Raw genomic sequence first — 57,671 nt, 5'->3', positions numbered from 1 at the left:
AGTACACTTTTAGGGTTGTCGGTTACTAAAAGGCTCGCAAACGTCAATTTTGTGTAATTAAAAACAAGTTTGTCGGGATTGCTTTTATACATGCAACTTTGGCTTGTTTGGCTACTTTTAGTATTAAATTTAAGGCAACGTAAGTCGCTTGTTTCTTCAACAATAATATTGCGATAAAGCGAGCGTTCTTCATGAATAACCTTACTAAACGCAGAACCTGACAACACAATTAATGGCAGTAGCAAATATTTAAGCATGAGCAAGCCCCTTATTATTAACCAAGGTATTAATAACAATCGCGACTAAACCCAGTGCCCCAAGTGTTAAAGCAAAGGCGCTAATAATTGTATTCACGTCAAACGCGAGTACAAAGTAAAAAGAGGTAATTATAGTACCCAGGGCACTGCCAAGCGTACTTACAAAGTATAAACGCCCAGCCACTTGGCCGCTTTTATCGCTATCTGTTACCAGTAAGCGCACAGAGTAGGGCGAGATCATGCCTAAAATAACGGTAGGTATAAAAAATAAAGCAGTTGACGCTAAGAGTGAGCCGTAGCGGCTATCTTCAATATGGGTAAATATAAATTCCATTATAGGCTGCGAAAATAATGTAATAGGCACTACCATAATGCTGGCAATTAAAAATATTAGACCATATTTGGTAAGGGATGCATTTTTAGTGCTGAGTTTACCACCAAGTAAATACCCAAAAGATAAACTAAGCATAAACACAGTAATTATACTGCCCCAAATATGCACGCTACTGCCAAAAAAGGGGGCAAGAATTCTCCCACCTAAAAGCTCAATGCCCATTATGCAAAAGCCGCTGCAAAAAGCTAAAAAGTAAATTAACGCGTTTGTTTTTATGCTCATGTAATTATCGTTATGTAACTTAAGTAGAACACTATACTAACGTGATGCATACAAAGCTGCTAGGGCCTGTTGACCTTTCAGGATTAAAATTTGTTCTATCTAGGGGCGATTTAATCGCGGCGCGAGGTTTGTAACCTAGTGGGCTAAGTAAAAACCGATCAACAAAGAGTTAATCGTCCCTAGAAAGAACCCAGAGGGCAGCGCATGTTTGGTATTTATGCTGCGTTATCGCCCATTAATGGGGAATAACCACACTACATAGGCTCTGCCTTGCCTAAAAACCAAACATACTGCTGCAAATTTAACCTCGAAAGATAAATAGGCCCTAGGGTAATAATTAACCTAAGTTTAATTTAAAAAAGAAGTTTTGTTATAGCAATTTGTTAGTTAGTTGAATTCTGATCTATTTAGCTTGCCTAGGCCCTCGCGATTTAACACTTAAGACGCTTTTTCATTTAAATTAATTTTCTTAAGTTTTCTTTAAGTTTCACTCGTTAAGTTTAAACCCTGAAATATAAACAGGTTTAAATGAGCGAGCTTATGCAATTAGCCCACACTTCTACATCATTAGGTTTAACACAAAATAACAGTCAATTTATTAGTGCTCGTATTAATGATGTGCATCGAAAAAATCTCGAAAATACAGTGAAAGAAGGTTTTTTAGTTGCGTATAACGCTAAGCTTACCTCTTTTATGCCACTACTTTGCCAATACGTTACCGAGCAAGGAAAGTGCACGTTAGGGCTAAGGCAAGCAACTTCGCCATTGTTTATTGAGCAATATTTAGCATCACCCGTTGAAGATTTTTTAGATGAGAGCATTTCTCGCAATAAGATTTTTGAACTTGGTAATCTCTGCTCTACAAATCGAAGAGCAACACTTGCACATTTTATTATTGTTAACGAAGCTCTGCAAAGTGTGGGGGCAAAACATTTAGTGTTTTGTGCAACCAACAAAGTGCGTGCTTTATTGCGCTTACTTGGTGTTACGTGTACTGAAATTGCACTTGCGAGCAGTTTTGTAGTTGAGAACCCATTAAAGTGGGGCAGCTATTACGCCAACCAACCAACAGTATGCATTGTGAGCCTAGAGCAAGCTCACCAACAAGTATTAAATACCCCAATGCTTTATAGTTTGATGCAGCAAAACCACTCAAGTATTAATTCTTTGGTAAATGCATTGGTGAATGTATGAATTACTATAATACACATTCAATATCGCCATTAATTATTGCCCATAATAAAGAGCAAACACTTGAAATTAACGGTGGTGAGTTTAACCAGCAAATACAAAAAGTAGTAAAAATACTACAAAGCTTTAACGGCAAATGTGTCGCTTATAAGCTCGATAATACGCCAGCTTGGCTTGTTATTGATGCCGCTACTGCAGTTTCTAACAAAGTGGCTGTGCCAATTGCTCACTTTTTTAGTGAACAACAAACTCAATATGTACTAGCGCAATGCGGCGCACATTTATTTATTAGCGACACGCTAAACCCTTTACTTGGGGAGCCGACTGCATCGATTACTTTATTTGAGTTTTACACATTATATATTTACGAAATCGTTGTAGCTAAACCCGTCAGTTATTTTCCAGAAACTCAAAAAGTAACGTTTACATCAGGATCGACTGGGCAACCAAAAGGCGTGTGTTTATCTGCAAATAGCCAAATGCAGGTAGCTCAATCTCTGTGCGATAAGATTAATATTAAAAAGCCTGTTCATTTATGTTTATTGCCGCTTGCTGTATTGCTTGAAAATATAGCCGGTGTGTATGCCCCCTTAAAAAGTGGCGGTACAGTGCATTTAATGCCGTTAAATGAATTAGGCTTTGTTGGAACTGTATTAAAACAACCCGCACAGCTTATAGCTGCTATTGATAAAGTTAAGCCAAATACGCTTATTTTAGTGCCTGAACTATTAGCATGCTTAGTTGCTTTTGCAGAAGATGGGTGGCAACCGCCTAGTTCGTTACAGTTTATTGCAGTAGGTGGTGCGCTTGTCAGCGAAATGCTATTAACCAAAGCGCGTAGCTTAAATTTACCGGTATACCAAGGTTATGGGCTTTCTGAGGCGGCATCTGTAGTTAGTTTAAATACGCCCACAAACGATAACCTTCACAGTGCAGGCTCTGTGTTACCTCATATTCAAACCAAAATTGAAAATGGCCAGCTTTTTATAAAAGGCGATTTGTTTTTAGGTTACTTAAATCATCAACCTCACGACAAAAACCAGTGGTATGCAACCGGTGATCTAGTCGAGCAGCATCAAAATACCTTATTTATTAAAGGCCGCCTAAAAAACCTAATTATTACCAGCATGGGTCGCAACATCAGTGCCGAGTGGCCTGAATCACTATTACTAAGTCAAAGCGGAATTTTACAAGCGGTTGTGTTTGGTGAAGGTCGACCTTTTTTAACCGCCATTATTTATGCCGATTCAAAGCTATGTAACCCCGTGTTAGCTCAATACATTAACGCAATTAATGAACAACTACCCGACTATTCACGAATTCAAAAATGGCATCGTTTAACTGCCCCATTAAGTGTGCAACAAGGATTATTAACCACAAATAATCGCCCAAAACGAGATGCCATAAGTAAGCAGTACCATGCTGTGTTTGAGCAATTTTACCGACTTGGAGAAGTAATTAATGAGTGATTTTTTTAACACCCTCAAAGAGCAAACTAAACAAGAGCAAAACTATCTGCTTGCAGCGCCTATTATTCAGCGTGTTTTTAAAGGCGAAGCATCACTTGAAGAATACGCCTCGTTTTTAGCGCAAGCGTATCACCATGTTAAGCACACTGTGCCATTAATGATGTCGGTTGGTGCGCGATTAACCGACGATCAAGAGTGGCTGCGCGAAGCGGTCGCAGAATACATTGAAGAAGAGATAGGTCATCAAGAGTGGGTACTTAATGATATTGCAGCCTGTGGTTTTGACAAAGAAACAGTACGGTGTAGTCAGCCGCAATTTGCTACCGAAATGATGGTGTCGTATGCGTACGACTCCATTACACGTAAAAATCCATTGAGCTTTTTTGGCATGGTGCATGTGCTTGAAGGCACTTCTATAGCGCTTGCTGATGGCGCAGCTTCAAATATTGCAAATGCTGTGGGCTTACCTAAAAAAGCATTTAGTTATTTAACCTCTCACGGCGCACTTGATATAGAGCATGTAAAGTTTTTTGAAAACCTAATGAACCAAATAACAGATGAGGCGGATCAGCAAGCCATACTACATGGTGCAAAGCGCTTTTATCGTTTATACGGCGATATATTTCGTGGACTCGATGACGAACCGTTTTTTAAAGCAAGTGCACAAGGTAAATTGGCATGAGTAGCGCTTTATGTGTGTTAACCGGCGCAACAGGCGGAATAGGGCAAGCTATTGCTAAAGCTCTACATGCAAAAGGGTGGAAGTTACTGCTTGTAGGGCGAAATACGCAAGCCCTTGAGGAGCTCAGTAGTGCATGCTCAGACAGTGAAATATTTGCTGGCGATTTAACCGACGATACAACACGCATTAACTTAGCAATAAAAGCCAAGCAACTCGGTGGCGTTAAGTTACTTATTAACAATGCCGGTATAAATACAATGCAAAGCTTAGAGCACACAAGTTCTGAGCAAATAGACAATATGCTCGTTACTAATTTGTCGGTGCCTATTAAATTATGCCAGCTATTTTTAGGGCAGTTACACTATACCAAAGGCACCATTGTTAACGTGGGCTCATCGTTTGGCAGCATTGGTTACCCGTTTCAAACACTTTATTGCGCCAGTAAATTTGGTTTACGTGGTTTTACAGAAGCGCTCTCGCGTGAGTTGAATGGTTCAGGCGTTAAAGTGACCTATTTAGCGCCTAGAGCAACAGATACATCCATTAATAGCAGTAAAGCGCGTGCAATGAATAAAGAACTCGGTAATAAAATGGACTCGCCAGAATTAGTTGCTCAAGAGTTATTAGTGCTTATAAATTCGAATCAAACAAGGCGTTTTATTGGTTTTCCTGAAAAATTATTTGCACGCATAAATGGCGCATTCCCAAGCGTTGTTGACAACGCTATTGCAAAACAACTTCCTAAAATTAAACGTTTTTTAAGTTAACAAACACACAAGGGCAAAATTATGTATAAATTTACACTCGCATTTTATTTAGTACTAACAACTGTATTTGCAACCGCAGTACACGCAGATGAAACACAAGACTTAACCTCTATTCAACAAAAGTGGGCAATTGCTAACTACGAACTTGAAGATGATGCGCAAATAGATGCGTTTACACAACTAAGTGAGCAAAGTGCATTGTTTGTTAAAAACTACCCAAACTCGGCACAAACACATATTTGGAATGGTATTGTGTTAGCCAGTTTTGCAGGCGCAAAAGGCGGGTTGGGTGCACTTGGTTTAGCAAAAGAGGCAAAAACGTCACTCGAAAATGCACTCTCAATTGATGGCACTGCACTAAATGGCTCAGCTTACGCAAGCCTTGCAACGCTTTACAGTAAAGTACCTGGTTGGCCAATTGGTTTTGGTGATGACGACAAAGCTGAAAAATTATTTAAACAAGCGCTCGCTTTTAATCTCGAAGGCATTGATACTAATTACTTATACGGTGAATACTTGTATGACGAAGGCGATTATAAACAAGCTAAAGCACGACTACTTGTAGCACAAGCTGCGGGCATTCGTGATACTCGTGCAAAAGCAGATGAATATCGCCAACAAGCAATAAGCCAGCTATTGGTAAAAGTAGATAAAAAACTAAAAAGATAAACACATAATGCATTTATTACTCGTTGAGGACGATCATTTAGTGGCGCAAGGGCTTATTCGCTCTTTGCGTCAAGAGGGCTACAGCGTAGAGCATAGTGGCACAGTTAAGCATGCCTTAGAGTGCCTTTCTAGTGGTGAGATTGAGCTTGTTATTCTCGATTTAGGATTACCTGATGGCGACGGCTCGCAAGTTTTAAAGCATATTAAAGCACAAAAAAAAGTTATTCCGGTGGTTATTTTAACTGCTCGCGGCAGTATTGATGACAAAGTCCAAGGGCTAGATATGGGGGCAGACGATTACCTTGCAAAGCCGTTTGACCCTGCTGAGTTATTTGCTCGATTACGTGTAGCAAGCCGGCGCATTAACCAAACACAATCAAGCTTATTGCGCTGTGGTGATGTAGTAATGGATACATCAGCTCATACAGTTACACTAAGTGGGCAGTCACTTACACTGCCGCGAAAAGAATACATGCTTTTAAAGGCGCTGATGGAAAATCAGGGAAGGGTGCAATCAAAACAACAACTCGAAAACAAACTTTACCAATGGGGTGAAGAAGTTGGCTCTAATACTATAGAGGTGCATATTCATCATCTTCGTAAAAAATTCCCTAGCGATTTTATTAAAACCTTACGTGGCATTGGCTACGTGGTTGGTAAGCGTTAGGGTGTGTTTATCTTTCGAGGTTGAAAATGTCTATTCGTAAACGTCTGACCTTAATTTTACTTTCAATGATGGTGCTTACTTGCTTTTTAGCATTAGTAAAAGGCTATCAAAAAAGCATGCGCCACGGCGAAAACTTGCTTGATAATGAACTTAAAATAGTGGCTGGCGTTTTAATTGAGCAACCATTAGCACTAAGCACAAATGCAGTACAAGTAAGCAATAATAGTGCTCAGTTGTTGTATCAAATTTGGCAAAACAATAGTTTACTTAGCGGCTCATCGAGTTTAACGAATAACCAAATTAGTTTTAGCGAGGGCTTTCAAACTGCCAATGTAGCAGGGCAGCGTATGCGAGTGTTTGTGATGAGTAAAAACACCCGTAAAGTCATTGTTGCTGAACCTATGGCAAAGCGGTTTGAATTAGCTGAAGCAGTTATTTTATCTGCAATGTTACCTATGCTATGGGCAGTCCCTCTGCTTGCTATTTTTATTAGCTTTTTTGTTAAATACGCATTAGCCCCTCTTACTCGATTATCTAAGCAGCTGGCTACTCGCCAAGCAAACGACTTTACGCCAATTAACTGGCAGGTAACCGACGAAGAAATTAAACCGGTTATTAATCGTTTAAACGACTTATTTAAACGCGTAGAAACTGCCTACTTACGGGAGCGCTTTTTTGCCTCAGATGCAGCTCACGAATTACGTACCCCGCTTAGTAGTTTAAAAATTAATGTACACAATTTAGCTAATAAGCAAAGCAGCTCGCAAAACCATCAAGAATTACAAGCTATGTCACAAGGCATTAATCGCTTAAGTAATATTGTTGAACAAATGCTAATTTTAGGACGCACTCAGCCTGAGCAATGGCAGAGGCAGTTTAGCGAGCAGTCATTGTTAACGATTACTCAGCAAGCCGTATCGGAGCAATACGACAAAGTAGACGAAAAAAATCAAACGATTAGCCTCGAAGGTGATGATTTTATTATTAATGGTGATGAGTTTACATTAACCACACTCATCGCTAATTTACTTAGCAATGCCATAAAATACACCCCCAATAATGGTCAAATAATAATTAAATTAGCATCAAGTAATAACAGCTATAGTTGGCAAATTGATGATTCTGGTGCGGGCATGACTGAAGAGCAAAAAGAGCGAATATTTAATCGCTTTTATCGCGTGGGTGGCGATCAACATCCATCAGGCGAGCAAGGTGCGGGTTTAGGTATGGCGATTGTTCAACACATAATTGCTATTTATGGCGCAAGTATTCATTTAGCGAATAGCCCTTTAGGCGGACTAACCGTTAAGGTTACTTTTACAGGAGTAAAAAGTGACTAAACGTTTATTCAATCAATGTCTTTGTTGTTTGCTATTTTTGTCGTTTAACGCGGCGAGTAAAGAGTACCTTATTATTTTAAAAGATCATTTGTTTTATCCCTCGCAAATAATTATTCCCGCAAATAAAAAAGTAAAACTATTGATAGAAAACCAAGACAGCACACCAGAAGAGTTTGATAGCTTTGATCTAAACAGAGAAAAAGTACTCTACCCAAATCGTAAAAGCATTATTTATATAGGGCCACTAAGTAAAGGGCATTACGAGTTTTTTGGTGAGTTTTCGCCAAATACAGCAAGGGGCGTTGTTATAGTTAGCGATGAAGGGGCACAGCATGCTAATAACTAGTTTAGTCATGAGCCTTAACCAATTACTACCAGTGGCTATTTTATTAGTGCTACTACAAGTAGTTAAAAAACAAAGCTCTTTAAAAATAGGCTCTGCTTTAGTAATAGGCGCGGTAATGTCGTTTTTGTACATGCAAAGTGCGTCGTGGGTGAGCCAGTGGTTTGAACACCAAGGGTTAGAGTACTCACAAATAGGGCTATGTATCACTATATTTATTGCTGTATTGGTATTTGCACTAAAGCAAAAGTCAGCGGCATTTTATATCGCAGTTATAAGCACAATAACGCTGTATTTAAGCCACTATATTATTTACCTCACCAGTTTTTGGCAAAATAATGATGCAGGGCAAAGCTTATTTATTGGCACTTTATTAGGTGTGGGAATTTGTTTAAGTTTTAGCGTATTGCTGTACTTTTTAATGAATGCAATTAAGCACCGTTTTGGTATGTACCCGCTTTTTACTTTGCTTGCTTTTAACAGCGCGGCTAAGTTATTAGTTGCACTGGATTTGGCAAGCCAAATAGATTTAATTACAAATACCTCAACAGTGTGGGACTTACGTAATGTGTTAAGCGAAAACTCTGAGCTAGGCCGCGTATTGCGAGCTCTTGTTGGTTACGAGGCCACTCCTGATTTAATGAGTGTACTTATATATAGTACAAGCAGCGTGTTATTTTTATTACTTTGTTATGTTATTTCGGCTTCAATAACTAAGGAACGTGTATGAAAGCACTCAACCTATTTTTAGCGCTTAGTTTTACCGCTCTTTGTTTGTTGGTATTCTCAATCCAAGCAAAGGCTGATGGTATTGTTGTTGATAAGGTATATCACCCCTATGTTTTGCCTTTTGAGCGTGAATTTGAGTGGCGATTAGTGTCGCACCAAACAGATAGTGGCAACATACTAGCGCAGCGTTTGGGTGGCGGTGGTGCTATTAACGATACAATGGCACTCGAAGGCTATTTAGTTGGTGAGCGAGACGACAACGGCGACTTTGGATTAGAAGCTTATGAGCTTGAGCTACGTTGGCAATTAATTGAACAAGGTAAATTATGGGCTGATTGGGGGGCGTTATTTGAGCTTGAAAAAAAGCATAACGAAGATGTGTATGAGGCAACCTCGGGTTTTGTGATCGAAAAAGAATTTGGAAAAACAAGTCTTACGCTAAATGCTTTTTTGGTTTATGAATGGGGGCAAGACATTAAAAACGAATGGGAAAGTGAGTTTAGAGCACAATATCGCTATCGATATCGCTCTGCTTTCCAGCCTTCTATAGAGGTTTACGTAGGTGAAGACTTTATTGGTATAGGGCCTGGCTTTATAGGTTTACAGCGCTTTGATGGGCAAAAGCAATTAAAATGGGAAGCGGGTTTCATCACTGAGATAAGCCAATCAGAAAAAAACCATAGTTTTAGGCTCGCATTAGAATTTGAATTTTAATAACAACTAAAAGTAGTTTTGGTTGTTATTATTCTGATTATAGATAGGTACTTGACATATTATTTAAACTCTATATAGTGGGCCGCAGCTAGAAAGAAAGCATGTAAGCTATAAATCTCCATTTCGATATAAGTAATACTTGTAGTACCGTCCTGAAGTTTTTAAAGTACCATCTCATTTTTTGCTACACCCGCTCTTATGAGCATATTTTTATTTTTATTTCAGGATATTACAATGTCTAACATCGTATCAGGTACAGTTAAGTGGTTTAACGAGTCTAAAGGTTTTGGTTTCATCGAGCAAGAAAATGGCCCAGACGTTTTCGCACATTTCTCAGCAATCAAAAGCGAAGGTTTCAAAACTTTAGCTGAAGGCCAACGTGTAGAGTTTACTCTTTCACAAGGTCAAAAAGGTCCACAAGCTGATAACATCACAGCTGTATAATTTTACTTTTTAAGTAAAATGAAAAAAAGCGCTTAAGGCGCTTTTTTTGTGTCTGAAATTTGACTCAAACCAAGCAACGCCCATTACCACTGTAAATTAACTAAATGATATTGCTATTATTAAGCCCCTCCTAATATTTGTTTTTCTATTCTTCTAAGTCATTGCGCTAATGCAAGTGAGTTTAAGCTTGTAATTTATACCGAACATTTCTCCCTTATAAATTCAAAACGACAAAGATCAGCTTGTTGATTACTCTCGATATTGTAAAAGATATTTGCACAGCTATTGATATAACCTGCGAGTTTAAATTGCTTCCTTGGAAGCGTGCTTATAACTTAGTTTAAAAGCCCCTTACTTTGGCATTGTTTCAATAATTAAAAACATCGAACGTGACCCACCATTTTATTGGGCTGGGCCGCTAGGCGCGAGTCAAACTTTCTTTTATAAGCTCAAAGCTGATAAGTAAGTTATACCAATTCCATTAAGTATGTGGTCTAAATTTTACGCCGAAAAAATAATTCAGCTCTAGGCGTAAATAAAATTGGTTTTAAAGCGGGCGAAAACTTACTAATTTTTGGAGGCGAAAACAATATATGGATTTGTTTTTAAAAAGAAAAATAGATCTAATTTGGGGCTCATAATGACAATAATGCATCAGCTGGAACCTTTGACTATAAAGTGGGGAAGGTGCTGAAAGGCTGTAAAAATTATATCTTTGTGCGCTTGTGAGCAATTACATTGCATTTAATAAATCAGTACCAGAGCATGTCATAAAGCAATTTTATGAAGAATATAAAAAGTTAAAAATGAAAGATGATTTTGTCGCCCATAAGCATACTTATCTTCAATGATTTATCTTTCGTAAGGCAGCCCTTTATTTTGCTTTATTTTTAAAAATGCAGCTTGCAACGCTTCAATTAAACGCATATCTGTTTTTTTATTTGCAGCTAAATAAGCATCAATTGTTAGCTCATCTATTTTATAGATAAACCTTAAGTGTGCTGGTTTGAGCTTTAGGTAGTCGCTCATCTGCTGCATATATAATGGATCGTCTACAATTAAATCTACTTTTTTAGCTAATAGTAAAGAGTATGATTTTTGAATATCAGAGGTTAAAACAACTTCAAATCCAAGTTTAGTGAGGGTTTGTGTTGAAAAGTCATTGCGTTGCATCGCAATTTTATACACTTTTGCTTGTTCAGTATTATTTATAATAAGATCATTTCGCTCTGATAGGCCGATAAAGCCCAGCTCAAATCGTCCAACTGGTCCAATCCAATAAAATTTATTTTCTCGCTCTACAGTGCGTGCAAGGCTGTATATAAAGGTGTTTTTTAACTCATCTGCAATTTTATAAGCACGTGCCCAAGGATACATTTGAATGTTAGGTGTGAGATCAGCCTCAGCAAATATATCTCTGATAAACTGAGTACCTTCACCTGCTACCTCGCCATTAATCAATACTTGGTTTGGTGGTGCTAACTCTGTAACAACAAGCAGGGCTTCCTTTGCTTGAACATACACAGAACAAATTAAAAAAAGAGAATAAAGAATATATTTCACAATAGCGAATCGTCATTCGGTTAGCTTAAGTAATAATAAGTGTGGCTGAAAATATGAAAAATACAAAAATTATTTATGTGAACTTGTTACTAAGATATTGGTTTATTTGAGTTATGTATAACTATAAAGGGGGCTAGATAGATAAGTGGTTCGAGGTTAGAAGTAGTTGAGGCTAAAAATTAAGGCCTAAAACGATAAAAGGGCCTTGCGGCCCTTGGTGAAGTATCGTTCAAGTCAGATAGAGCTTTAACCCCTTAAAGCGCTATCCTCTTGTTTTGCAACACCGGTGTTCATCTCAATAAGTTTCTAAGCTAGCGAGAGGAAAAACCCAGCAATTGCTGCGCTCATAAGGTTAGCCATAGATCCTGCTAACACTGCTCTGAGCCCTAAGCGTGCGATATCCTTCCGCCGACTAGGCGCCATACCGCCTAACCCACCTAGTAAAATGGCTATCGATGATAAGTTAGCAAACCCACATAAAGCAAAAGTAACGATTGCTTGTGTGTGCGCGCTTAACGTATCGCGATAATTTATAAAGTCTAAGTAAGCAACAAACTCGTTTACTACTATCTTTTGACCAATAAAGCTGCCGGCTATAATCGCTTCATCCCATGGCACACCTAGTAACCATGCAACTGGAGCAAATACATAACCTAATATTTCTTGAAGCGTTAATGTTGGGTAATCAAACCACCCGCCAATACCGCCTAATAAACCGTTTAATAGTGCAATTAGCGCTACAAAAGCAAGTAACATTGCACCTACATTAAGTGCTAAATGCATACCGTTTGCAGCACCTGATGCAGCTGCATCAATTACATTTACAGGCTTATCTTCGTCATCTAAATCTAAATCAGCTAAGTTATCTCTAGGCGTTTCAGTTTCTGGCACAATCATCTTGGCCATTAAGAAACCACCTGGTGCAGCCATAAAGCTCGCAGCAATAAGATACTTAAGATCTACGCCAATAATTACGTAACCGGCCATTACAGAGCCTGCTACAGTGGCTAAGCCACCTACCATTACTGCAAACAATTCCGATTTTGTCATCGTTGCTATAAATGGCTTAACTATTAACGGTGCTTCAGTTTGGCCTACAAAAATATTTGCAGTTGCTGAAAGCGATTCTGTGCGAGAGGTCTTCAATAATTTTTGTAAACCGCCGCCTAAAATCCTAATTATCCAATCCATAATGCCAAGGTGATATAACACAGCAACAAGCGCTGAGAAAAACACGATAACTGGCAAAACTTGAATTGCAAAAATAAAACCTAATGTGTCTTGTGAGGCAAGTGGACCAAATAAAAACCCAATACCATCATTAGCATAACCAATAACCGACGAGACGGCTGATGACATGCTAGTTAACACATTTTTTCCTGCTTCGAAAAACAGAACAAAACCGCCTATAACAATTTGCATCGCAAATGCTATACCAACGGTTCTTAAATTAATTGCCTTGCGATTAGTTGACGCAGCAAAGGCAATGCTTAGTAGCACACACATGCCTACTAAGCTCATAAATGTTGTCATACAAATGTTTCCCGTTGTTATTCTTGTAGTAAATATTTAATTTTACTTTTTATTATATCAATCGCAACGCGGTTCATGCCGCCTCGAGTCACAACTAAATCAGCGTTATGCTTAGAAGGCTCAATGAATTGATAAAACATCGGTCTAACAGTTGCCTGATATTGCTCAACAACAGATTGTAATGTTCTGCCTCGTTGCTCCATATCACGTTGCATACGACGCATTAAACAAATATCTAAAGGTGTGTCTATAAACACCTTAATATCAAATTCTTTATTAAGCGCTTTATCACTCAATAGTAAAATACCTTCAACAATGAGTATTTTAGCAGCTGGCACTCGGCGTGTGGTTGCGCTACGCGTGTGCTGTGCATAATCATACGTTGGTACTTCTACTGAGTTACCACAACGAAGTTGCGTTAAATGCTCAAGCATTAATGCGTGTTCAAATGCATCTGGATGGTCGTAATTTGTTTGCGTACGATGAGCCATCGGCAAATGCGACTGATCCTTGTAATAAGCATCTTCTTCAATAATGGCGATAGCGCCTGGTTCAAGCTCATTAACCAATTCATTGTAAATTGTTTGGCTAAAAAGAGATTTGCCCGACGCTGATGCGCCTGCAATGGCTATAATAGTAGTTCGTGTCACTAAAGTTCTCATCCACACAGAAAGATATATTGTTGGTAGATCACAATAGCAAAAAAGACACGATTAATCTCTTTTGCTTCGCTCAAGGGTGCAAATTTATAATGTTTAGGTTTTATGAAACAGGACTTTTGTCCTGTACGGAAAATTCGATCAGCGGATAAAGTAACCACCTAGAATCAAAGTGAGGTCAAAATGGCAAGAGCAATTATTTTAATGGCAGATAGCCTAGGAATCGGTGCAGCACCAGATGCAGATAAATTCGGCGATCTTGGGGCTAATACATTCGCTCACTTACTAAAAGCATATTACGACGAAACAGGCAGTGCATTGTCGCTTCCTAACCTATCAAAACTTGGGTTAGTGGATGCATGCGAAGCTGCCGGTGGCGAACCGTGTTTAATTTCAGACCGCCAAGCTCCTCAAGGTGCATGGGGTTACGCTAAAGAAATCTCTAGCGGAAAAGACACGCCATCAGGTCATTGGGAAATGGCAGGCGTACCTGTGTTATTTGATTGGGGATATTTCCCAAAAACACAGCCAAGTTTCCCACAAGAATTTATAGACGAGTTTATTGCTCGTACAGGTATTCCTGGCATTTTAGGCAATTGCCATGCATCAGGAACTACCATTTTAGAACAGCTAGGTGAAGAGCACGTAAAAACAGGTAAACCAATCTGTTACACCTCAGCTGATAGCGTGTTTCAAATAGCCGCGCATGAAGAGTCATTCGGCCTAGAGAAGCTTTATCAAGTTTGCGAAATCGCACGGGCGCTACTTGATGAAATGAATATAGGACGAGTGATTGCGCGGCCATTTTTGGGTTCAAATAGCCAAGACTTTGCTCGAACGGGTAATCGTCGTGACTATTCAGTACTTCCGCCAGCACCAACATTGCTAGATGTACTAGCAAAAGACGGCGGCGAAGTAATTAGTATTGGTAAAATTTCAGATATTTACGCGCATCAGGGCATAACCCAAAAGCATAAAGCACCTGGGCTTATGAACTTGCTAGAAAAAACCAGCGAAGTAATGGAAAGCGCGCCAGATCGTAGCTTAATCTTTACTAACCTAGTTGATTTTGATGAAAAATTTGGTCATCGTCGTAATCCAGTAGGATACGCAAAAGCATTAAAAGAATTTGATGACTATTTACCAACTATACTAAATCAGTTAAAAGCAGATGACGTATTAATGATCACTGCAGATCATGGCTGTGACCCAACCTTTCCAGGTTCTGAGCACACTCGTGAATACGTACCTGTTATTGCATACCAACCAGGTATGAGTAACACACCATTAGGTGAACGCAACAGCTTTGCAGATATAGGTCAAACACTGGCACAGTGGTTTAGCTTATCTGCGCTTGATTACGGCGACAGCTTTTTAAATGAGCTAAAAATGCCAAATAAAAAGGAAAACAATTAATGAGTACTCCGCATATCAGTGCAAACGTTGGTGATTTCGCCGAAACAGTATTAATGCCAGGCGATCCGCTACGTGCGCAATATATTGCTGAAAACTTTTTAGATGATGCAGTACAAGTTACAGGCGTTCGTAACATGTACGGTTTCACTGGTACTTACAAAGGTAAGCCAGTAAGTATCATGGGTTCAGGCATGGGCATCCCATCAATGTCTATTTATGCACGTGAGCTAATTGTAAGCTTTGGCGTTAAAAATATTATACGTATTGGTACGTGTGGCGGTATTGGCACAGATATCAAAATTCGTGACGTAATTTTTGCACAAGGTGCAAGCACAGATTCAAACGTAAACCGTGCACGCGTACGTGGCTACGATTTTGCTGCTATTGCTAACTTTGACCTACTTTTAAACGGCGTAAACGCTGCTAAAGAGCTAGGAATTAAAGCAAAAGTAGGTAACGTATTTACGACAGATACATTCTATCAAGCAGATGATTCGTTCTATAAAGACTTAGACAAGTTAGGCATGCTAGCAGTAGATATGGAAACAGCAGGTTTATACGGCGTTGCAGCTGAATACGGCGCAAACGCAATGGCATTATTTACAGTAAGTGACCACGTAATCACTGGCGAAGCAACACCTGCTGATGAGCGTCAAAGCACGTTTAACGAAATGGTTAAAATTGCATTAGAGTCAATAGCTTAAATAATACATAACAGTTCCTTGGTAACGTATTCACTAAGTTTTGGAGACACGCCCAAAGTGAAGTGAGACTAAACCTCCAAAGCCGCATTTTATGCGGCTTTTTTTATGCCTGAAGAAAATAAGCCACCATACAATATTGCATCGGATTTTGACGTGATTTGCTGTGTTGTAGGCGCAGAGCTTGCTCGCGCGAGAAGCGAAGCTTCTAATTATTTAATTCAGCTATCTAAAAACTGAGTTTTTAAACGCCTGCAAGCAGCGCGTCTACAGGTGGATTTTAGCCACCGCGTTAAGTTTTCCACGTAGGCGCAGAGCTCGCTCGCGCGAGAAGCGCAGCTTCTAATTACTTAATCACCCATCCTAAAAACTACGTTTTTAAACGCCCGCAAGCAGCGCGTCTACAAGTGAATTTTAACCACCGCGTTAAGTTTTCCACGTAGGCGCTAAGCTTGCTCGCGCGAGAAGCACAGCTTCTAATTACTTAAGCTAACTACTCTAAAAGCGCAGCATCTCTAAACCTATTTGTGTATAACAGCCCTAAAAAACAATATGCACGCAGAGAAGAAAAGGAGGAGCAAATGAGAAGAGCAAAACCAATGCTGACTCGGCATTATAAAAGTACAAGCGTTGCTTTAAAAGCTTGTAACCTGCGCGAATAGAAGTGTTTATACCAAGTTTAAAGTATGACTTGTTGCTCATGTTAGAAGCACAGTTTCTGATTGTTTTTATTATTTTAACTTCTAAGCTCTTCTCTAAAAGCGCAGCATCTCTAAACCTATTTGTGTATAACAGCCCTAAAAAACAATATGCACGCAGAGAAGAAAAANGCCCTAAAAAACAATATGCACGCAGAGAAGAAAAAGAGGAGCAAATGAGAAGAGCAAAACCAATGCTGACTCGGCATTATAAAAGTACAAGCGTTACTTTAAAAGCTTGTAACCTGCGCGAATAGAAGTGTTTATACCAAGTTCAGAGTATGACTTGTTGCTCATGTTAGAAGCACAACTTCTGATTATTTTAACTTCAAAGCTCTTCTCTAAAAGCGCAGCGTCTCTAAACCTCTTTGTGAATTAATCACTTTAGGTCTTAACTCTACGGTAGAGCAGAGTTTGTAGAGCGCAGTAAAGCTTCTAATTACACAACAAACTTAATCTTTAAAAACAAAAAAAGGGCCAAGGCCCTTTTTTATGATGTTGCGCCTAATCATACAGGCCAAATACTGAGTGCTTAAACAACTTCACCAGCTACTATCGTATTAAAGCTGTCGTTGTCATGTAAGCTTGCAAATGCGCTCTCATGTAATAGCTCATTACGTAAATTTGGAGAGTATTCAAGTGCCATTTTAATGTCGGCTAATGCATCAGCATGCTTATGTGTTAGCGCATAAGCACATGCTCGTTGCCAATAGGCATAACCATAGACACTATCTATATCAATGGCTTGATTACACAACTCAATGGCTTGCGCTGTTTCATTTATTTCTAATAACGCATCGGCCTTATAAGCAATGGCTTCAACATCCTCTGGTTTACGTTTTAAAATCTCATCAAATATTTCAATTTTATTAGCAAAATCACTTTCTAAATTGGCGCGCATCCATAACGAATGAACCTCGTTGGTAACTGATATGCGCTCTTGGTTACTGAGTATTTCTTCTGAGCGTACGCGTAGTTTTTCTTCAAGAATTTTTAATCGGTCTTCATACTCGTCAGTAATTACACTTACACGTGTATTTACAATATCTTCTACTTTGTTTTTAACATCGCGTAGTGAGTTCCAGCCCACTAAAACCAAAATAGAAGCCGTAGCGGTAATTATAAAAAATACATTATTAATAGTATCGGTAGTGTACGTTAATGCGCGATCTGCAGTATCAAGCTGTGCATGAGTGACTTGCTTAGTTACATCCTCACGGAGTTTTTGTTGATCTTGCCTTACGGCTTTTAGCTCGTCGAGTATGTAGCGCTCCATTAGCGGTTTAAACATAGACTCTTTAAGTTGTTTGAGGGCTTGTTGCTCTTGTTGTGCTGTAGGGGCTGCTGGTTTTTGTTCAGCAGAATTTACTATGCCCGAAAAGAAAGTTAAACAAACAAAAAGTGTAGATAGGTAATAACGCATCGGTACGCCTAATTAAATTAATTACTGTAATAACTTTAACATGCAGGGCTGAATGGCACTAGGGCGCGTTGACTTTTCAGGATTAAAATTGACCTAATTTAGATAGGAGCAATAGTTGTAAGAATTTTTTAACCTAGTGAGCTTAGCAATAATAGGGTAAAGCATGATCATTTTGCTAATACTTAGGTGGTTTTAAGAAAAAATAGGCAAAAAAAACCAGCTCAATATGAGCTGGCAAAAACTGCTTAAAACAACAATATGTCGTAGGGATTCACAGGAGAACAACTTCATACTAACTGAATCTTTATGAACAAATACTTAATTCAATTCAATTAGTTAAAAATATAAGAATACTCAAAGTATTCGGTTTATAAAGTAAAGGTGCATTGGGCTTAAGTAATGCACCTTTATAATTATAACTATATAACTACAATTTCATGGTGAAGGGGGGTATTCCAATGTGCGCTTCAAATAAATTAAAGCCACTTTCAAACCCTTCACATACCATTACGCCGAAATTTTTCAATTCGATCACAGGTCTAGTAAAAAGGTTAAGGTTAATTCACTAATTTGTTTTTTTATCTTACGTAATACCTTACACGAGCGTCGTCAGATTTATTTTTACTATTATTTTGAATGTAATTACAAGCTATTGTTAAATACATCATTAGCAAAAGGCCAATCAAAAATATAAATTGGAGCAATCGTTTTAAATAGTATGTTGAGGCTGGCGAAGCATAATTTATGCGCCTATATTAAGGATACGTAAGTGTTTAGGCAGGCACACTAAATAATAAGTAAGCCGATTAAATAAAAATAACCGTTACTTTTTAAAAAGTTATAAATACATAAACAACAATACTGATTGATTAAGTATTTTACTTTTCTATTATAAGGATTCCAGAATGAGCAACCCTAAAGCAGGCCAATGTCCGGTCATGCACGGCAGTAATACTAAAACGTCTAATCCCAATACTGATTGGTGGCCAAATGCCCTAAACTTAGACATTCTTCATCAGCACGACACCAAATCAAATCCATACAATAGCGACTTTAATTACGCTGAAGCATTTAAATCAATCGATCTTGACGCGCTAAAAACAGACGTAAAAAGCTTAATGACCGATAGCCAAGATTGGTGGCCAGCCGATTGGGGACATTACGGCGGTTTAATGATTCGTTTAGCATGGCACTCAGCGGGTTCATACCGTTTAGCCGATGGTAGAGGGGGCGGTGGTACAGGTAATCAACGTTTTGCGCCACTAAATTCATGGCCAGATAACGGTAACCTCGACAAAGCGCGCCGTTTACTTTGGCCAATAAAGAAAAAATACGGTAACAAGCTTTCATGGGCCGACTTAATTATTTTAGCGGGCAACATGGCATACGAATCAATGGGCTTAAAAACCTTTGGTTTTGCCGGCGGCCGAGAAGATATTTGGCATCCTGAAAAAGACGTTTACTGGGGAGCCGAAAAAGAATGGTTAGCGCCAAGTGACGGCCGTTACGAAAGTGTAGATAAACCAGACACCATGGAAAATCCATTAGCCGCAGTACAAATGGGCTTAATTTATGTCAACCCTGAAGGTGTAAATGGTATTCCTGATCCGCTTAAAACAGCGGCCCAAATTCGCGAAACTTTTGCACGTATGGCAATGGATGACGAAGAAACCGCCGCATTAACGGTAGGCGGACACACAGTAGGTAAAGCGCACGGTAATGGCAAAGCAGAAAACTTAGGACCAGAACCAGAAGCAGCTGACGTACACGAGCAAGGCCTTGGTTGGAATAACACTACAACCCGTGGGATTGGCCGCGATACAGTTACATCAGGTGTAGAGGGCGCATGGACTACGCACCCAACACAATGGGATAACGAATACTGTAAGCTTTTATTAACCTACGAATGGGAACTCACTAAAAGCCCTGCAGGCGCTCATCAGTGGGAGCCTATTAATATTAAAGAAGAAGACAAACCTGTCGATGTAGAAGATTCATCAATTCGTTTAAACCCAATGATGACAGATGCTGATATGGCCATGAAAGTGGACCCAACGTACCGTAAAATTATTGAGCGTTTTTATAACGACTTTGACTACTTTTCAGACGTGTTTGCACGTGCCTGGTTTAAACTAACTCACCGCGATTTAGGCCCTAAATCATGTTACTTAGGTGCTGACGTACCAAGCGAAGACTTAATTTGGCAAGATCCAATTCCAACCGTTGATTACACATTAACAGACGACGAAATTAGCAATTTAAAAACGACATTATTAAATTGTGGTGTTAGTGCCGCTGATTTAATAAATACAGCTTGGGATAGCGCACGTACTTATCGTGGTTCTGATAAACGTGGCGGCGCAAATGGTGCACGCATTCGTTTAGCACCGCAAAAAGATTGGCAAGGTAATGAGCCAGAACGTTTAGCATCAGTACTTAGTGCGCTTGAAAAAGTGCAGGCTGGCTTGAGTAAACCTGTTAGCATCGCCGACTTAATTGTTTTAGGTGGTACAGCAGCCGTAGAACAAGCTGCAAAACAAGCCGGTGTTGATGTAAACGTGCCGTTTGCTCCAGGACGTGGAGATGCAACAGACGAAATGACTGATGCAGAATCGTTTGATGTACTAGAACCCATTCACGATGGTTTTAGAAACTGGCTGAAAAAAGATTACGCAGTGTCAGCGGAAGAGTTATTACTAGAGCGCAGCCAACTAATGGGATTAAGTGCACCAGAAATGTCGGTACTTATTGGTGGGATGCGAGTACTAGGTACTAACTATGCTGGCAGCGAGCATGGTGTATTTACAAATAGCGTAGGCTCATTAACCAACGACTTCTTTGTAAACTTAACTGACATGTCAAACCGTTGGGAGCCAACTCAAAAAGGTTTATACAATATAGTAGACCGTAAAAGTGGCACTACTAAATGGACTGCAACACGCGTTGATTTAGTATTTGGATCAAACTCTATATTGCGCGCACTTGCTGAGTTTTATGCACAAGACGACAACAAAGAGCGCTTTGTACATGACTTTGTAAATGCATGGGTAAAAGTAATGAACGCAGACAGATTCGATCTTAAATAATCTGTACGCTAAATAAAAACGGGGGAGTAATAATTTACTCCCCCGTTTTTGCATATAGTCCCGGTCAGTATTACTTATAAAATATTGTAATTTATCTAAGTCATATAAAAATTAGGCATTAAAAAAGGCGGCAAAAGCCACCTTTTTATAAAACAATAAAACTTATAGAAGTGCAAAAAGCTTTTGTAGTTGTGGCATGTATTCGCTCACAAGTTCAAGGTTGCTTTCGCTTACTAAAGACTCTGTAGACTCCTCAGCTGCGCTTGACGATTTACCAAACGAACCCATTAACGAACTAGCGCCTTTATCTTTAGCACTTTTCATACTTTGAAAACCGCCCATTACTTTATTCGCTGTTTCTTGATTATCAGCAGATAAACCCGATTTAAGGTTTTCGATATAAGCCATTGATACTTCAGAACCTACAGTTACTAGTTGCTCTGGTGTAAAGCCGTAGCGGCCTGTAACACCCGCGAAGCTTTTGTATAGGTCTTGCTCTTTAATCATGCTTAGTGCGCTATTAGCTAAAGAGCTTTGTTCGTCAACACTTTGATCTGCAGAACCACCTAACATACTTGCTAAGTCTAAGTCTTTTAAAGACTCTTGGCTGCTTGCCCAGCTCGTTACAGCTGGCAGTGCTTTCATATAGCTTTGAAGTTGACCTTCGTTAATATCTACTGCAAGGCTTGAGAAACTCATTGCTAATAAGCTAAGTGATACAAGTATTTTTTTCATTGAGCATTTCCTAGTATTAAAGTTGTGCCAATTAGAAACTAATAAGCAACACTTGCCAACACAAAATAATATATTGGCTGATTTTATAGTACAATTTATGAGAATTTATTTAAGTTCTAAGAATTTAGTTCATTCACCACAAGCTAATGTACTGATGATATAATACATTTTTGACAAATAGAGCTGAACACAATGTTAACAATTTCAAATACTGTCACTATCGATGAATGGGAACTAGAGCTAACGGCTATTCGTTCGCAAGGTGCCGGTGGTCAAAATGTTAACAAAGTCGCAAGTGCAATTCATTTACGCTTTGATATTAACCGCTCTAAATTACCTGATTTTTATAAAGAGCGTTTGCTAGCCTTAAATGATACAAGAATTACCAAAGAGGGCGTTTTAATAATTAAAGCGCAAAGCCATCGTACTCAAGAGCTAAACCGAGAAGATGCCCTTAAGCGCTTAAAAGATTTAATACTTAGTGCTACCGTTGTTAATAAAGCGCGTCGTGCCACCAAACCTAGCCGTAATTCACAGCGAAAGCGCATGGACAAAAAAACCAAACACGGGCAAAACAAAGCGCTACGCGGCAACATAAAGTTTTAGTTTTAAACGGTATTAATAAAGTAGATAAAGGACTTGATGCCTACATGCAGGCACCATTTTTACATCGTATTGTACGTATAAAAATATAAGTGAGGGGTAGCCTCACTTATATTTAATAACTATTAATACCTACTTAGCCATTTCTAAATCAGATTCTGCATTTGCCAACATTGCAAACTCTTCATCAGCGCTTTTAGCAACTAAGTGTTTTGAGCTATAGCCAAAGTAATATGCGGCGCCCACAATAAACAGCACCATAGTGTATAAAAATGCACGAGGGTCAAACGCATACACACCCGTTAATGCTATAAGCGAAAGTACTAAAGCAATACTTGACGTAACTACGCCACCTGGAGTTTTGTACGGGCGAGGTAAATCAGGTTGTTTAACGCGAAGTAAAATATGGCTCAGCGCCATTAATGCATACGAGAGCGTTGCACCTACTACTGCCATTGCAAGTATTAAATCACCCTCACCACTGAGTGATACTAAAAAGCCAAATACTGCAGGTACAATCAACGCACGTGCTGGCACTTTGCGATTAGTCGTAATAGACAACGAACGTGGTAAATAACCGGCTCTAGATAGAGCAAACACTAAGCGACTATAACCATAAATAATAGAGAAAAACGAAGCAACTAAACCCGCAAGCCCTAATATATTTACAACGGTTGCTAAGCCCTCACTACCCGATGCATTTAATGCATCAACTAAAGGCACTGCACTTGCCCCCATTGCAGCAGCACCGCCAGCACCAGGCACTAAAACAACAACTAAAAAAGCAGTAAATAACAAAAAGATCATTGCACCAATAATGCCTTTTGGCACATCTTTAGCGGGATCTTTTGCTTCTTCAGCAGCAAGCGGTACACCTTCAACCGCCAAAAATAACCACATGGCAAACGGTAATGCAGCCCAAACCCCGTACCAACCTAAAGGTAAAAACTCACTAGCTCCCACTGCATCGGTTACGGGGACGTCAAATAAGCGCGATGCATCAAAATTTGTGATTAAAACAAAAGCCGTTGCAATAATAGCTAATACCGCTAAACCACTTATTACCATCATTACTTTAAGCGCTTCTCCTACGCCCGCTAAATGAATTCCCACAAATAGTAAGTAAAATAATGCATATACCCATGGGCCATTAAATCCGGTGAGGGCTTCAACTGCCGAGCCTATAAAAATAACAATAGCAGCGGGCGCTAAGGCGTATTCAATTAATACGGCAAGCCCGGTTAAATAGCCTCCCGCTGGCCCGATAGCTTGACGCGCAAAACTATAACCTCCGCCTGCAGCAGGTATTGCAGCTGACATTTCAGCAAGCGATAGTACAAGCGCTAAATACATAACCGCCATTAATACTGCAGCAATGGCAAAACCACCCCAACCGGCTTCGGCGATACCAAAGTTCCAGCCTGCAAAGTCACCCGATATTACATACGACACACCCAAACCTGCGAGCAATAACCACCCCGCAGTACCCCGTTTTAACTGTCTTTTAGCAAGGTACTCTGTATTATTAGTAGACATAACCTTTCTCCGTTGATGTTTAGTTTTTATTTTTTTATTTCATGTGTTTTTAATTAAAATTACTCAGCAATTAAAAAGTTAGTGGTTGAAACCTGATGCTCAATTACATCATCTTGTGTGCGGTCTTTTAAATTAACCCCAGTTAGTTTTAGTTTTTTAGCTTCACGTAATAAGTACAGTGCGCGTCTCGCCGCTTCTGTATAAGATAGGCCTGCAGGGCGAATATTCGATATGCAATTACGACATGCATCGTTAAGTCCTGTTTTGGGCTCCCATGTTAAATACAAGCCAAGGCTATCTGGCGAACTAAGTCCTGGGCGCTCTCCTATTAACACCATAACCACCTGCGCATTTAGCAACTCACCTATATCGTCGCCAATCGCTACTCGCCCTTGCTCAACCAAAGTAATGGGAGCAATTTTAAATTGCTTGTCTGTTGTAAGATGCGTTAATAGCTCTGTTATAAATGGGTATGCATTTTTTTGTACCGCCAACGACGAAAGTCCATCAACCACTACAATTGCTAAATCGTATTTAGCCTGCGCAGTGTGCTTTTGTTTATTCATATAGCTGAGAAGTACTTGCCTACCATTTTCATCAAGTTTGCGGCCTAAATCGGGTCGCTGAAGGTAAGTAACCCTGTCAACGGCTTGGCTGTGTAAATGCAGGGGAGGGGCAACCTCTTTTAGAGCACTAATACTGCCTAGTTGCTCAGTCATTTCGTTAATATCAAGCGGAAAACTCACCGCATCACGCGCTTGTGCATGAGATAGCTGAAAAGCCAGCATTTCTGAGGTTGGCAAACTTATACCAGCGCGACCAAGCCCAATACGGGCGTCGGTAAAACGCCGTAAATCACTCCAAGGATTGTGCACTACATTACCGTTATTTTTATGCTCGTTTACTGAGTTATCTAATGGAGTGGTCGGTTTTGAACGTGATTTCATGAGCCACCTCCAGTAATTGCACCCAGAGGTTTCGCAAAAGCGGGAGGCAAGGTATCTGAAAGTGTGATGTCGGTAGTGCTTTGCATAATTTTCATTTTGCTTAGCCATGCTTCAAACTCAGGGGCGGGTCTAGAGCCAAGAACTCGACGCACATATAATGCATCATGAAACGACGTAGTTTGGTAGTTAAGCATAATATCGTCAGAGCCAGGTATTCCCATTACAAACGAGCAACCTGCAACACCTAATAGCGTTAGCAAATTATCCATATCGTTTTGATCGGCCTCTGCATGATTGGTGTAACACACGTCGCACCCCATCGGTATGCCTAGTAACTTAGCGCAAAAGTGATCCTCAAGTCCTGCTCGGGTAATTTCTTTACCATCAAACAAATATTCAGGGCCAATAAACCCCACCACGGTATTAACCAGTAACGGATCAAACTTACGAGCAACTGCATAAGCGCGAGCTTCACACGTTTGCTGATCAAGCCCATGATGCGCATTTGCTGAAAGCGAACTGCCTTGCCCAGTTTCAAAATACATCACATTATTGCCAACAGTGCCGCGCTTTAAACTCAAAGCGGCATCTTGCGCTTCAGCTAAGGTATTTAAATTAAAACCAAAACTTGAGTTAGTAGCCTCCGTGCCGCCAATCGATTGAAATACCAAATCAACCGGTGCGCCAGCTTCTATACATTCAATAGTGTTAGTAACATGGGTAAGCACACAGCTTTGCGTCGGTATGGCGTATTTTTGAATAACATCATCCATTAATGTCATTAATTTAATGGCTTGGGCAACGTTATCGGTTGCTGGGTTTATACCTATTACGGCATCGCCATTACCGTATAGCAGCCCATCAAGCATGCATGCAGCAATACCGTTAATATCGTCAGTTGGATGATTTGGTTGTAAACGTGTAGATAAATGCCCAGGAAGGCCAATAGTGTTTCTAAAAGCACTCGTAACATGGCACTTTTTAGCAATTAATATGAGATCTTGATTGCGCATTATTTTGCTAACAGCAGCAGCCATTTCGGGCGTAATACCTTGCCTTATACTTGCAAGTATAGCGGGTGTTGCAAAGTCGCTTAAAAGCCAATTACGAAAATCGCCTACGGTTAAATGTGCAATAGCCATAAAGGCATTGGCATCGTGCTCGTCAATAATTAAGCGTGTAATTTCGTCATCTTCGTAGGGAATAAGTACCTCATTTAAAAATGTTTTAAGAGGTACATCGGCCAATGTCATTTGAGCCACAGCACGTTCTTGTGCTGATTGTGCAATGACGCCCGCTAAGCGATCACCCGAACGTTGCGGCGTTGCTTTAGCCATTAACTGGGCTAAGTTCTTGAATTTATAAGTGTGTGTACCTAAAGTGTAACTGTACGCTTGCCCCATGATTTACTCCACATAACTAATATGATAAACCTTGGTATAGGTTTTGCTGCATCTTTAGCTATAAATCAATTTTCAATAGTTACAAGACAGCTTATTTTGTACCAAGTAACTATCGAATTTCGGCAAAAGATTATTTATTAATCCAATTCAATTGGTTACATACGCAAAGCGGTGTTAACTTAACCATAATAAAAGTGTAACGAAAAAGAGCATCCCCTATATGGCGCAGCAAAGTAGCTACAACGCACCACTAAAGAGCAAGGTGCAAACACATGACATAGACGAGCAAGCGCATAGCCTTACTCAATGGCAGCAAAAATACGATCAAATGAGCGACGGCAGCTTTTATGGTTTTATTGAAGAAACAGATTACGTCAATATTCATGTGTTTAAAGAATACACCGAGCGAGCGCTTCGTCAGCAATGTAACATCGCCCCCAATTCTGTTTGGCTTGGCATTCCTTGTCAGTCGCAGCAAAGTAAGATTAATGGTCTAAGTGTGGCAAGTAATCAATTTATGTGCCGTACAAGTGATAATGACTTTGAGCTGATAACCCCTGAGCAATTTAATATTTATGGTTTGGTAATCGATTGGAATTCAATTGAATATATGGCGCAACTACAAGGCGTAACATTGAAAAACCTATCATCTGCCCAATCAGCTCGCTTATCGGTGAGTAACTCATCATTGCAAACGGCAAGGCAAATAATTAATAGCATGGTTGTAGGCAAGGGCTTTGGACTTAAAACCGAATCGCAACAAGATATGCTAAACATGTTGGCACTACACTTATTACAAGCAGATAATCCACAACAAAATATTGCGCCAAGTTATAAACATAGAAAAGCCGTAGTAGATAAAGTAAAAGATTACGTGGCCACAAATCCACAAAACCCAATAACCATAACCGAGCTGTGCGAGCTTGCTTTTGTAAGTAGGCGCACACTTCAGTATAGTTTTGAGAGTATTTTAGGAATTAACCCTTTGCGGTTTTTACGTTTAACACGCTTAAATAATGTAAGGCGGGAACTAAAAAAATTAAACCAAGATAAGCCAATTTCAGTAATAGCAGCCAATTGGGGATTTTGGCATGCGGGACAATTTGCTAAAGATTACACGCAACTATTTGGTGAAAACCCATCACAAACAGTTAAAAGTAATAGTTTTAAAGGTTAGAAACTACACTTCTAACGTGAGCACGTTTCTTCTACAGACCATACCCTAACTTGAGTTAAACACCTGTGGACGCGCAGCTTGCTGGCGTTTAAAACCACCGCTTTTACATTTAGTCGGATGCATTAGTAAACAAGTAATTAAATCACCACCGAGAAGTGAAGGAGAAAACAAGGAGCAGTGACTAACCATTACTCGTGTTTTCTCTGTGTAGCGTACAGCGCCTCGGTGAGTTCGGTGGTGAAATATCATATAACTTAAACAAATGGACTTTGTCTTCTCATTTACTCCTCTTTTTCTTCTCTTTGTGCATTCATATTTTTAAGGGCTGTTATTCACAAAGAGGTTTAGAGGCGCTTCGCTTTTAGAGGACAGCTTGGAGTTAAAATAATAAAGAACTAAAAGTGAAAGCGAGGTATAAAACCTCACCTACATCGTGCAAATACCAAACCCGTAGGTGCGAATTTATTTCGCGCTTATGTAACGTGGCTTGTATGCTTTAAAAGTGAAAGCGAGGTATAAAACCTCACCTACATCTTGCAAACACCAAACCCGTAGGTGCGAATTTATTTCGCGCTCATGTAACGTGGCTTAAATGCTCTAAAAGTGAAAGCGAAGTATAAAACCTCACCTACATCAACACCGAACCCGTAGGTGCGAATTTATTTCGCGCTCATGTAACATGGCTTTAATGCTCTAAAAGTGAAAGTGAGGTATAAAACCTCACCTACATCGTGCAAACACCAAACCCGTAGGTGCGAATTTATTTCGCGCTCATGTAACATGGCTTTAATGCTCTAAAAGTGAAAGCGAGGTGTAAAACCTCACCTACACCGTGCAAATACCAAACCCGTAGGTGCGAATTTATTTCGCGCTTATGTAACGTGGCTTGTATGCTTTAAAAGTAAAAGCGAGGTATAAAACCTCGCTTACTATATTCAAAAGCCCTATTTGATCGGTGCTATTTAAGCCGCGATTAAATAGGACTCTTGTCCTGAATGCTTGTTGTTGCGTTTAAACGAACCTTTGCCTTTTTTAGCTTTAACCACTTGTGGTTTAAATAATTTAGAGGTGACCATCGCCGCTAGTGCATTGTGGTTTATAACGCCTCGCCCTGTATCTACCGCGCTGGTGTTTGCGGTTTTTGCTTTAGATTTTTTAGTCATATATTTCCTATCAACTAATGGTTATTTTAAGTTAAATAATAAAGAGGCTTTTATATTAGCCTATTTAAGAGATGGCGATTGTAGGCTTAATTTTCAACCGCGCAAGTATTTTTAATGCCCAACAGGTACTTTTTTATAATAAAAAAGCATAAAAAAAGCGCAGTTAATAACTGCGCTTAATATTACTTAGTTTGCTTTACTTTTTTATAAGATAATTAAAAACTAAAGCTTACTTTTGCATAGTACGTTCTGCCGTCAAAGCCGTATGGCAATGCGCGTACAGGGTATTTAAATGCACCGTTGGTGATAAAGTTAAGTACTTCGTCGTCGCCTAGCTCGTCTGGCGTTTCGTCAAATACGTTATCGGCACCCACTGAAAGCGCAAACATGTCGTTAATTTGGTAGCTAACATTTAAATCAACTAACACAGCAGACTCAACCGTACTTGTTGGTTTAAACGATCCTGTTGGCGAAAGCTCACCTGGTAATGAAATATGGTCATTACCAAAGTATTTTACATCTGTTTCGCCAAAGTAGTTAAAGCGAATGGTTGATGTGTAGGCATCGCGTTCGTAGTCAAACGTAAGCGTTGCACGTTCACTAGGTTGTCCGTCGGTAAAAAAGCTACGTTGTAAATCATCAAAAGCAACCGCTTCAGGAATACCGTCTTCAGCATTTACGCCGTCAATTTTAGTATCGTTTAGGTTACCTGCAAAGGTTACTCCTAAATTGCCACCTTCAACTTCTGTACGGTACGATGCAATAATATCAACGCCTTGCGTAGTAGAATCAACCGAGTTTGAGAAGTAATTAGCTTGTACTGCTCCCGTTGCTTGTAGCGCTGCTACAGCGTCTGAGCTAAACGATACGTCGTCAGCCGTAAGTAAGCTGCCAAGCGTAATACGGTCTTCAATTTCTACGCGGTAAAAATCAACCGTTAGCGAAAGCTCGCTTGTTACATCGTAAACAAAACCAGCACTGTAGTTTGTTGATGTTTCAAGCTTTAAGCTGTCTACACCTAACGCACTTGGGAAGGCTGTACCGGTGTTTGCAGTGAACGACTGCGTTAATGTACCGTCTGAGCCTAAGTTAGTTGTAAAGGCTGTATAACCACTTTGTTGAAGTGATGGTGCTCTAAAACCAGTAGATACCGCACCACGTACAGCAAAGTCATCTGAAAATTCATAACGTGTTGCTAATTTACCAATTAAATCGTCGCCAGCATCTGAGAAATCTTCATAACGTAGCGCACCACTGACGTTCCATGCGTCGGTGATCATTGTTTCTACGTCTACATAAACTGCGTAGCTGTTACGGTCGCTGTCGTTAGCCGCTTCAGGGCGTAGGCCGTTATAAGCCTGAAAACCACACTGTGCAAATTGGTCTGGATCGTTTACTGATGGGTACGAGGTATCCATATTTGCTAGTCCACAGGCGTATGATGCTTCATCGCCAGGTACTATTTCGTAGTTTTCTTTACGGTATTCAGCGCCTACTGTTACATATAAAGGTTCACCACGGCCAATATCTACAATACCGTTTACATCAAGGTTAACCGTTGTTTGATCAAATCTAAAACCACCTGAGTAACCGCCACTAGGGCCTGAATTTGCTGCAATATCGGCATCGCTTGCACTTGGGTTGTTAAATAAATACTCAGCCGCGTAAGAAGCGTTTAATGTATTGCGTGATGTAAAGTCGTATTGATTTTCACCATAAACGGCCGATACATCGTAATTCCAATCTGTGTTTATATCGCCTTTAAAACCAAGCGCGACTGAAATATCTTGTGCTTCGTTATATATGCGCGGTAAAAAACCATCGCTATATACTTGGGTTACGTTTTTAGACGCTTCGTTAAAGTTACGGTAAAAACCATTACCCAGCGCCGTGCGCTCTGAGTAGCCACCAAACGAGTAAAGCTCGCCGTCGCCCATTGGTAAAGCCATGTTGTAAAATAACGATGTAAATTCACTTTCTGAGTTACCTTGGCCCCAGCGTACATCTTCACTTAACGTACCTGGTTCAACATTAAGCGAACCACCCGTATCACGCTCGGCGCGGTTAGTGCCATCGGCATCACGGTACTCAAGCGATAGGTTAATAAAGCCGCCTTCGTTACCTAATTCAAAACCACGGTTTAAACCTGCTGAAATAGTGTCGCCGTCACCTTCACTTGTGCCGCCGTATTGTACAAAACCCGTTGTAATACCGGTTGAGTTATTAAGAGATAAGTTAATTACGCCTGCAATAGCATCAGAGCCATATTGCGCCGCTGCGCCATCGCGTAATACTTCAACGCCTTTAAGGGCCGTTAGCGGAATGGCATTCATATCGGTACCCGCAGCGCCTGCGCCTACTGTACCGTTAAGGCCAAAAATTGATTGGTTATGACGACGTTTACCATTTACTAATACAAGGGTTTGATCTGGCTGTAAGCCGCGAAGTGTTGCGGGTCTAAATAGGTCAGAACCGTCAGATACTTGTGTACGCGAAAAGTTAAATGAAGGCGCTGTCGCTTGCAGGCTTTGGCCTAATTCGGTAAAACCACCTTTAGTTAAATCATCAGCGTCAATTAAATCAATAGGAGAAGAAGACTCAGTAGAGGTACGGTTAGATACACGCGATCCTAATACAGAAATTTGCTCAATGTTTTTAGCAGCTTGCACGGGTGCTTCTTCTGCGTTAACAATGCTTGGTGCGCTAAACGCGAAAGCAACGGCTACAGCAAGTGTGTTTAAACGGTATGTTGGCATAGTGACGACCCTGTTTTTTTGTGTTCTTATAATATGTGTGTGGTTATGATGCTCATAACCTGTTGCAAACATCCTAGCAACATATGCAAACAAAAAGAAATGAAAAAAACTAAATATTTGGTCTAAGTATGCAAATAAATTTCAAGATAAGAAAAAACCACCTTTAATCGATTAAAATACATGCTGCAAGGGCATTAAACTTCAAAAACGTATTTATTAACTTTTTATTTACATTGTGGTTTTGCTCGTTTGTTTACGCTTTTAAAGGTAATAGGCAGCGGATGGTCGTACCTGTCCCTAATGTGCTGTTAACTTCTATTTTTCCGCCATGATCGCTCACCATAGCGTATACAAGTGTCATACCCATACCGGTACCTTCACCAACTTCTTTTGTTGTATAAAAAGGGTCAAACATATGCGCTATTGTGTCTTCACTCATTCCACAGCCATTATCTTTTACCTCAATACAGATATTTGTGTTTAGTTCAAAAATATTGACCTCAATAATGCAGCCTTTTTCTAAATCAAGCTCGCATGCTTGCCAAGCATTCATTAAGAGATTTACAAAAATTTGATTAATTGATGATAAATTGCACCAAATAAGTGGTAGTGGTTCAAACCGCGTTTTTATCTCGCATAGTTTGAGTTTGTTACTTAATAACCTTAAAGCATTATTAGCACCCGTTGTTACATCGGTTAGTTGCTTATCTTGCGAGGAGGAGGGGTGGGCAAAGTTTAATAAGTCATGCACAATTTGTTTTATTCGTTTGAGTCCTTCAACGCTGTCGTTAACTTGTCCCTGCAAATTGTTATAAAGCCACGCATACGGATACTGTAAGTTGAGTATGTCGATTTCGTGTTTAAAACGGCTCTCTTTAATTTCGTTGTTTAAGTATTGCTCGTTAAGCTTTAGCAACGTGATGAGCAAAGGGGTAGAATTTTGTAAGCTTTCTATATTACTCATTGCATAGGCAAGCGGGGTATTTATTTCATGGGCTACGCCTGCACAAAGCGTTCCTAAGGTCGCCATTTTTTCAGTTTGCACAAACAGCATTTGTTGATGTTCTAAATCGGCTACTTTTTTTTGTAATTCATTATTTATGGCAACTAAAACGGTGCTTTTATCTTTAAGTAATTGCTCTGCGGCCAAGCGCAGCTTTTGTTCGTTTAAAAAGGCACGTTCAAAATTACCATCTGATCCATTCATTCCTTTCATCCATATAGATAACTTTATACTTAATGTTTAGTTGGTTACACGCAAATTTGCAACTTTAGTGTTAGCAATTATCTACTTATGGGTAATAACTACATTACTTAGATTCAGCTATAAATAAAGGCAGGACAAACTCACCATAGAATATTTTTTTAAGCTATTATTTAGCCAGAAGTAATTTAAGGGCGGCGCAATGACTCAAGCAACACCAAACACACCAATGAATCAGGTTGATGTACTTTGTATTGATGATGACGAAATAGTACTACGTACGTTAACACGACTACTTGAAGTAAATGGCTTAACGGTTATTGTTTGCGATAATCCGCAAAACGCACTAACACTTTTTAAAAATCATGAATTTGGTTTAATTATTAGCGACATGCGGATGCCAGTAATGAACGGTGCCGAGTTTTTAGAAAAAGCGCGTGCGCTGGCACCCGACACTCAACGCATTTTATTAACCGGTTACGCCGATATACAAACAACCCTAGCAGCTGTTAATCAAGGGCAAATAAATGGTTATATTCAAAAACCATGGCAAAACGACTTATTACTTCGAAGCATTAAAGATAGCCTAGAAAAATTTGCGCTAAAAAAGCAAAACAAAAAATTAGAAACACAAGTTAAGGCACAAAACCAAGAACTACTTGAGCTAAACAACACGTTAGAGCAACGAGTAGAAAAACGTACCTTACAAATCAAACAAGTTTTAAAAAAGCTTGAAGACGCCAACGAACGCGAAAAACAAGAGCACAAATCGACCGTTGAGCTGCTATATAATTTTGTTAACGCGAATCCTTACCTTGATGGCAACAAAGCACAAAATATTGCAAATACCTGCACACAAATAGCGCTTTACCTAAACCTGTCGCAAAAAAGCATTGATCTTGCCCCAATGGCTGGTTATTTAGCACAAATAGGTTTGCTTGCTATGGACCCTGAACTTTATAAAAAACCGTTAAATCGGTTAAATGAGCAACAGCGTAAGACCTTTTATACTCACCCAAGTACTGCACAATTAATGCTAATGCCAGCAATACATTTACACGATTTGTCGGATGCTATTTATTATCAGTTTGAACGTTTTAACGGAAATGGAATGCCCAAAGGCCTTGCTGGAAACGATATACCGATAGGGGCTATGGTATTAGGGTTAGCGCGCGACTATTGGGATGCGTTTGAGCAGAGCAATGCAAGCGATGAAAAGCAGCGCCATGAGGATGCACTCGAAAGTGTAAAACTTTATAGTGGTTCGTTTTACCACCCTAAAATAGTTCGTGCGCTTGAAGCAAGCCATGCAAAACTACACGAACAAAAAAGTTCAGCAGGATCAGTATTAATTTGTAATGCTCATGAACTCAAAGATCAAATGATACTCGGCCATGCTCTGCACAGCCATTCGGGTATAATGCTGCTGCCTAAAGGTCATGTGTTTAGCCGCAAATCAATAGAAAAACTGCAGCAACTAGAATCTAAAAAACCAGCCCCATTTAGAATTATGGTTAAAACTGCTAAATGATTGATCTAAACGGCAGTTTTTTTCGTTACAATGTGCATAAAATACATTATTGAATTTGCTTGAAGGAGCACTCTGTGTCGCGATTTTCTGCGGTTACTGACAATCCCCATGATGGGCGTTTTAACCAAAAAACGGGAATACTGCTTACTAACCTAGGTAGCCCTGATGCACCAACAGCTGCTGCGCTTCGTATATACTTACGTGAGTTTTTATCAGATCCACGCATTGTAGAAATACCACGCCTAGTATGGATGATAATTTTACATGGCATTATTTTGCGTGTGCGCCCTAAGCGTTCGGCTAAATTATACGAAAGTATATGGACCGAAAATGGCTCACCACTTACCCACATTACTCGCCAACAAAGCGTAAAGCTAAATACCTTATTAAAAGAACAAGGTTATACCAATACTGAAGTGGTAATGGCAATGCGCTATGGTAATCCCTCAATAGAGGCCGGCCTTGAAGAGCTTCGTGATAAAGGCTTAACGCGTATTATTATATTGCCAATGTATCCGCAATATTCTAGCCCAACCACGGGTTCAACGTTCGATGCTGTATCAAGCGTATTGCGTAAATGGCGCTGGGTGCCAGAGCTGCACTTTATTAATGGCTATCATAAAAACACCCGTTATATTGAGTCACTTGCTAATAGTATTAGTGAGGATTTAGAAACGAATGGTATGCCACAAAAAATTGTTTTTTCGTATCACGGTATGCCTAAACTCTTCTTAGAGCGCGGCGATCCATACCATTGCCTATGTTTACAAACCACGCGTTTAGTTGTCGAAAAACTGGGCCTTGATAAAGACAAAGTAATTAGTACTTTTCAAAGTCGATTTGGTAAAGCCGAGTGGTTAAAGCCTTACACCGACGCAACGCTTGAAGCCCTGCCTGATGAGGGTATTACCGATGTAGCCATTATCAGCCCAGCTTTTAGCGCCGACTGCCTAGAAACACTTGAAGAGCTAGAAGGCGAAAATCGTGAAATATTCGAAAACGCAGGCGGCAAAAAGTACCGTTACATAGCGGCACTAAACGACAGAGACGATCATATAGAAGCTGTGTTTGATGTTATAAAACCTATGTTGTAACCCAAGCTTACTAAAGCACATAGCTAAACATATTTCGCATTAAGCGGTGTTAAAATTAACACCGCTTTTTTGTTTTTAGGGCTTTTAAAATATTTAGTTAATTAATTCACAAAGAGGTTAAGAGGCGCTGCGCTTTTAGAGTAATGATAAAACATAAATATACTGGTTTTTGTTTTTAGCTTTTCTCATTTACTCCTCTTTTACTTCTCATTGTGCAAATAAAAGCTTTTAAAGAGCTAATTAATTCACAAAGAGGTTAAGAGGCGCTGCGCTTTTAGAGTAGTGATAAAACATAAAAATACTGTTTTTGGCTTTCTCATTTACTCCTCTTTTACTTCTCATCGTGCAAATAGAAGCTTTTAAAGGGCGAATTATCCACAAAGAGGTTAAGAGGCGCTGCGCTTTTAAAGTAAGTGATACATATTGGCCGATCTGGTTTTTCTCAGTTATTGCTGATTACTTTATCTTTGTGAAAGAAATTACTTATATTTTTAATAATAATTAAAATAAAAACGTATTGCGGAGGGGGAGAATACCTAAGCAACAGCAATTAAACGCTATCGCTTAAAGTATAAATCAATCGCTTTGGTGAGGAGCTCGTCGAGTTGTTCTTCAAATTCTTCAATATTAATATCAAAGTGCTTTAAGTAAGCTCGAGCCTGCACAAGAGATAAATTACGGCTGTTAACGCTATATTGTCGCTCGTCTATGGTTTTATCGTAACGAGGTAAAAATACAAATTGGCCATAAAATGGTGACTTAATATGTTTATTTGCAAAACGACAAAAATCTTCAACATGCTCAGCACCCTTAGGGCCAAGGCAACCGGGCTCGATGCGATACATTAAGCGAATTTTTTTGTCGTCATTTATTTGCATATAAAGCCTTTATCTAAAAAACAGTACGCGTACTATTTTTCCATCTTTAATTTGGTAACTCGAAATCAGTTCTGAGCGTTTATCAACTACCTTTTCGTCAGTTGAGCAGGTTTCTGATAGTTCGTGATCAATCACTATATCACCGTGAACTATGCGCTTAATTGGTGATGAGTGAATACACTTTAACTTTTTAAACATTAGCCCATAACGTTCTATTAGTTTTTCTTTACCTTTAAATAATAGCTCATTAGGGAAAATATAAAACTCAACATCTTCGGCATATACCCGCAGAAACTCTTCAATGTTACGCGCGTTATACGCTTTAACTAACTGCTCTACTACCGCAAGTGATTCGCGCGATTGCTTAGCTTTAGTTTGTTGCTTAACTGTCAGCGCTTCTTTTGCTTGCGTAACTGCTTTTTCAGCTTCGGCTACAGCCACTGCTTTTTCTATTTTATTTTTAGGCTTTTCAGTGGGTTTAATCTGCTCGTTACCCAATACCTTTGAATCGTCTGGTTTAGTCGCATCAATTGTTGGCTTTTTAAGCTCAGGTGCTTTGTATTCAAGCGTATTTACTTTGTCGTCAGCTTTGACTTGAGTTACTGATTGCTCATCTTCAACTTTTGGTTTTTCAGCGTTTGCTTGAGCTTCAACTTGCTTCTCTTTTTGCTCAGGCTCGCTTTGTTCTGCGGCGTAAGTAATAAGCGCAACGGTGGTAATTAACGAGGCAAAAATAATAGATAACGGTTTCATAACTTTCCTAAAATGAACACTAAACACGTGTAATACCAATTACATTAAATAAGCGATCTATTATAGCGTTAAGAAAATAGCACTATAACAAGGCGAAAATTATGACATATAGTTGTTCTATATGAATAATTTTTAACGCAGTTAGTGAGTTATTTAATGCGATAGAATGATCATATTTTTGATGAAATTGGCATAAGGGTGCAACATAGCAAATTTTAACGTTATCGGGTAGTTAATACCACCACTGTAGCCTACCAGTACTGCTCTACAGTAATGTTACCGGGTGCTTTGCGGCGGTTACGCGTAAAGTTTTTATCGATAAGTAGCGCGGTGGTGTCTTTTACCATTTGTGGGTTTCCGCAAATCATAAATTGCGCGTTACTAGGTTCTGGGTTTAATTTTACATGTTCAAACAAGCGGTTGCTCTCAATAGCGCTAGTAATCCGGCCACTTAAGCATTGCAATGGCTCTTCTCTACTTACAACAGGAATATAGTTAAGTTGTGCTGGGTACACTCGTAATAGCTCGTTAATAAGTGCCTGATAGCTCAAATCGTTATTAAAACGTACGCCATGTACTAAGTTTATGCTTTTGTATTTTTTCCACACATCGGGCTGTTGCAATATTGATAAAAAAGGCCCTATGGCAGTGCCAGTACCTAACATCCAAAGCTGATCGCTTTGTGGTATTTCATCAAGAGTAAAAAAGCCGGTTGCGTGTTGTTCTATTAATACGGTTTCGCCAGGTTGTAATGTAGCTAAACGAGGAGAAAGCAAACCGTCAATAACGTTAATAAGGTAAAATTCAAGATCGGGGTTTTCAGGAGCGTTCACATATGAATAAGCCCGAGCAATACGCTTGTCGCCATCCATTATAGAAAGCTTTGTAAATTGCCCTGCTTTAAACGGCTCTACATTAGCATTAACGGTTAAGCTAAAGAGCGTTTCGCTCCACCATGTTACGCTTTTTACTGTTGCTTCAACCCAATTAGACATAGTTACCTCTTGGTTTAGCCATTAAAGTTTTAAATAACTCACTCCATAAACATTAGCATTAAGTGACAAAGACTTACAGGAGAATATGACTAGATTTAAAGCAGTGATGTATGCAGAATTTACCAATAAAATAATGTGAATAATTAGCTCTGCGATAAGAGCCATTAATTGCATAAGGAAAAGCGAAGCAGCAGTAACTAAGAAAAATAAAGTCAAAAAAACAGTGCTTTTTTATTTTATCACTCACTTTAAAAGCGCTGCGTCTTATATCACCATTAGTGAATTATTTACTTGAAAAACTATTGCACTAGGAGAAGCCAAAGAGGAGTAAATGAGAAGAACCAAGCCAGAAACGAGTATTTTATCACTGACTCTAAAAGCGTAGCGTCTCTTAACCTCTTAGTGAATTATTTATTTAAGCCTTTGTTAATTAATTTTATAGTTAAACTCAAATTTCACACATAAAAAAACGGCGCTAAATTTAGCACCGTTTTTATAAGCAATTAGAAAAAGTTTACGCTTTTTTCTCTTCACAACTTGCTAGGTATTCGTCAAACGTACCTTGGAAGTCGATTACTTTTTTATCTTTAATATCAATAATACGCGTAGCTAATGACGATACAAACTCACGGTCATGGCTTACAAAAATAAGCGTACCTTCAAAGTCTTTAAGCGCATTGTTAAGCGCTTCAATAGCTTCCATATCCATGTGGTTAGTTGGTTCGTCCATTACAAGCACATTAACGTCTTGCATCATTAACTTACCAAATAACAGGCGGTTTTTTTCACCACCAGAACAGTTACGCGCTTTTTTATTTGAATCGTCTGCTGTAAACAACAAACGGCCTAACATGCCACGAACCATTAAATCGTTGTGCTTAGCTGTACGCCATTGCGACATCCAATCAAACAACGTTAAATCGTTTTCAAAATCTTTAGTGCTGTCTTGCGGGCAATAACCAAAGGTCGCATTTTCAGACCATTTAATTTCGCCTTCATTACTTTTAAGCTCGTCTACTAAACAGCGTAAAAATGTAGTTTTACCCACACCATTTTCGCCAATCACAGCAAGCTTAGCGCCAGCTTCTAGTAGTAAGTCGCCACCAGTAAATAATGTTTCGCCATCAAAACCATGGCCAAGCTTATTAACTTCAAGCGCTTGACGATACATTTTTTTACCTTCGTCAAACGAAAGTGATGGGCTCATACGGCTTGAAGATTTAACTTCATCAAGCTTAATTTTATCCATTTTTTTAGCGCGCGAACTCGCTTGTTTAGCTTTTGAAGCGTTAGCACCAAAACGGTTAACAAAGTCTTGTAGCTCGTCAATCTCAGCGCTCTTTTTAGCATTTTCAGCTAAAAGTTGCTCGCGTTGTAGGCCCGCAGCATCTAAGAACTTCTCGTAGTTACCAGGATAAATACGCAGCTCGCCGTAATCAATGTCGGCCATGTGTGTACATACCGAGTTTAAAAAGTGACGGTCATGCGAAATAATAATCATCGTACATTTACGTTTGTTAAGCTCGTTAGCAAGCCACGTAATTGTATGAATATCCAAGTTATTGGTAGGCTCATCCAGTAGCAAAATGTCAGGATTTGCAAATAACGCTTGTGCTAAAAGCACACGTAGTTTCCAACCTGGAGCAACGTTTGCCATTAACCCGTAATGAAACTCTTTATCGATACCCGCTTCAAGCAAAATTTCTTCAGCGCGGCTTTCTGCCGTGTAACCGTCCATTTCAGCAAATACGCTTTCAAGATCGGCTACTTTCATGCCGTCGTCTTCGCTCATTTCTGGTAACGAGTAAATACGTTCGCGCTCTTGCTTTACTTTCCAAAGCTCCACGTCGCCCATAATTACCGCGTCTACAACGCTGTATTGCTCAAAAGCAAACTGGTCTTGGCTTAGGTTACCTAATTTCAACCCTGGGGTAATAGATACATTACCCGCACTTGGAACAAGCGCACCGCTTAAAATTTTCATGAAAGTCGACTTGCCGCAGCCGTTAGCGCCAATTAAACCGTAACGGTTACCGTTACCAAATTTAGCTGAAATGTTTTCAAACAACGGCTCTGCGCCAAACTGCATCGTAATATTTGCGGTGGAGATCAAAAAGGGTAATCCTAGATTAGTACTGACAGGAGTACGCTGCAGCAACACGCCACAAACAAGAACCAGACAATAGGGTAAATTAGCTGGCGAATTATACAGATCAGCCACAACGAATGAAAGATAAAAGGCAGCTAATTTATAACCAAGCGAAAATAACGGCAATTCTCGTTTTTAAGCCGCTATTTTTAGCGTATGTAGTGTTGAATGTGCTTACAGCCACAATGTAAATAATTACTAATGCCAAACAATATTAAAGAGGGCGCAGCTAAAGAGCTAAGTTATTGCCCATGCTTTAATGCACAGGTTGATAAATTAACTTTATAGCGGCTGCATTTTTAGTAATTAATTGATTAACGGTCGCCACGTCATCAAGTGTTAGCGACTCCTTACTTAGCATAAAGTGCACATTGTTAACGTTAACCGGTGTAATAGACTTTACCTGCGTAATTGAGGGGTGTTTTTTTACAAAGTACTGCGCAACCACTGAGTCTTCAATAACATAGTCAATTCGTTTTTTATCTAGCATGCTAAATCGATTATTTGCTTGAGCAGTAAGCACTACCTGTGTTGAATACTTAGTTTTTAGTTGTTCAAGCTCGTCACCAAAAAAGCTTCCTCGGTTAATACCAGCTGTAAACTCCTTACTAAAAAGATCAGCCAAGCTGGTTACATCAGCCGAATCTTTATGTTTATAAAGATGCATAACTTCTTCGCGGTAGGGCAAACTAAAATGTGCATATTGAGCGCGTTTTTTTGTGTAACTTGCCGCGTAGGTCATATCTACTCGGCCATTTTTAAGCTCAGCTTGAACACGCGAAAAACTCGGGAAATAAGTCCATTTAATACAAAATTTTGAATCTTTAAAAATAGCGTTTACAGCATCCACTTCTGTGCCTAAAAATGTATCACCTTGCTTAACAAGGTAAGGCGGCCAATTAGTTTCGTTAGTGCCCATTACCAATGTTTTTGAACACGCAAGGGCATTAAAGTGAGTAAATAGCAGTGTAGTAAATGTTAAAAATAAAGTTTTCATTACACTCCTAGTATTTAAACAGCGCTTTAAGTGCTGTTTTGTTTTTGTTTATATGCTCATTAATTACTGCAAGCTCAGTAACCGATACCGTTTTTTTGCTAAACATTAAATAAATATCGTCTTTATTTACATACTCAATGTTGGTTACTAATTTTATATTTGAGCCTTTTTGGCCAAAATAAGCCCCCACCAACTCGTCTTCAATAGCAAAATCAATACGTTGCTTATTAAGCATTTCAAAGCGCTTACTAGTTGCACTGGTGTATTCAATCTGCTTTTTATATTTAGTTTTATATTGCTCAAACTCCTCGCCGTAGTAGCTCCCAAAGTTAGCGCCCACGGTAAGGCCTTGTTTAAAAATATCTTCGAGGTTTTTAACGTTATGCTGATTGTTTGTATTTTCATATAAACGCATAACTTCAGTTCGGTAGGTATCACTAAAGTGCACATATTTGGCACGTTTATCGGTATAACTTGCAGCCCATCCTAAATCAATACGGCCGTATTTAAGCTCAATAAAAGCCCGCTTAGAATTTGGTAGCAACTTAACTTCAAAACAAAAAGGGGAATCAGCAAATATAATATTGAGTGCATCAACCTCCGAGCCTTGTAGTTTACCGTTAATGCCCATTACATAAGGCGGCCAAAAAGCATCGTGCGATGCCACGCTAAAGGTTCTTTCACAAGCAAATACATTAAATGGAGCCGTAAACAGCAAACATAAAAATACGGTAATTAATTTATTCATTACGCCTCATAGTTATTATTTTGCTCATTATTACAACAGTATAAACCAGCTTTTGTATTTTAGCGGCGCGGGTTTGTTTAAATTTGTAAATATTTCGTTAAAAATTCATTTTAGGATAAAACAACCAAACTAGCGTTGTTGGTAACCTTATCTATGGGTACACTAATAATAAATTTATACATAGCAGGGCACGTTATGTCGCCAACTAAAATTCGCAACAATGTTATAAAACTCAGTGAATTAAGCACTAAACAACCAAACTACTATTTTATACAAGGTTATTTAATGGGATTAGGTGTATTACCTCAACTACTTGTTCCCAGTGAGTGGCACCCAGATCTATTTGGAGAGTTTAATATTCAAAACGAGACTGAGCTAAAATACCTCGAAAGCTTAATGGCTCTGTATAACCAAAGCATGGATAAAATAATTCAAAACGAATTAAAAATGCCAGCAAAATGCAGCCTATCTAAACAAGACTACCGTGAGTCACTAAAGCCGAATATGCCCCTACCAAATTACTGTAAAGGGGTTTTACAGGCGCTTAAAAATATAAATAAACGCATGCTCAATACAGAGCAAAAACGTTCTATAAACAGCTTTACTACAGTGTTAAAAGCATTTACAAGCCCCAAAATCGCCGCAAAAGAGTTTGGTGAATTTGCCCAATACAACGCCCAAGAATATAAACGTAATTATGTTTATTTTATGGCCGACGCTATTTTTGAACTTCGATTTAGTAACGAGCGAGCAGTATTTGATGAAAACGAAGCCGAATTTAACAACCACTTTTTAGACGAAGAGCCAAAGGAATTAGATGAGCTTGATGAACTACTTGAACTAGTACTCGCCGATACCGAGCTAAAAGCACTTGAGCCAATGCAAATGCTTTTAGAAATAATGGAAAGTGGGCTCATAACAAAGCAGTTTATTAAAGACAACACCGGGTACTTTTGGGGTTTGCACGAAACCCGACCTTATATGATGCTTCGCGCGCATCGAGCAAAAATACACGCACTGCATGGTTATACCCAAAAAGCGCAATCAGAACTCGAAGAGTTATTAAAGCTAAACCCAAACGACAATCAAGCAAACCGCTTTTTATTAATGAACTGCCTAATTATTAATAAACAATGGGAAAAGTTAGAAGCGCTATTGGCCGACTTTGATTTTCAAGAACTACACACAACAGCAAGCCGTGCGCTAAGTGCTTTTGTAATGCATGGTGATTCAAAACCCGCTAACGAATACAAAAAAATGCTCCAGCAGCAAAATAAACACTTTAGCAAAATACTCACCGGACAAGAAAAACTAAAAGAACAACAGCCGTCATATTTCAGCCCAGGCAGTAAAGAAGAAGTAGCTGTTTACCTTGATTCGTTAGGTAAGCAGGCGTGGATTTCGGTGCCTGCGAGTCTTTTTTGGCTAAGAAAAAAGTAACAAAAAACGTTTAGCGTGATTTATATCGCGCTAAACATAACGCAGATTCAATTTTGAAGTGCATAACCGCTTTTTGAGTTTTTTATTCAATAGTAGAAATCACGCTTGTTAAGCGTGCAGCATCAATGTCGCTTATGTTCGCAAAGCGCCATACTTGAAATAATAAATTTCAAACCCGTCAATAAACACATAACATTCAGAAGTCATCGTTAATAACCTGCACTTTATTGGTTTTACGTTGCCGTGCATTGTAGCCACCTACATCGGCGGCTAATTCATTAATTTCATCAATGAGCGATCCTTGTAATTGCAGCACGACTAAAGCTTCAAATAAAATATCGCTTTTAACTGTCTCGCCTTGCTCAATTTTTTGCACAGTAGAGCGCGACACACCAATCATTTTTGCAAAGGTGCTTTGCGTGTAATGCAAAGTGCGGTGCTGGCGTATTAAATCCCCTAATCGCTGCGCCATTTTTAAAGCTTGTTCCGATCTCATTAATGAGTGCCTACTCGATCATTAAGGTGTTAATGATTACTTTAGCGGTATTTGGCTTGTTTGCAAATAAAAGTGATGATTTAAAAGTTATTGGTAATTTGTTTGTTGGTGTTTTAGAGCAGAGATTTTAGTTAAGGTGATCTGGTGTCTCGTTAGCAGCAAAGGTTGGCAAGCGCCCCTTGGAATATGACAACACACTAGAGGAAGACAGAGAAGGTCGTGAGCTTTAGCTTTTTTAAATTCATTATTAAGCGGGTTTAAATTAATGATTAAGTACTTTATGGTATTATTAAACGCTCAGATTAAGGATTAATTAAATGATATATCTTGATTCAGCGGCTTCGTATCCACTACTTCCAGAAGTTAAAACATCTTTAATAGATGCATTCGATAATTGTTATGCAAACTCAGCCTCAGGTCACATTTTAGGTGAAGCGGCTTTGCAAAAAGTAGATAAAGTAAGAGAAGAACTTGCTGATATGATTGGTGCATATCCAAGTGAAATTATTTTTACTAGCGGTGCTACTGAGTCTAATAATATAGCCTTCAAGAGCATATTACTTAATAGCGATCATCCAAAAGACAAAAATCATATTATTATTAGTGCTATTGAGCATAAATGTATTTTTGCTATTTGCGAGTATTTAAAAGGTGAAGGCTTTGAAGTGTCCATTGTTTTGCCAAACAAAGAAGGAATTATTGAGCCTAAAAGCATAGTAAGCCTGATCAAACCATCTACAGCAGTTGTTTCTGTAATGCATGTCAATAATGAATTAGGAACGATTAATCCCATTTCCGAAATTGGTGAAATATGTTTTGAGCACAATATTCTTTTTCATAGTGATGCAGCGCAAAGCTTCGGGAAAACTGAGATTGATGTAGATGATCTGAATGTTGATATTATGTCGTTTTCAGCTCATAAAATCGGTGGTCCAAAAGGTATTGGAGCTGTCTATATTCGAGACTTGCGTAAACGCTCTCTAACACCTGTTATTCATGGTGCAGGGCAAGAGCAAGGAGTTAGAGGCGGAACAGTAGCAGCGCCGCTAATAGTCGGTTTTGGAACGGCAATAAATACATTTCCACACAGTTATCTAAGCTTTGTAGATAAAGGGATACGTAACTACTTGTTAAAGCAGCTTACTATTGCTGAAATCCCTTTTTCTATAAACGGTAATGAAAAAGCTTTACCGCATATGGTTTCTTTAACTTTACCTAAAACAAATGTAGGTATTTTGGTACGAGACAATGAAGAGCTCTTTTGTTTAGCTCAAGGCTCCGCTTGCTCTTCTAAAGAAATTGAAGCGTCACATGTTTTAACTGCATTAGGTCTGAGTCGTGAAGAAGCTGAATTTACTTTTCGCATAAGTTTTACGAACGAAATCACCACCGCAGATATTAATCTATTGATTTCAGCTATAAAAAAAGCGGCTATTTAGCCGCTTTCTTATTATTTATAGCATGTTACACAGGCTCCACCGCCTTCTGCTTCATCATAAATATCATCTAATTCATTGAATTCACATACACCGTTAAAGTCGCCTAACAGTGCATTGCGACGCTTTTTCTTGTTAAAGCGAGCAACTTTCTTCTCGTGATTTTCAATAATTCTTTTTTGTACTGCTGGGTCTTCTAATGTTTCTAATGGCTGGCCTTGACCCATCCAATAAAAGCGTTCACCTACAGTAGTATTGTTGTCATCGCCTTTTTCAAAAGCTTTGGCTTCTTCAAATAAATCAGGGTGCTTTTCCATAAGCTTAACCCATTCAATTTTTCTCTGATAAAAACAAAATGTACAACCAGAGCGAGAGCGCCATTTATAATATTCAGGCAGTTCTAAACCATTGCGTTGTAATATATTTTCGATGTCACTTCTTACTATGCCGTGTTCTCTAAAGGGAAAAACAGATTCAATTGGCTTTTCAATTGTCATATAGCCTACGCGTTCAGGCTCATCTGCTCTTATGCCAACATAGTTTTTTATTTTGTAACCATCTTTAATAAAGCTATCTAACCACTGTTCAAAAGGTTTTAGCTTCATTTGAACAGTACACCACCGATCTCTTTGAGAAGGTAAGTAATTACCATGCTCTTTTAAAAGATGAGCAAAGTCTTTTTCACCACGGCCTTCAATATTATTTAAAGAACGCGCGTTTAATCGATGAATATAACCAAGCTTTTCTTCAAGTTGATCAATAAACTCATTTGTTTCAGGTAACTCATAACCCGTATCGGTAAAGAAGTACTCTACGTCTAGTTCAGGATAAGTTTCTTTAACAAATAGAGCTAAAGCGCTACTGTCTTTACCGCCAGAGAGGCCTAAAACATGTTTAACTTTCTGTGTCATTTGGCACCTCTATTTGTGTTTGATCCATCAAATTAGTTAATAAGTTCGTAAGTGCAGCCAGTTGCTTTTCTTTTGGCATTTCGGCAATAGCTTGTTCAATGTTATTCACAGCTGCTTGAACGTCACCGTCAGCAGCTAAATCATGCTTAGTAAAGCTACTATATTCTTGATGATTACCATCGTTGTCTGTAGTTATAAAAGCAATGGGTTTCGATGAGCCTTTAGCCTGAAAATTGCTAAAAGATTCAATACGTCTAAATTGCACGCATAAATTTTGTAGTTCATCTAGTCCAGTACGCAAAAGTTTGTCTGTCCATTTAGGCTCAGGCACACCCGTTAATATATTAATTACAAACTCAAATTTAGATTTACCATCAATGAATTGTGACAAGCGATTTGCTAAATCTTTTACTTTAGGTCGTTTAGCTTCCTTTTCAACTATGTCGCAGCGGGCTTTTAAAACACTATTAAAATCTTCGCCTAACATATTAATAATAATCTGCTTAAAGCCGTTGAGTAGCATTTCGTGCTGCGCGCTTAAATCTTCTATTGCAGTTTTAAGATATGCGCCTAGCTTTTCTTCAACTTCAGGGTCATCTTGTTTAAAGCCGAAAACAGCGGGTAAATCATCCAACACTAATTTATATGGATCATTTGCGGCGATCACTTTATTTCTAAAATCTCTCGCTTGCTTAGTTAATCCACTTTCATTTGAGCTAGTAAAACTTTCGCCACTTGTTTTCTTTACCCATGTAGGTAGTTTATGAACAATTCCTACAATATGCTTAGCAATATTTAAAATTGCATCATCTTTTTTAGCTTCACCTAAAGTTGCTTTAGCAAGGTTATCCAATAAATGGCTTTGGATTTCTGATATTTTAAAGTACCTAACGCCTGCTTCAATCGGGTGTTTATATATTTTATTAACCAACTCTTCGTCAAGTTCAGGTATAAATACAAACTGCTTTGTCGAATCCCAGTCATAAAAAGCAACTTGCCCTTCAAGTGCCTTTAATAATGCTAAACCATATATGCGACACAAACCTGCGGTTAAACCGAACGGTGGTAACATCCACATTTCATAAAGTTCGGCCATTGTTACATGTTTTGTAGCTGAGTTATTTTTTATGAACTCAAAACCGCTTTCAAATAATTCATGCATTTTGGGGTTAGCATTTATAGATTCTTTACTCCACTCACTCGGGAATAAGTAACCCTCAGGTGTTTCGCAGTGCCAACCTTTACTCTTCAAACAAGATAGGTAAAGACCCTTTTCTGGAGGGAATGATTTATCATCAAATCCAAGATCTTTTTTATCGCCGTTCTCAAACATTGCATTCATTAATTTTCGTATTGCACTGTTTGCACTCCCCGAAGGTTTAGAGCGGTTAACTAACTCATTTATTACCGGAGGCGACTTACTAAATATGACTTCTGCAATATCAGAGGCTATTTTTGTTACAGGAAGTAATGCTAATTTTTTGCCTAAGTATGACCAGCTAGCATTTTTATAAGAATTTTGTAGTTCAGTCTCTACATTTGATTGCGCAAACTTTATTCGGCTCTCAAGCTCATTCTTAGCAATTAAATCATGAGCAATTTTTTTCTCATCTTTTAATATTTTGCGAAGTGCTATCAACTCAATTGCAGCTGTCTTTAAATTGCTAAAATCATTAAAAGTACCAATTACAACAAATGGCATTGTTTTAGCATTTTCTTTAAGTGTTTTGGCAACATCAGGATTTGTTGGTAGAACAAAAGATAAAAATGCTTCACCTGTTTTAGGTTTTTTTACAAACGATTCAAATACTTGAGCATCAAACTTATTTAAAAGTTTAGTTGTTGCCCAGCGCATAGTGCCTGTTTTGTGGTAATGCGCTGTCGCTAAAATATTCTGTGGTGTCGCACATGCTTCAGTCCAATCAATACCTTCACTAACAACTTCAATCTGTTCACTAATAAGATTGTTAATATCTATATCGCTGCCCTGAAACACAAACAAAGCATCATGTTTTTGGCGATAAATAATAACAGTGCTTGCTTCTAATTCCGCAATCGCATCATCAACATCTTCAATTTTATAGCCTCGACATACAAAATATTCTTTTATGAAGTTTCGTTTTGCATGTAACTGATGATGAAAACCGAAAATAGTTAATAGCGCAATTAGCTTAGTAATAGCTATATGAAGCACGCCACCTTTTTGCTCTGCCCTATATATTGCATCAGAGCCTTCGAGCCACGCTTTACTATCTTGAGAGGTAACAATTAAATGGTGTAAATTGTGGTAAAGGTAATCCCAGTACATTTCTGGGCGATACAAAGCTAGCTCTTCATTAAACTCACTGTAACTATTATTTAAAAACTCTCTAAAACCATGTTTTTCATGTGAGGCTAAAAAGCCAAATAAGCTACGCTCGTTCTGAGAAAAACGACGACGAGAAACAGGGCCAAGCAATAAACTAACAATAGGATCTAATGGTAACGTTTTACTCAGTGCATTGACGTTTTTATTTTGATTAGCAAAAGCACCACTTACAGTATTAACTAAATTGGCATACTTTGATTCAATAGCATCTGCTATTTTCGGTGCTCTATAAATAGAATCACCAACGAGGGTCAAAGATTCATCAATTGATGGGTTAAAGCTCAAATCACGGTAACGGCCTTGTACTTTGCTCCATTCTTTTTGAGTTTTAACATCTTTATTTTTAGCATAATCCGAAAAAGCTTGATGTAAAAAACCCATAAGCAGCACAGGGCGTTTTGCTTGTTGTACAATATCAGCTAAAGATTGAAATAAATGCAAATCTTTGTTTTCACGAGACTGGTAATCTAGTGCTTTACCCATTTCATCAAGTAAAATTAAAACACCGTCTTCATTTTTACTGGGTTTCTGTAATAATTTTTTTATTTCAGCTAAGCATTTATCATCATCAAAATCAGCTATTTCTGTTTTATCAAAGTCTTCATCAAATGCATTAAGTAAGCTAACTAAAATACTGTTCGCTGGCGCTTCTAAACCACATACATGCTTAACTGTTTGCCAGCCATTTTTTAATGCAAAGCGTTTATCAAAATCTGTAATAATATTTTGAGCACTATTCAGCTTTTGCAATGCATAAGTACGTTGCTCAACATCTATAGAAAGTAAGCATGATAAAAATAAGGCAACTGTTGATTTACCCGACCCATAAGGCCCAGTAATAGTAAAAGCGCGTTGAGTGCTATTTTCAAATTCGCGGCTAATGGTATCAAGTACATTAATGGCTGTGCCATGCAATACAAATTCATCAATAAATGGAGAAAAATCAGTACTCTCAGTATCAATTCGTGTCGAACTTTTGTAGCGTTGATTTATTGTAATTAAAGTGTCTGACATATTATTTACCGTAGTACATATCTAAGTATTTGATAGCGTTATCTTTTATATCATCTGATATACTTACTTGTCTCAATCCTAGTGAATCAACCCAAGTTACGTGCTTATCAGTAAATTCTTGCGCCTCGTCTAACTTTTGACCTAAGCCCGACTCTGAAAGCCTAAAAATTCTTCCCGGAGAGCAAGGTTTTGTCAGAAGCGAGTCAAAATCGATAGTGCCAACGTTTGAATCTTGAGTTTCGTTATTAAAAAATTCAAGTAAGGCAAAAATAAATATCTCAACAGGTAATTCAGGACGCTCAGACAAATTACTTATATAGAATCCGCCCCCGTTATCTTGTAGTAAGTTCAGCTCAGATAGAGGCGAAGTAAAGTGATCCTCATCGACTTTAGTTATTTTTTTAGCAGTACTATTTTTTTGTTTTTTACTGTAAGTATTTAAAAAGCAGTCAATATCTTTTTTTAGAGTACTAGGGTTGCCAACTTCTGTTTTTACTAATCGTTTTGCATCGTCATAGCAATCATCGGTAAGTTTACTTTTTTCAAAATATTGAACATTAGAATAATTAAAAAAGTAACGATAAGCCGTAAGGCTTTCATTATTAAAATTTAACCAGAAGTGCAGTAACCAAATAGAACCAGGTAATTCTAAAAAAGGATCTTGTCCTGTTTTATCTAAGGCACCAAACAAGTATTTACCACTATCAGTCACATAATGACCATATTCACTTTGAGGACTTCTTTTTATTACATTGCTTGATTCAGCCCAATACTGAATCGCCTTTACCATATTTTTACCAACACCTAATTCAACAACAGAATTGCGAATACTGTCTTCGCTAGACGAAAAATTGCTTTTATTATTCAAATGATTAATAGCTTTGAATAGCCATCCGTAGCGTAAAGGAAAGGTGTCATGCCCTGTAAATTTCGCTTTCATGCTAATTTTGTAACCTTTAATTGGAGAGAATGTCCAAGAGCAATGTTAACTTTATTTTTGTAGCAGCGAAAGAACTTTATCTCAGAATGTGTATTTATGTACAGTAGTTATTAGCTATGAGTATAACACCTTGTTAGGTACATACTTTTGTTGTAGTCTCTGGAAATATGAATGCGAACTTAATCGTGTGAATTTAATAAGTGCTTTTAATTTTTAAATCTTAAGGAGAAGATGTGTTTCAAAAGTGTCTAAACTGTTTTAGTGTTAATGCTTTAAAGTTTCTCGCAGGTCAAGATTCATTGTCATTCTTTGAGAATACTTTGAACATAGACAAGTCATACTATGATGAAAATAATCAGCAAAAGTTATTAGTTCAAGCAATAATAAACTCAAATCCAACGCGGTTACTTTTAGCTAAAACAAGCCGTGAGTATTTTATTGATAGATTGAGTAAAGAAGACCTCAATGAAATAATCTTTAAAATAAACGGCTCTTATGTAAACGAAATTAATCCTGAACACTACGTAAATGTAAAAGGTTTCTGCAATTCACAGCTCGGGCTAGTTACATTTTTGAATTCTTTAGGGTTTAATTTTATAGATTCCAGCAATAAAACCGAAGAATATAAAGCGTTCCGCACTGTAAAGCCTGAGTATGGATTATACCCTTATCAAATAGAGATATCAGATAAGGTATTTAATTCGATAGAGTTTGGGAATAATAATAAAGCGATAATCCACCTACCTACTGGCGCTGGTAAAACCCGAACTGCTATGCACATAGCATGTCGTCATTTGATGACAAAAAAAGATGCGATGGTACTTTGGTTAGCTAATTCTGAAATTTTATGTGAACAAGCATCTGAAGAATTCAGTAAAGCTTGGCAAAAATTGGGTAATAGAGAAATTATCCAAGGTCGTTATTATGGTTCTAATAACTTTTCACTTGAAAGTATCAAAAGCGGCTTTGTTGTAGGGGGATTACAAAAATTAGTTTCTTATTACAACTCAATGACACCGCATCAAACCGCAGCATTTGATAAAAAAATAACATTAGTTATTTTTGACGAGGCTCATCGAGCATTAGCTTCGACTTATAAAGACGTTTTAGAGCGGTTTTTGGAGTTTTCTCCACAAGCTAAGTTAGTTGGTTTAACGGCTACGCCTGGGCGTGTTTATAAAGATGATAAACCTGAATTAGATCCGGAGAACAAAGCTCTTGCTGAGCTTTTTGGTAATAATAAAATTACTATGGATGTTGCGCCTTATCAACCAATGGAGTTCTTGATAAAAGAGAATTATCTAGCTGATCCTCAGTTTATCGAACTAAATTATGACGATATAGATATTTATAAAAATACCAGTGCTTTAAGTCATTTCACTGAGAGTGAGTTGTTAAAAAAACTTAGCAGTTCTAACAATCGTAATTCTATTATTCTTAAAACAGCAGTTCATGAAGTAAAAAGCAATAATTCAAAATTGATTATTTTTGCTTGTGATATTGAGCATGCGAGAAACTTAGCCTTTTCTTTATGCTGCATGGGCGTTAAAGCTGCATCTGTTGATAGTAAAAGCACTACTTCTGAAGAAAAAACTCAAATTATCGATAATTATAAGAATGGCGATTTAGATGTTTTAGTGAATTGCGAAATGCTTACTACAGGCTTTGATGCTCCAGAAACAAATGTTGCAATTATAGCCCGACCCACTAACTCCTTAGTCTTATATCTACAAATGATAGGCCGCGCATTACGCGGTAATCCCTCTTTAACTCCTAAAACGGCACGTATATATACAGTGCTAGATGAAATATCAGAGTTTAATAATGTTAATTTAGCTTTTAAGCATTGGAATGAAATGTGGACAGAGCTTGAAAATGAAAAACTTTAAAGGATTATAAAATGTCTTTAGTAAACCCTAAACAATATATTATTTCCGCGCGCTCTAACGGCTATAAAGATACCGCTTACGCTATTGCTGAGTTAGCAGATAACTCAATTCAGGCTGGGGCAGACAAAGTTGAAATCTTAATTTTTGAAAATCAAAAAAGAACTATTGAAGAGATTGCTATTGTCGACAATGGGGCTGGGATGTCACAGAGCTTATTAGCTTCAGCTTTGGGTTTTGGTGAGTCTGGTCGCGAGAAAGATAAAGATGGCAACTTATTAAATGATGATACTAAAGGAATGGGTAAGTTTGGTATGGGTTTACCTAATGCATCTGTTTCTCAATGTAAAAGAATTCAAGTATGGAGTTGGAAAAATAAACATGAGATTTATTATACGTATTTAGATGTTCAGGAAATCATAGACGGCATTTATAGCGACCTACCAGAACCAACTTTAGTCGAAATGCCTGAGAAATATTTAGACTCAATGTTTGACGGAGACATGCCTGAGTCAGGTACATTTGTATTATGGTCAAATCTAGATAAATTAAAGTGGAAGCGCTCTTCAACATTATTTGCTAAATCACAATATGAAATAGGTAGAATGTACCGTAGGTTTATCTCTAAAGGTCAGTGTTCAGTTCAATTTAAAGTTTTTGATACTTTTGGTGGTTCTAAAATGCAGGCTTTAGAACGCGAAACTAAAACAGGTTTTATTAAAGCAAATGACCCCCTTTACTTGACTGCAGATTCTGCTCTACCGGATCTTCCTGGGTTACATGTTGATGAAACCCCTACTTTCTTTGAAGAGCTGGAGTCTTTTCCTTTTAAGGTTGAGTTCCAAGGTGCTCAGCATACGATTCATATTAGAAGCTCAGTTGCTAGATCTGAGATGATCACTAGGATTCTTAATTTAGGTAGTGAGAACCAAGCTGGTAAAACTGAGTATGGGAAAGACTGCTTAAGAAATTTCGGGATATCTGTAATGAGGGCAGACCGTGAAATTGAGCTTATTACTAATGAGTTCTTCTTAAAAGATGATGCATATAAAGCGCGTTTTATGGGAGTTGAGATTGATATTCCTCCTTCACTAGATGAAGTTTTAGGCGTTACAAATAATAAGCAGCATGCTCATAACTTAAAAGAATTAGATGCGGATAAAATGGATTTAGATGAAAAGGATGTAATTGAAAAAGATGACCTGATTATCGAATATTTACGAGAGAATGGTGATGAAGAGAGAGCTGTACTTTTTGAAATATCGACCAGACTTAAAAAAGTAGTTGCTAACGCTCGTAAAAAAGCAAAATTGTTACCAACAACAAAAGTAGGTACTGTAACTCCTGAGTTGAATGAAGACGATAAGGTAAGCATTTTAGTTAATACAGTAATGAATAAGCGCGATGAAGTGAACCCCGGGAATACTTTAGCTCAAGAGCCTGACTATAAAAAGCTAGAGAAAAAGCTCGTCGATGATTTTGGCTATGATGAGGCAAATGCAAAATTAACTACTAAGAAAATGGAAGATTTACAATCTAGAATAAGTGTTCAATATAGTAAAACTTCTAATCAATCTTTTTTCGAAGTAGAAAACCTTCAAGGTATTGCCGTACTTATTATTAATCCTGAGCATGAGTTATATACAAAATTCTTAAGCCAAATGTCAGATAAAGATAAAATGATATTTAAAGTGCTGCTAGGAGCTTGGGCATTGATGGAAGACTCTACAACTAATGAAAATAAACGACGCCAACTTGAAAGAGCACGTAATGATTGGGGTGAAGTTATTGAAGAGATGTTTGAAGAGTTAGACCTTTAATGTGGGTAGGGCTAACAATATTAAAGTTGTTAGCCTTAGATAAGGCTTAGAATATGAAAACACTATTTGATCCCGTAAGCTATTTTTTAAAAAAAAGAAAAAAAGCTCCTACAGTTCGTAATGATCTAGAACAGCAAGTCGCTGAAGTAGCTTTGCAGTTTCCAAAAGAGTTGAATACAAGTATCCAGATTGTAAAAAATAAATCACATGATGCTTTTGAATTTAATTTTTTAAATAATCATTTGTATATAGGTATAAATGGAAGCCACCCTTTTTATGAAAAAGTCTATTCAAAGTCATCAAAAGAACAAAAACAAATAATAAATTTTTTCATCATTAGTATGTGTCAAATGACATTTGAAACAACTAATGAGAAGGTACAAGGGAGAGATATAAAGTATGTTTCTCGATTGAGTGAGTTTCTTGAAGATAAATTGGCGAGTATGAATTTTGAGTAATTTATTTTCGGGTGATAAATTAAAAACTGATTTAGAAGTAGTCTTGCCTTCTTGTAAAAAATTAGTTGTTGCGTCAGCTTTTATTTCTAAAGTTGGCTTTGAATGGATGGATAGTTTAATTACTGCCGACTGTTCTAATGTTTCACTTATTGGTAGGTTGACACCAAGTGACTTTTTAAGTGGGGCTAGTGATTTTGTCACTATTAAGCGAGCGGTTCAAAAAGGTTACCATGTAAAAGCATTATTAAACTTACATGCGAAAATCTACCAAATAGATGATGATTTAATATTCAATGGTAGTGCTAACCTCACTGGTAAAGGGCTCGCTATTGTTGCTGAAAGTAACTACGAAGCATGCACGAGAGTTGAAGGATGTTCAGAGTCTAATCGTTTTATTAATAAACTAGTAAATGCAGCAGTACCTTTAGATATATTAACTCTTGAAAGAATGGACTTGTTTTTAGAGCAATACAGGCATCAAGAGGCGTCTTTTATACCCTCTAGTTGGCCTGAAGAAATACTCCCCCAATCTTCTGATTTGTTCGTATCTGACTTTCCTTTAACCCCGCCCGGTATCAGTACTTATGAGTATGAGTTAAATCCCTCTTTACCATTTGCTCAGATAGAAGCTAATAAAGGTAATTCATTCGAGGCTGCTAAGTTGTTCAAACGAAGTAAAGCTTATCACTGGATAAAAAAACAAATTTTAGATAATAAAACGGATAGGAATTTAGGGTTTGGTCAAATATCAAGGCTGTTACATGATGAATTAGCTGATGATCCTGTACCTTACCGTCAAGAAATTAAGAGTCTACAAGCTAATTTATATTCTTATATCAAACAGTATGCTAGCGATGAGATAGAAGTTTATATGCCAGGTAGACGTAGTGAAGTTTTGAGAATAAAAATAGATTAATTAATAATTGTTTTCTCAAGGTTTAAGCTCGGCCATATAAAAATAAAGAAAAAGTGAGGTTAAAATTTTTTATCCCCTCACATATTTAAGGAAAAAAATGAAATTAAACGATGTTTTTGAATCAACACCTAAGTCTGTTCATGAAGTAATTTCAGAAAGTGGGACGTGTTTTCATATTCCTGAATATCAAAGACCTTATTCTTGGAATGAAGATAAGGTAAGTCGTTTATTCGATGATATAAAAGCTGGCTGTTCTGTTCTTGTTGAGCATGATGATGCAATAACTTTCTTAGGTACGCTTTTAACCGTCGATGATTATAAAGGTACATCTTTAAGTCCTGAACTAAAGGCAGAAAAACCCCCGAAAACAAGACTTGTTATTGATGGCCAGCAAAGACTTACGACACTTACTCTTATATCTACAAGACTTTATTTAAAATTAAATCAATACCTTAATGAGTTAACAGATGTCACTAATGCTTATAATGACGATAATGAAGCTGAGGGATTTTGCGAGGAGATAAATAAATTTTCAGATAACTTATATAACATTGTTGCTGGTCTAAGGTTTTTTTCTAAAGATACTAACTCAAGAGATAAATATAATCGTTACTATCCACTGTTAAGTAGGTCTGGAGAAGATACATGGTCGAAACAAAAGAACCAAGCGCGCTATAATTCAGCTATTGCTGAATATATTCATAAAGTTACAAAAGCAACAGTAGATGATGATTTTCATGTCTTGCCATCGGCTGCAGACACTACGGTATCAGCTAATTTAAAAGTGATTGATCAAGCACTAATGCAGATATCAAATGGTTACATTTTCAATAATGAAGTTGTCACAGATTTATGTACTATAGATTTTAGAAATTACCAACAAGAAACCTTTTTTGATATTGGTGATTTACCTAGCCTACTCAAATCAGATTTTTTAACTGATAAAGATGTTAAATTAGTTAAGGAGGCTATTTACTTAAGTGCGTTCTCCTCCTATTTGTTGTACAGAACATGTTTTACTTTTGTAAGTGTTAATAATCTTGACTATGCATTCGATATGTTTGAAGCACTTAATACAACTGGCGAACCTTTAACTGCTTACGAAACATTCAGACCAAAAGCCATTCAATTTTTTCATAGTTTAAAAGAGCGGTCGTTAATAAACGACGACAAAGAGGGACGAAAATACTTAGGCATAGTAGATGGCTATTTAAATTCAATTTCAGATGCAAATAAGAAAAATGACGCCACTAAAAAGTTGGTTGAAGTCTTTTCTTATGCGAAATCAGGAAAAAGATGCGGGACTCACATATCTCAGCAAAGAAGGTATCTAATTGATAGTTTTTCTGCATCAGATGATAAACTTAAATATTTACAGCAGCTTGCTGATACAGCTGAATTTTTATTTTCTATTTGGTATTCTTCAGATGAAACGATTGTTTCTCAATGTGTCGATTCTCTTGATCAACAACAAGAATTTAAGCTCTCTATAGGTTTATTGAAATCTACGGGACATGAAATTGCACGCCCTTTTTTATCAATAGCTTATCACTATTTCAAACAAGAACGTAACACCGCTAAATTCAAACTGTGCACAAAATTACTTGCTGCATTTTGGACTTTAAGAAGAGCTGGTACAGGGGGCACTGCTGGCATAGATAGTCGGTATAAGGAGCTATATTCTGGCTCAGCTATAGCTGATAAAGTTACTTTTGACTTCCCTATATTAGATCGAATATCTGAGATAAGTCACTTCTTTCAGCAAGATATTTCAAACACTTTCTCTGGAAAAAACACAACCTTCGACATTGATTCAACAAGAAAGGATTGGTTAAAAAAATCAATTAAAATACAACAATACGCAACAGGAAAACAACTAGGTATTTGTCGTTTATTATTATTAGCTTCTATGCATAATGTGGCTATAGATCCAGAATGTAGTTGGAAAACGGTACAAGGTAAAGAGGGTTGTAACCCAACGTTAAGCTTTTATAATTGGTCTGAATTCCTAGAGAATAGCAAGATTCAATTTACCATTGAGCATATTGCTCCACAGCAACCGAAAGATTTTGATTGGGATAGCAGCCTAGATGATGGCGAGCTGATTAATACGCTTGGTAATTTAGTCATCCTAACGAGAGGGGATAACTCTGAAGCTTCTAATAATTCATGGCTAACTAAACAGGCACTTTATAAAGAGCTTGCTATTAAAAAAAGCACCACTGGTATAGTTCGAAACTATAATCAATTTATTCAATCAGTTGCAAATGCTCCTGCATGGCGTACGGATATTATAGTCGAGCGATCAGAAAATCTTTTAAATAATAGTTGGAATAATTTAATTAATTGG

The 57,671-nt window shown here is 38.2% G+C and carries 49 protein-coding genes (2 of these 49 cut by a window edge); 26 read left to right on the top strand and 23 right to left on the bottom strand.

From position 1 onward, the window contains the following. Positions 1 to 257 carry the beginning of a spermidine synthase gene (locus I6F47_RS14340; RefSeq protein ID WP_007583565.1) on the bottom strand. 628 nt of this gene lie to the left of the window's left edge, so 257 of the gene's 885 nt are visible here — the first part of the coding sequence; the start codon lies at positions 255 to 257; its stop codon lies beyond the left edge, outside the window. Beyond that, positions 250 to 873, bottom strand: a complete 624-nt coding sequence (locus I6F47_RS14335; RefSeq protein WP_007583564.1) for a fused MFS/spermidine synthase — start codon at positions 871 to 873, stop codon at positions 250 to 252. Before I6F47_RS14335 ends, I6F47_RS14340 begins: the two co-directional genes overlap by 8 nt. A 540-nt stretch (positions 874 to 1,413) precedes the next feature. On the opposite strand from I6F47_RS14335, the gene I6F47_RS14330 reads away from it, so the two are divergent. The 11 genes from I6F47_RS14330 (at position 1,414) to I6F47_RS14280 (ending at position 9,888) form a co-directional block, all read left to right on the top strand. Then, a complete protein-coding gene (locus tag I6F47_RS14330; RefSeq protein WP_121953543.1) occupies positions 1,414 to 2,067 on the top strand; it encodes a thermostable hemolysin in 654 nt (217 codons plus the stop codon). Next, positions 2,064 to 3,533, top strand: a complete 1,470-nt coding sequence (locus I6F47_RS14325) for an AMP-binding protein (RefSeq protein WP_197184080.1) — start codon at positions 2,064 to 2,066, stop codon at positions 3,531 to 3,533. The genes I6F47_RS14330 and I6F47_RS14325 overlap by 4 nt, the downstream gene beginning before the upstream one ends. After that, positions 3,526 to 4,215: a TenA family transcriptional regulator gene (locus I6F47_RS14320; RefSeq protein WP_101216030.1), complete on the top strand. Its 690-nt coding sequence runs from the start codon at positions 3,526 to 3,528 to the stop codon at positions 4,213 to 4,215. The genes I6F47_RS14325 and I6F47_RS14320 overlap by 8 nt, the downstream gene beginning before the upstream one ends. Then, complete coding sequence (locus I6F47_RS14315) at positions 4,212 to 4,982, top strand: SDR family oxidoreductase (protein WP_197184079.1); 771 nt, start codon at positions 4,212 to 4,214, stop codon at positions 4,980 to 4,982. The genes I6F47_RS14320 and I6F47_RS14315 overlap by 4 nt, the downstream gene beginning before the upstream one ends. Before the next feature lie 21 nt (positions 4,983 to 5,003). Continuing rightward, positions 5,004 to 5,651 (top strand): tetratricopeptide repeat protein, encoded by a 648-nt coding sequence (locus I6F47_RS14310; protein ID WP_197184078.1) that lies wholly within the window; start codon positions 5,004 to 5,006, stop codon positions 5,649 to 5,651. Between the two features lie 7 nt (positions 5,652 to 5,658). Next, the gene (locus I6F47_RS14305; RefSeq protein ID WP_007583549.1) at positions 5,659 to 6,318 is read left to right on the top strand and encodes a response regulator; all 660 of its coding nucleotides are present in this window, start codon (positions 5,659 to 5,661) and stop codon (positions 6,316 to 6,318) included. 26 nt (positions 6,319 to 6,344) lie between these two features. Then, the gene (locus tag I6F47_RS14300) at positions 6,345 to 7,658 is read left to right on the top strand and encodes an ATP-binding protein (RefSeq protein WP_197184077.1); all 1,314 of its coding nucleotides are present in this window, start codon (positions 6,345 to 6,347) and stop codon (positions 7,656 to 7,658) included. After that, positions 7,651 to 8,004: a cupredoxin domain-containing protein gene (locus I6F47_RS14295; protein ID WP_024591521.1), complete on the top strand. Its 354-nt coding sequence runs from the start codon at positions 7,651 to 7,653 to the stop codon at positions 8,002 to 8,004. The genes I6F47_RS14300 and I6F47_RS14295 overlap by 8 nt, the downstream gene beginning before the upstream one ends. Beyond that, positions 7,991 to 8,731, top strand: coding sequence for an iron transporter (locus tag I6F47_RS14290; protein ID WP_197184076.1), 741 nt, complete (start codon positions 7,991 to 7,993; stop codon positions 8,729 to 8,731). The genes I6F47_RS14295 and I6F47_RS14290 overlap by 14 nt, the downstream gene beginning before the upstream one ends. Continuing rightward, entirely contained in the window at positions 8,728 to 9,444 is a 717-nt protein-coding gene (locus I6F47_RS14285) for a hypothetical protein (RefSeq protein ID WP_197184075.1), read from the top strand. Before I6F47_RS14290 ends, I6F47_RS14285 begins: the two co-directional genes overlap by 4 nt. Before the next feature lie 234 nt (positions 9,445 to 9,678). After that, positions 9,679 to 9,888, top strand: coding sequence for a cold-shock protein (locus I6F47_RS14280; protein WP_002959120.1), 210 nt, complete (start codon positions 9,679 to 9,681; stop codon positions 9,886 to 9,888). Positions 9,889 to 10,740: 852 nt separating this feature from the next. Here the strand turns inward: I6F47_RS14280 and I6F47_RS14275 are convergent. The 3 genes from I6F47_RS14275 to udk all read right to left on the bottom strand — a co-directional run bounded on the left by I6F47_RS14275 (position 10,741) and on the right by udk (position 13,634). Further along, positions 10,741 to 11,451 carry a transporter substrate-binding domain-containing protein gene (locus I6F47_RS14275; protein ID WP_197184074.1) on the bottom strand — a complete coding sequence of 237 codons (711 nt, stop codon included), beginning with the start codon at positions 11,449 to 11,451 and terminating at the stop codon, positions 10,741 to 10,743. A 306-nt stretch (positions 11,452 to 11,757) separates the two neighbouring features. After that, on the bottom strand, positions 11,758 to 12,984 hold the full coding sequence (locus tag I6F47_RS14270) for a NupC/NupG family nucleoside CNT transporter (RefSeq protein WP_007583535.1): 1,227 nt from the start codon (positions 12,982 to 12,984) through the stop codon (positions 11,758 to 11,760). A 17-nt stretch (positions 12,985 to 13,001) separates the two neighbouring features. Then, positions 13,002 to 13,634 carry a uridine kinase gene (gene udk, locus I6F47_RS14265; RefSeq protein ID WP_007583533.1) on the bottom strand — a complete coding sequence of 211 codons (633 nt, stop codon included), beginning with the start codon at positions 13,632 to 13,634 and terminating at the stop codon, positions 13,002 to 13,004. A gap of 192 nt (positions 13,635 to 13,826) precedes the next feature. Here udk and I6F47_RS14260 point away from each other — a divergent pair, with 192 nt between their 5' ends. The 3 genes from I6F47_RS14260 to I6F47_RS20685 all read left to right on the top strand — a co-directional run bounded on the left by I6F47_RS14260 (position 13,827) and on the right by I6F47_RS20685 (position 16,000). Beyond that, positions 13,827 to 15,059, top strand: a complete 1,233-nt coding sequence (locus I6F47_RS14260; RefSeq protein WP_024591525.1) for a phosphopentomutase — start codon at positions 13,827 to 13,829, stop codon at positions 15,057 to 15,059. Further along, on the top strand, positions 15,059 to 15,763 hold the full coding sequence (gene deoD / locus I6F47_RS14255; protein WP_002959109.1) for a purine-nucleoside phosphorylase: 705 nt from the start codon (positions 15,059 to 15,061) through the stop codon (positions 15,761 to 15,763). The genes I6F47_RS14260 and deoD overlap by 1 nt, the downstream gene beginning before the upstream one ends. A 105-nt stretch (positions 15,764 to 15,868) precedes the next feature. Next, a complete protein-coding gene (locus I6F47_RS20685) occupies positions 15,869 to 16,000 on the top strand; it encodes a hypothetical protein (RefSeq protein WP_269435555.1) in 132 nt (43 codons plus the stop codon). Between the two features lie 990 nt (positions 16,001 to 16,990). Here the strand turns inward: I6F47_RS20685 and I6F47_RS14245 are convergent. Further along, positions 16,991 to 17,881 carry a tetratricopeptide repeat protein gene (locus tag I6F47_RS14245; RefSeq protein ID WP_007583526.1) on the bottom strand — a complete coding sequence of 297 codons (891 nt, stop codon included), beginning with the start codon at positions 17,879 to 17,881 and terminating at the stop codon, positions 16,991 to 16,993. 905 nt (positions 17,882 to 18,786) lie between these two features. Here I6F47_RS14245 and katG point away from each other — a divergent pair. Further along, the gene (katG, locus tag I6F47_RS14240; protein WP_165735961.1) at positions 18,787 to 20,967 is read left to right on the top strand and encodes a catalase/peroxidase HPI; all 2,181 of its coding nucleotides are present in this window, start codon (positions 18,787 to 18,789) and stop codon (positions 20,965 to 20,967) included. Positions 20,968 to 21,129: 162 nt separating this feature from the next. Here katG and I6F47_RS14235 read toward each other — a convergent pair whose 3' ends face one another. Further along, positions 21,130 to 21,702, bottom strand: coding sequence for a hypothetical protein (locus tag I6F47_RS14235; RefSeq protein WP_010555231.1), 573 nt, complete (start codon positions 21,700 to 21,702; stop codon positions 21,130 to 21,132). A gap of 192 nt (positions 21,703 to 21,894) precedes the next feature. On the opposite strand from I6F47_RS14235, the gene arfB reads away from it, so the two are divergent. Then, positions 21,895 to 22,308, top strand: a complete 414-nt coding sequence (gene arfB / locus I6F47_RS14230; protein WP_007583522.1) for an alternative ribosome rescue aminoacyl-tRNA hydrolase ArfB — start codon at positions 21,895 to 21,897, stop codon at positions 22,306 to 22,308. A gap of 129 nt (positions 22,309 to 22,437) precedes the next feature. Here the strand turns inward: arfB and eat are convergent, their stop codons facing one another. Genes eat through I6F47_RS14215 form a run of 3 tightly spaced genes read right to left on the bottom strand, consistent with a single transcriptional unit; the run spans position 22,438 to position 26,191 of the window. Next, positions 22,438 to 23,841: an ethanolamine permease gene (gene eat, locus I6F47_RS14225; RefSeq protein WP_197184072.1), complete on the bottom strand. Its 1,404-nt coding sequence runs from the start codon at positions 23,839 to 23,841 to the stop codon at positions 22,438 to 22,440. A 59-nt stretch (positions 23,842 to 23,900) separates the two neighbouring features. Next, complete coding sequence (eutC, locus tag I6F47_RS14220; RefSeq protein WP_165735964.1) at positions 23,901 to 24,788, bottom strand: ethanolamine ammonia-lyase subunit EutC; 888 nt, start codon at positions 24,786 to 24,788, stop codon at positions 23,901 to 23,903. Continuing rightward, entirely contained in the window at positions 24,785 to 26,191 is a 1,407-nt protein-coding gene (locus I6F47_RS14215) for an ethanolamine ammonia-lyase subunit EutB (protein ID WP_197184071.1), read from the bottom strand. The genes eutC and I6F47_RS14215 overlap by 4 nt, the downstream gene beginning before the upstream one ends. 220 nt (positions 26,192 to 26,411) lie before the next feature. Between I6F47_RS14215 and I6F47_RS14210 the strand changes: the two genes are divergently transcribed. Continuing rightward, complete coding sequence (locus I6F47_RS14210) at positions 26,412 to 27,368, top strand: helix-turn-helix domain-containing protein (protein ID WP_197184070.1); 957 nt, start codon at positions 26,412 to 26,414, stop codon at positions 27,366 to 27,368. Between the two features lie 962 nt (positions 27,369 to 28,330). Here I6F47_RS14210 and arfA read toward each other — a convergent pair. From arfA to I6F47_RS14195, 3 genes are all read right to left on the bottom strand, one after another. Further along, positions 28,331 to 28,531: a ribosome alternative rescue factor ArfA gene (arfA, locus tag I6F47_RS14205; protein ID WP_002963106.1), complete on the bottom strand. Its 201-nt coding sequence runs from the start codon at positions 28,529 to 28,531 to the stop codon at positions 28,331 to 28,333. A 215-nt stretch (positions 28,532 to 28,746) separates the two neighbouring features. After that, complete coding sequence (locus I6F47_RS14200) at positions 28,747 to 31,287, bottom strand: TonB-dependent receptor plug domain-containing protein (RefSeq protein WP_165735967.1); 2,541 nt, start codon at positions 31,285 to 31,287, stop codon at positions 28,747 to 28,749. Between the two features lie 253 nt (positions 31,288 to 31,540). Beyond that, entirely contained in the window at positions 31,541 to 32,494 is a 954-nt protein-coding gene (locus I6F47_RS14195; RefSeq protein WP_007583514.1) for a sensor histidine kinase, read from the bottom strand. Between the two features lie 199 nt (positions 32,495 to 32,693). On the opposite strand from I6F47_RS14195, the gene I6F47_RS14190 reads away from it, so the two are divergent. Beyond that, the gene (locus I6F47_RS14190; RefSeq protein WP_165735969.1) at positions 32,694 to 34,022 is read left to right on the top strand and encodes an HD domain-containing phosphohydrolase; all 1,329 of its coding nucleotides are present in this window, start codon (positions 32,694 to 32,696) and stop codon (positions 34,020 to 34,022) included. 74 nt (positions 34,023 to 34,096) lie between these two features. After that, positions 34,097 to 35,116, top strand: coding sequence for a ferrochelatase (gene hemH, locus I6F47_RS14185; protein WP_197111783.1), 1,020 nt, complete (start codon positions 34,097 to 34,099; stop codon positions 35,114 to 35,116). Positions 35,117 to 35,673: 557 nt separating this feature from the next. Here the strand turns inward: hemH and I6F47_RS14180 are convergent. The 6 genes from I6F47_RS14180 to I6F47_RS14155 form a co-directional block, all read right to left on the bottom strand. Next, complete coding sequence (locus tag I6F47_RS14180) at positions 35,674 to 35,994, bottom strand: hypothetical protein (protein WP_007583509.1); 321 nt, start codon at positions 35,992 to 35,994, stop codon at positions 35,674 to 35,676. A 9-nt stretch (positions 35,995 to 36,003) separates the two neighbouring features. Then, on the bottom strand, positions 36,004 to 36,747 hold the full coding sequence (locus I6F47_RS14175; RefSeq protein ID WP_024591140.1) for a nuclear transport factor 2 family protein: 744 nt from the start codon (positions 36,745 to 36,747) through the stop codon (positions 36,004 to 36,006). A gap of 251 nt (positions 36,748 to 36,998) precedes the next feature. Continuing rightward, a complete protein-coding gene (locus tag I6F47_RS14170; protein ID WP_197184069.1) occupies positions 36,999 to 37,742 on the bottom strand; it encodes a ferredoxin--NADP reductase in 744 nt (247 codons plus the stop codon). Positions 37,743 to 38,256: 514 nt separating this feature from the next. Next, positions 38,257 to 39,855: an ABC-F family ATPase gene (locus tag I6F47_RS14165; RefSeq protein ID WP_010555514.1), complete on the bottom strand. Its 1,599-nt coding sequence runs from the start codon at positions 39,853 to 39,855 to the stop codon at positions 38,257 to 38,259. A gap of 292 nt (positions 39,856 to 40,147) precedes the next feature. Further along, positions 40,148 to 40,888, bottom strand: coding sequence for a substrate-binding periplasmic protein (locus tag I6F47_RS14160; RefSeq protein ID WP_197184068.1), 741 nt, complete (start codon positions 40,886 to 40,888; stop codon positions 40,148 to 40,150). Positions 40,889 to 40,895: 7 nt separating this feature from the next. After that, entirely contained in the window at positions 40,896 to 41,636 is a 741-nt protein-coding gene (locus I6F47_RS14155; protein ID WP_197184067.1) for a substrate-binding periplasmic protein, read from the bottom strand. A 195-nt stretch (positions 41,637 to 41,831) separates the two neighbouring features. On the opposite strand from I6F47_RS14155, the gene I6F47_RS14150 reads away from it, so the two are divergent. Continuing rightward, the gene (locus I6F47_RS14150; protein WP_197184066.1) at positions 41,832 to 43,076 is read left to right on the top strand and encodes a UPF0149 family protein; all 1,245 of its coding nucleotides are present in this window, start codon (positions 41,832 to 41,834) and stop codon (positions 43,074 to 43,076) included. A 196-nt stretch (positions 43,077 to 43,272) separates the two neighbouring features. Here the strand turns inward: I6F47_RS14150 and I6F47_RS14145 are convergent, their stop codons facing one another. Beyond that, positions 43,273 to 43,572, bottom strand: a complete 300-nt coding sequence (locus I6F47_RS14145; RefSeq protein ID WP_197184065.1) for a helix-turn-helix domain-containing protein — start codon at positions 43,570 to 43,572, stop codon at positions 43,273 to 43,275. A 317-nt stretch (positions 43,573 to 43,889) separates the two neighbouring features. Between I6F47_RS14145 and I6F47_RS14140 the strand changes: the two genes are divergently transcribed. After that, on the top strand, positions 43,890 to 45,011 hold the full coding sequence (locus tag I6F47_RS14140) for a cysteine desulfurase family protein (RefSeq protein ID WP_197116866.1): 1,122 nt from the start codon (positions 43,890 to 43,892) through the stop codon (positions 45,009 to 45,011). 11 nt (positions 45,012 to 45,022) lie between these two features. On the opposite strand, the gene I6F47_RS14135 is transcribed toward I6F47_RS14140, so the two are convergent. Genes I6F47_RS14135 through I6F47_RS14125 form a run of 3 tightly spaced genes read right to left on the bottom strand, consistent with a single transcriptional unit; the run spans position 45,023 to position 50,241 of the window. After that, positions 45,023 to 45,919, bottom strand: a complete 897-nt coding sequence (locus I6F47_RS14135; protein WP_197116864.1) for a phosphoadenosine phosphosulfate reductase family protein — start codon at positions 45,917 to 45,919, stop codon at positions 45,023 to 45,025. Beyond that, complete coding sequence (locus I6F47_RS14130) at positions 45,903 to 49,301, bottom strand: hypothetical protein (RefSeq protein ID WP_197184064.1); 3,399 nt, start codon at positions 49,299 to 49,301, stop codon at positions 45,903 to 45,905. Before I6F47_RS14130 ends, I6F47_RS14135 begins: the two co-directional genes overlap by 17 nt. 1 nt (position 49,302) lies before the next feature. Next, entirely contained in the window at positions 49,303 to 50,241 is a 939-nt protein-coding gene (locus I6F47_RS14125) for a DUF4007 family protein (protein WP_197184063.1), read from the bottom strand. Between the two features lie 233 nt (positions 50,242 to 50,474). Between I6F47_RS14125 and I6F47_RS14120 the strand changes: the two genes are divergently transcribed. The 5 genes from I6F47_RS14120 to I6F47_RS14100 all read left to right on the top strand — a co-directional run. After that, positions 50,475 to 52,130, top strand: a complete 1,656-nt coding sequence (locus tag I6F47_RS14120) for a DEAD/DEAH box helicase (RefSeq protein ID WP_197184062.1) — start codon at positions 50,475 to 50,477, stop codon at positions 52,128 to 52,130. Positions 52,131 to 52,141: 11 nt separating this feature from the next. Beyond that, positions 52,142 to 53,947, top strand: a complete 1,806-nt coding sequence (locus I6F47_RS14115) for an ATP-binding protein (protein ID WP_197184061.1) — start codon at positions 52,142 to 52,144, stop codon at positions 53,945 to 53,947. 53 nt (positions 53,948 to 54,000) lie between these two features. After that, complete coding sequence (locus I6F47_RS14110) at positions 54,001 to 54,405, top strand: hypothetical protein (protein ID WP_197184060.1); 405 nt, start codon at positions 54,001 to 54,003, stop codon at positions 54,403 to 54,405. Further along, positions 54,398 to 55,321: a phospholipase D-like domain-containing protein gene (locus tag I6F47_RS14105; protein WP_197184059.1), complete on the top strand. Its 924-nt coding sequence runs from the start codon at positions 54,398 to 54,400 to the stop codon at positions 55,319 to 55,321. The genes I6F47_RS14110 and I6F47_RS14105 overlap by 8 nt, the downstream gene beginning before the upstream one ends. 97 nt (positions 55,322 to 55,418) lie before the next feature. Next, positions 55,419 to 57,671: the 5' portion of a DUF262 domain-containing protein gene (locus I6F47_RS14100; RefSeq protein ID WP_197184058.1), read on the top strand. 18 nt of this gene lie beyond the right edge of the window; the window shows 2,253 of its 2,271 coding nt (coding positions 1-2,253); it begins with the start codon at positions 55,419 to 55,421; its stop codon lies beyond the right edge, outside the window.

The organism is Pseudoalteromonas sp. NZS37 (assembly GCF_015864265.1).
Classification (GTDB): domain Bacteria; phylum Pseudomonadota; class Gammaproteobacteria; order Enterobacterales; family Alteromonadaceae; genus Pseudoalteromonas; species Pseudoalteromonas arctica.
Note: the sequence above shows the minus strand (reverse complement) of the source record. Positions and strands in the feature narration are given on the sequence as shown.

Coding starts and splice junctions, on each gene's coding strand:
- I6F47_RS14270 (WP_007583535.1), bottom strand. CDS start 12,984: ATGACAACATTTATGAGCTTAGTAGGCATGTGTGTGCTACTAAGCATT.
- eat (WP_197184072.1), bottom strand. CDS start 23,841: ATGTCTACTAATAATACAGAGTACCTTGCTAAAAGACAGTTAAAACGG.
- I6F47_RS14170 (WP_197184069.1), bottom strand. CDS start 37,742: ATGTCTAATTGGGTTGAAGCAACAGTAAAAAGCGTAACATGGTGGAGC.
- I6F47_RS14260 (WP_024591525.1), top strand. CDS start 13,827: ATGGCAAGAGCAATTATTTTAATGGCAGATAGCCTAGGAATCGGTGCA.
- deoD (WP_002959109.1), top strand. CDS start 15,059: ATGAGTACTCCGCATATCAGTGCAAACGTTGGTGATTTCGCCGAAACA.
- I6F47_RS14280 (WP_002959120.1), top strand. CDS start 9,679: ATGTCTAACATCGTATCAGGTACAGTTAAGTGGTTTAACGAGTCTAAA.
- I6F47_RS14320 (WP_101216030.1), top strand. CDS start 3,526: ATGAGTGATTTTTTTAACACCCTCAAAGAGCAAACTAAACAAGAGCAA.
- I6F47_RS14200 (WP_165735967.1), bottom strand. CDS start 31,287: ATGCCAACATACCGTTTAAACACACTTGCTGTAGCCGTTGCTTTCGCG.
- I6F47_RS14125 (WP_197184063.1), bottom strand. CDS start 50,241: ATGAAAGCGAAATTTACAGGGCATGACACCTTTCCTTTACGCTACGGA.
- I6F47_RS14115 (WP_197184061.1), top strand. CDS start 52,142: ATGTCTTTAGTAAACCCTAAACAATATATTATTTCCGCGCGCTCTAAC.
- I6F47_RS14245 (WP_007583526.1), bottom strand. CDS start 17,881: ATGCGTTATTACCTATCTACACTTTTTGTTTGTTTAACTTTCTTTTCG.
- I6F47_RS14175 (WP_024591140.1), bottom strand. CDS start 36,747: ATGAAACCGTTATCTATTATTTTTGCCTCGTTAATTACCACCGTTGCG.
- I6F47_RS14305 (WP_007583549.1), top strand. CDS start 5,659: ATGCATTTATTACTCGTTGAGGACGATCATTTAGTGGCGCAAGGGCTT.
- katG (WP_165735961.1), top strand. CDS start 18,787: ATGAGCAACCCTAAAGCAGGCCAATGTCCGGTCATGCACGGCAGTAAT.
- I6F47_RS14140 (WP_197116866.1), top strand. CDS start 43,890: ATGATATATCTTGATTCAGCGGCTTCGTATCCACTACTTCCAGAAGTT.
- I6F47_RS14330 (WP_121953543.1), top strand. CDS start 1,414: ATGCAATTAGCCCACACTTCTACATCATTAGGTTTAACACAAAATAAC.
- eutC (WP_165735964.1), bottom strand. CDS start 24,788: ATGAAATCACGTTCAAAACCGACCACTCCATTAGATAACTCAGTAAAC.
- I6F47_RS14315 (WP_197184079.1), top strand. CDS start 4,212: ATGAGTAGCGCTTTATGTGTGTTAACCGGCGCAACAGGCGGAATAGGG.
- I6F47_RS14210 (WP_197184070.1), top strand. CDS start 26,412: ATGGCGCAGCAAAGTAGCTACAACGCACCACTAAAGAGCAAGGTGCAA.
- I6F47_RS20685 (WP_269435555.1), top strand. CDS start 15,869: ATGCCTGAAGAAAATAAGCCACCATACAATATTGCATCGGATTTTGAC.
- I6F47_RS14130 (WP_197184064.1), bottom strand. CDS start 49,301: ATGTCAGACACTTTAATTACAATAAATCAACGCTACAAAAGTTCGACA.
- I6F47_RS14110 (WP_197184060.1), top strand. CDS start 54,001: ATGAAAACACTATTTGATCCCGTAAGCTATTTTTTAAAAAAAAGAAAA.
- arfA (WP_002963106.1), bottom strand. CDS start 28,531: ATGACTAAAAAATCTAAAGCAAAAACCGCAAACACCAGCGCGGTAGAT.
- I6F47_RS14215 (WP_197184071.1), bottom strand. CDS start 26,191: ATGGGGCAAGCGTACAGTTACACTTTAGGTACACACACTTATAAATTC.
- I6F47_RS14290 (WP_197184076.1), top strand. CDS start 7,991: ATGCTAATAACTAGTTTAGTCATGAGCCTTAACCAATTACTACCAGTG.
- I6F47_RS14300 (WP_197184077.1), top strand. CDS start 6,345: ATGTCTATTCGTAAACGTCTGACCTTAATTTTACTTTCAATGATGGTG.
- I6F47_RS14195 (WP_007583514.1), bottom strand. CDS start 32,494: ATGAATGGATCAGATGGTAATTTTGAACGTGCCTTTTTAAACGAACAA.
- I6F47_RS14235 (WP_010555231.1), bottom strand. CDS start 21,702: ATGAAAAAAATACTTGTATCACTTAGCTTATTAGCAATGAGTTTCTCA.
- I6F47_RS14155 (WP_197184067.1), bottom strand. CDS start 41,636: ATGAATAAATTAATTACCGTATTTTTATGTTTGCTGTTTACGGCTCCA.
- I6F47_RS14135 (WP_197116864.1), bottom strand. CDS start 45,919: ATGACACAGAAAGTTAAACATGTTTTAGGCCTCTCTGGCGGTAAAGAC.
- I6F47_RS14145 (WP_197184065.1), bottom strand. CDS start 43,572: ATGAGATCGGAACAAGCTTTAAAAATGGCGCAGCGATTAGGGGATTTA.
- I6F47_RS14180 (WP_007583509.1), bottom strand. CDS start 35,994: ATGCAAATAAATGACGACAAAAAAATTCGCTTAATGTATCGCATCGAG.
- arfB (WP_007583522.1), top strand. CDS start 21,895: ATGTTAACAATTTCAAATACTGTCACTATCGATGAATGGGAACTAGAG.
- I6F47_RS14335 (WP_007583564.1), bottom strand. CDS start 873: ATGAGCATAAAAACAAACGCGTTAATTTACTTTTTAGCTTTTTGCAGC.
- I6F47_RS14310 (WP_197184078.1), top strand. CDS start 5,004: ATGTATAAATTTACACTCGCATTTTATTTAGTACTAACAACTGTATTT.
- I6F47_RS14325 (WP_197184080.1), top strand. CDS start 2,064: ATGAATTACTATAATACACATTCAATATCGCCATTAATTATTGCCCAT.
- I6F47_RS14150 (WP_197184066.1), top strand. CDS start 41,832: ATGTCGCCAACTAAAATTCGCAACAATGTTATAAAACTCAGTGAATTA.
- I6F47_RS14160 (WP_197184068.1), bottom strand. CDS start 40,888: ATGAAAACTTTATTTTTAACATTTACTACACTGCTATTTACTCACTTT.
- I6F47_RS14190 (WP_165735969.1), top strand. CDS start 32,694: ATGACTCAAGCAACACCAAACACACCAATGAATCAGGTTGATGTACTT.
- I6F47_RS14285 (WP_197184075.1), top strand. CDS start 8,728: ATGAAAGCACTCAACCTATTTTTAGCGCTTAGTTTTACCGCTCTTTGT.